Source organism: Blastococcus sp. KM273129, from assembly GCF_021698995.1.
Lineage (GTDB): Bacteria > Actinomycetota > Actinomycetes > Mycobacteriales > Geodermatophilaceae > Blastococcus.
On record NZ_SSXB01000019.1, the window covers coordinates 1 to 55,034 of the forward strand.

The 55,034-nt window shown below is 74.3% G+C and carries 48 protein-coding genes and 3 tRNA genes; 18 read left to right on the plus strand and 33 right to left on the minus strand.

Going from position 1 to position 55,034, the window contains the following annotated elements; genetic code table 11:
- Nucleotides 1-99: 99 nt before the first annotated feature.
- From E9565_RS08035 to E9565_RS08055, 5 genes are all read right to left on the minus strand, one after another.
- A tRNA-Ser gene (locus E9565_RS08035) sits at nucleotides 100-187 on the minus strand.
- Nucleotides 188-197: 10 nt separating this feature from the next.
- Nucleotides 198-638, minus strand: coding sequence for a nucleoside deaminase (locus tag E9565_RS08040; protein WP_255715693.1), 441 nt, complete (start codon nucleotides 636-638; stop codon nucleotides 198-200).
- A 106-nt stretch (nucleotides 639-744) separates the two neighbouring features.
- Nucleotides 745-1,392, minus strand: a complete 648-nt coding sequence (locus tag E9565_RS08045; RefSeq protein WP_236827171.1) for an HAD-IA family hydrolase — start codon at nucleotides 1,390-1,392, stop codon at nucleotides 745-747.
- Nucleotides 1,389-1,892 (minus strand): tRNA adenosine deaminase-associated protein, encoded by a 504-nt coding sequence (locus E9565_RS08050; RefSeq protein WP_236827170.1) that lies wholly within the window; start codon nucleotides 1,890-1,892, stop codon nucleotides 1,389-1,391. The genes E9565_RS08045 and E9565_RS08050 overlap by 4 nt, the downstream gene beginning before the upstream one ends.
- Nucleotides 1,889-2,551 (minus strand): O-methyltransferase, encoded by a 663-nt coding sequence (locus E9565_RS08055; RefSeq protein ID WP_236827169.1) that lies wholly within the window; start codon nucleotides 2,549-2,551, stop codon nucleotides 1,889-1,891. The genes E9565_RS08050 and E9565_RS08055 overlap by 4 nt, the downstream gene beginning before the upstream one ends.
- Before the next feature lie 49 nt (nucleotides 2,552-2,600).
- Here E9565_RS08055 and E9565_RS08060 point away from each other — a divergent pair, with 49 nt between their 5' ends.
- Both E9565_RS08060 and E9565_RS08065 read left to right on the plus strand, forming a co-directional pair.
- Complete coding sequence (locus E9565_RS08060) at nucleotides 2,601-3,560, plus strand: prephenate dehydrogenase/arogenate dehydrogenase family protein (RefSeq protein WP_236827168.1); 960 nt, start codon at nucleotides 2,601-2,603, stop codon at nucleotides 3,558-3,560.
- On the plus strand, nucleotides 3,557-3,853 hold the full coding sequence (locus tag E9565_RS08065; protein ID WP_236827167.1) for a DUF2630 family protein: 297 nt from the start codon (nucleotides 3,557-3,559) through the stop codon (nucleotides 3,851-3,853). Before E9565_RS08060 ends, E9565_RS08065 begins: the two co-directional genes overlap by 4 nt.
- A 77-nt stretch (nucleotides 3,854-3,930) precedes the next feature.
- Here the strand turns inward: E9565_RS08065 and E9565_RS08070 are convergent, their stop codons facing one another.
- The gene (locus E9565_RS08070) at nucleotides 3,931-5,151 is read right to left on the minus strand and encodes a CdaR family transcriptional regulator (RefSeq protein ID WP_236827166.1); all 1,221 of its coding nucleotides are present in this window, start codon (nucleotides 5,149-5,151) and stop codon (nucleotides 3,931-3,933) included.
- Nucleotides 5,152-5,495: 344 nt separating this feature from the next.
- Between E9565_RS08070 and E9565_RS08075 the strand changes: the two genes are divergently transcribed.
- From E9565_RS08075 to E9565_RS08105, 7 genes are all read left to right on the plus strand, one after another.
- On the plus strand, nucleotides 5,496-6,365 hold the full coding sequence (locus E9565_RS08075; RefSeq protein ID WP_236834514.1) for an ABC transporter ATP-binding protein: 870 nt from the start codon (nucleotides 5,496-5,498) through the stop codon (nucleotides 6,363-6,365).
- Nucleotides 6,358-7,122, plus strand: coding sequence for an ABC transporter ATP-binding protein (locus tag E9565_RS08080; protein WP_236827164.1), 765 nt, complete (start codon nucleotides 6,358-6,360; stop codon nucleotides 7,120-7,122). Before E9565_RS08075 ends, E9565_RS08080 begins: the two co-directional genes overlap by 8 nt.
- Nucleotides 7,123-7,156: 34 nt before the next feature.
- Nucleotides 7,157-8,041 carry a branched-chain amino acid ABC transporter permease gene (locus tag E9565_RS08085; RefSeq protein WP_236827163.1) on the plus strand — a complete coding sequence of 295 codons (885 nt, stop codon included), beginning with the start codon at nucleotides 7,157-7,159 and terminating at the stop codon, nucleotides 8,039-8,041.
- A gap of 2 nt (nucleotides 8,042-8,043) precedes the next feature.
- Nucleotides 8,044-9,228, plus strand: a complete 1,185-nt coding sequence (locus E9565_RS08090; RefSeq protein ID WP_236834515.1) for a branched-chain amino acid ABC transporter permease — start codon at nucleotides 8,044-8,046, stop codon at nucleotides 9,226-9,228.
- A gap of 125 nt (nucleotides 9,229-9,353) precedes the next feature.
- Entirely contained in the window at nucleotides 9,354-10,676 is a 1,323-nt protein-coding gene (locus E9565_RS08095) for an ABC transporter substrate-binding protein (protein WP_236827161.1), read from the plus strand.
- Between the two features lie 230 nt (nucleotides 10,677-10,906).
- Nucleotides 10,907-11,893 (plus strand): UDP-glucuronic acid decarboxylase family protein, encoded by a 987-nt coding sequence (locus tag E9565_RS08100; RefSeq protein WP_236834517.1) that lies wholly within the window; start codon nucleotides 10,907-10,909, stop codon nucleotides 11,891-11,893.
- A 157-nt stretch (nucleotides 11,894-12,050) separates the two neighbouring features.
- A complete protein-coding gene (locus E9565_RS08105) occupies nucleotides 12,051-13,652 on the plus strand; it encodes a substrate-binding domain-containing protein (protein ID WP_236834519.1) in 1,602 nt (533 codons plus the stop codon).
- A gap of 176 nt (nucleotides 13,653-13,828) precedes the next feature.
- On the opposite strand, the gene E9565_RS08110 is transcribed toward E9565_RS08105, so the two are convergent.
- From E9565_RS08110 to E9565_RS08185, 16 genes are all read right to left on the minus strand, one after another.
- Nucleotides 13,829-14,764: a glycosyltransferase family 9 protein gene (locus tag E9565_RS08110; RefSeq protein WP_236834521.1), complete on the minus strand. Its 936-nt coding sequence runs from the start codon at nucleotides 14,762-14,764 to the stop codon at nucleotides 13,829-13,831.
- 23 nt (nucleotides 14,765-14,787) lie between these two features.
- Complete coding sequence (gene rfaE2, locus E9565_RS08115) at nucleotides 14,788-16,152, minus strand: D-glycero-beta-D-manno-heptose 1-phosphate adenylyltransferase (protein ID WP_236834523.1); 1,365 nt, start codon at nucleotides 16,150-16,152, stop codon at nucleotides 14,788-14,790.
- Nucleotides 16,149-16,829 carry an SIS domain-containing protein gene (locus E9565_RS08120; RefSeq protein ID WP_236834525.1) on the minus strand — a complete coding sequence of 227 codons (681 nt, stop codon included), beginning with the start codon at nucleotides 16,827-16,829 and terminating at the stop codon, nucleotides 16,149-16,151. The genes rfaE2 and E9565_RS08120 overlap by 4 nt, the downstream gene beginning before the upstream one ends.
- Complete coding sequence (locus tag E9565_RS08125; protein WP_236834527.1) at nucleotides 16,826-18,040, minus strand: glycosyltransferase; 1,215 nt, start codon at nucleotides 18,038-18,040, stop codon at nucleotides 16,826-16,828. The genes E9565_RS08120 and E9565_RS08125 overlap by 4 nt, the downstream gene beginning before the upstream one ends.
- Complete coding sequence (locus tag E9565_RS08130) at nucleotides 18,037-19,020, minus strand: glycosyltransferase (protein WP_236834529.1); 984 nt, start codon at nucleotides 19,018-19,020, stop codon at nucleotides 18,037-18,039. Before E9565_RS08130 ends, E9565_RS08125 begins: the two co-directional genes overlap by 4 nt.
- Nucleotides 19,017-20,093: a glycosyltransferase family 9 protein gene (locus tag E9565_RS08135; protein WP_236834531.1), complete on the minus strand. Its 1,077-nt coding sequence runs from the start codon at nucleotides 20,091-20,093 to the stop codon at nucleotides 19,017-19,019. The genes E9565_RS08130 and E9565_RS08135 overlap by 4 nt, the downstream gene beginning before the upstream one ends.
- Complete coding sequence (locus E9565_RS08140) at nucleotides 20,090-21,580, minus strand: HAD-IIIA family hydrolase (RefSeq protein ID WP_236834533.1); 1,491 nt, start codon at nucleotides 21,578-21,580, stop codon at nucleotides 20,090-20,092. The genes E9565_RS08135 and E9565_RS08140 overlap by 4 nt, the downstream gene beginning before the upstream one ends.
- A gap of 359 nt (nucleotides 21,581-21,939) precedes the next feature.
- Nucleotides 21,940-22,587 carry a 3-oxoacid CoA-transferase subunit B gene (locus E9565_RS08145; protein ID WP_236834560.1) on the minus strand — a complete coding sequence of 216 codons (648 nt, stop codon included), beginning with the start codon at nucleotides 22,585-22,587 and terminating at the stop codon, nucleotides 21,940-21,942.
- 26 nt (nucleotides 22,588-22,613) lie between these two features.
- Nucleotides 22,614-23,279, minus strand: coding sequence for a 3-oxoacid CoA-transferase subunit A (locus E9565_RS08150; RefSeq protein ID WP_236834535.1), 666 nt, complete (start codon nucleotides 23,277-23,279; stop codon nucleotides 22,614-22,616).
- A 45-nt stretch (nucleotides 23,280-23,324) separates the two neighbouring features.
- Nucleotides 23,325-25,013, minus strand: coding sequence for a tripartite tricarboxylate transporter permease (locus tag E9565_RS08155; RefSeq protein ID WP_236834537.1), 1,689 nt, complete (start codon nucleotides 25,011-25,013; stop codon nucleotides 23,325-23,327).
- A gap of 3 nt (nucleotides 25,014-25,016) precedes the next feature.
- Nucleotides 25,017-25,469 (minus strand): tripartite tricarboxylate transporter TctB family protein, encoded by a 453-nt coding sequence (locus E9565_RS08160; RefSeq protein WP_236827149.1) that lies wholly within the window; start codon nucleotides 25,467-25,469, stop codon nucleotides 25,017-25,019.
- Between the two features lie 79 nt (nucleotides 25,470-25,548).
- Nucleotides 25,549-26,553, minus strand: coding sequence for a tripartite tricarboxylate transporter substrate binding protein (locus tag E9565_RS08165; RefSeq protein WP_236834538.1), 1,005 nt, complete (start codon nucleotides 26,551-26,553; stop codon nucleotides 25,549-25,551).
- 52 nt (nucleotides 26,554-26,605) lie between these two features.
- Nucleotides 26,606-27,601, minus strand: coding sequence for a tripartite tricarboxylate transporter substrate binding protein (locus E9565_RS08170; protein WP_236834540.1), 996 nt, complete (start codon nucleotides 27,599-27,601; stop codon nucleotides 26,606-26,608).
- Between the two features lie 134 nt (nucleotides 27,602-27,735).
- Nucleotides 27,736-29,286, minus strand: coding sequence for an acetolactate synthase large subunit (locus E9565_RS08175; RefSeq protein WP_236834541.1), 1,551 nt, complete (start codon nucleotides 29,284-29,286; stop codon nucleotides 27,736-27,738).
- Between the two features lie 103 nt (nucleotides 29,287-29,389).
- A complete protein-coding gene (locus E9565_RS08180) occupies nucleotides 29,390-29,890 on the minus strand; it encodes a MarR family winged helix-turn-helix transcriptional regulator (protein WP_236827145.1) in 501 nt (166 codons plus the stop codon).
- Between the two features lie 38 nt (nucleotides 29,891-29,928).
- A complete protein-coding gene (locus tag E9565_RS08185; RefSeq protein ID WP_236834543.1) occupies nucleotides 29,929-30,948 on the minus strand; it encodes a hypothetical protein in 1,020 nt (339 codons plus the stop codon).
- Nucleotides 30,949-31,290: 342 nt separating this feature from the next.
- On the opposite strand from E9565_RS08185, the gene E9565_RS08190 reads away from it, so the two are divergent.
- Complete coding sequence (locus E9565_RS08190) at nucleotides 31,291-32,571, plus strand: alpha-hydroxy-acid oxidizing protein (RefSeq protein WP_236834545.1); 1,281 nt, start codon at nucleotides 31,291-31,293, stop codon at nucleotides 32,569-32,571.
- Between the two features lie 157 nt (nucleotides 32,572-32,728).
- Here the strand turns inward: E9565_RS08190 and E9565_RS08195 are convergent, their stop codons facing one another.
- The 6 genes from E9565_RS08195 to E9565_RS08220 all read right to left on the minus strand — a co-directional run bounded on the left by E9565_RS08195 (nucleotide 32,729) and on the right by E9565_RS08220 (nucleotide 41,002).
- Nucleotides 32,729-35,188, minus strand: a complete 2,460-nt coding sequence (locus tag E9565_RS08195) for a penicillin-binding protein (RefSeq protein WP_236834547.1) — start codon at nucleotides 35,186-35,188, stop codon at nucleotides 32,729-32,731.
- Nucleotides 35,189-35,394: 206 nt separating this feature from the next.
- A complete protein-coding gene (locus E9565_RS08200) occupies nucleotides 35,395-37,635 on the minus strand; it encodes an MMPL family transporter (RefSeq protein ID WP_236834548.1) in 2,241 nt (746 codons plus the stop codon).
- 271 nt (nucleotides 37,636-37,906) lie between these two features.
- Nucleotides 37,907-39,259, minus strand: coding sequence for a heparin lyase I family protein (locus E9565_RS22940; RefSeq protein WP_308196104.1), 1,353 nt, complete (start codon nucleotides 39,257-39,259; stop codon nucleotides 37,907-37,909).
- A gap of 250 nt (nucleotides 39,260-39,509) precedes the next feature.
- Nucleotides 39,510-39,582: transfer RNA gene (locus E9565_RS08210), tRNA-Arg, on the minus strand.
- A 20-nt stretch (nucleotides 39,583-39,602) separates the two neighbouring features.
- Nucleotides 39,603-39,691, minus strand: a tRNA-Ser gene (locus tag E9565_RS08215).
- A gap of 111 nt (nucleotides 39,692-39,802) precedes the next feature.
- Nucleotides 39,803-41,002, minus strand: coding sequence for an MFS transporter (locus E9565_RS08220; RefSeq protein ID WP_236834550.1), 1,200 nt, complete (start codon nucleotides 41,000-41,002; stop codon nucleotides 39,803-39,805).
- A 104-nt stretch (nucleotides 41,003-41,106) separates the two neighbouring features.
- Here E9565_RS08220 and E9565_RS08225 point away from each other — a divergent pair, with 104 nt between their 5' ends.
- The 7 genes from E9565_RS08225 to E9565_RS08255 all read left to right on the plus strand — a co-directional run bounded on the left by E9565_RS08225 (nucleotide 41,107) and on the right by E9565_RS08255 (nucleotide 46,428).
- The gene (locus E9565_RS08225; RefSeq protein ID WP_236828159.1) at nucleotides 41,107-41,637 is read left to right on the plus strand and encodes a CGNR zinc finger domain-containing protein; all 531 of its coding nucleotides are present in this window, start codon (nucleotides 41,107-41,109) and stop codon (nucleotides 41,635-41,637) included.
- Nucleotides 41,638-41,769: 132 nt separating this feature from the next.
- Nucleotides 41,770-42,369 carry a phosphatase PAP2 family protein gene (locus E9565_RS08230; RefSeq protein WP_236834552.1) on the plus strand — a complete coding sequence of 200 codons (600 nt, stop codon included), beginning with the start codon at nucleotides 41,770-41,772 and terminating at the stop codon, nucleotides 42,367-42,369.
- Nucleotides 42,366-43,736, plus strand: coding sequence for a TrkH family potassium uptake protein (locus E9565_RS08235; RefSeq protein ID WP_236828161.1), 1,371 nt, complete (start codon nucleotides 42,366-42,368; stop codon nucleotides 43,734-43,736). Before E9565_RS08230 ends, E9565_RS08235 begins: the two co-directional genes overlap by 4 nt.
- Nucleotides 43,729-44,391, plus strand: a complete 663-nt coding sequence (locus E9565_RS08240; RefSeq protein WP_236828162.1) for a TrkA family potassium uptake protein — start codon at nucleotides 43,729-43,731, stop codon at nucleotides 44,389-44,391. The genes E9565_RS08235 and E9565_RS08240 overlap by 8 nt, the downstream gene beginning before the upstream one ends.
- Before the next feature lie 101 nt (nucleotides 44,392-44,492).
- Nucleotides 44,493-45,065, plus strand: coding sequence for a DoxX family protein (locus E9565_RS08245; RefSeq protein WP_236828163.1), 573 nt, complete (start codon nucleotides 44,493-44,495; stop codon nucleotides 45,063-45,065).
- Nucleotides 45,062-46,114, plus strand: a complete 1,053-nt coding sequence (locus E9565_RS08250) for a PHP domain-containing protein (protein ID WP_255725848.1) — start codon at nucleotides 45,062-45,064, stop codon at nucleotides 46,112-46,114. Before E9565_RS08245 ends, E9565_RS08250 begins: the two co-directional genes overlap by 4 nt.
- Before the next feature lie 167 nt (nucleotides 46,115-46,281).
- The gene (locus tag E9565_RS08255) at nucleotides 46,282-46,428 is read left to right on the plus strand and encodes a hypothetical protein (RefSeq protein WP_236828164.1); all 147 of its coding nucleotides are present in this window, start codon (nucleotides 46,282-46,284) and stop codon (nucleotides 46,426-46,428) included.
- A 17-nt stretch (nucleotides 46,429-46,445) separates the two neighbouring features.
- On the opposite strand, the gene E9565_RS08260 is transcribed toward E9565_RS08255, so the two are convergent.
- From E9565_RS08260 to E9565_RS08275, 4 genes are all read right to left on the minus strand, one after another.
- Nucleotides 46,446-47,297, minus strand: coding sequence for a hypothetical protein (locus E9565_RS08260; RefSeq protein ID WP_236834554.1), 852 nt, complete (start codon nucleotides 47,295-47,297; stop codon nucleotides 46,446-46,448).
- A 75-nt stretch (nucleotides 47,298-47,372) separates the two neighbouring features.
- Nucleotides 47,373-48,218, minus strand: a complete 846-nt coding sequence (locus tag E9565_RS08265) for an NAD(P)-dependent oxidoreductase (RefSeq protein ID WP_236828166.1) — start codon at nucleotides 48,216-48,218, stop codon at nucleotides 47,373-47,375.
- Nucleotides 48,215-49,210: a dTDP-glucose 4,6-dehydratase gene (rfbB, locus tag E9565_RS08270; RefSeq protein ID WP_236834556.1), complete on the minus strand. Its 996-nt coding sequence runs from the start codon at nucleotides 49,208-49,210 to the stop codon at nucleotides 48,215-48,217. The genes E9565_RS08265 and rfbB overlap by 4 nt, the downstream gene beginning before the upstream one ends.
- A gap of 758 nt (nucleotides 49,211-49,968) precedes the next feature.
- The gene (locus tag E9565_RS08275) at nucleotides 49,969-50,169 is read right to left on the minus strand and encodes a hypothetical protein (protein WP_236834557.1); all 201 of its coding nucleotides are present in this window, start codon (nucleotides 50,167-50,169) and stop codon (nucleotides 49,969-49,971) included.
- A 1,148-nt stretch (nucleotides 50,170-51,317) separates the two neighbouring features.
- Here E9565_RS08275 and E9565_RS08280 point away from each other — a divergent pair.
- Nucleotides 51,318-52,826 carry a sugar transferase gene (locus tag E9565_RS08280; protein WP_236834558.1) on the plus strand — a complete coding sequence of 503 codons (1,509 nt, stop codon included), beginning with the start codon at nucleotides 51,318-51,320 and terminating at the stop codon, nucleotides 52,824-52,826.
- 106 nt (nucleotides 52,827-52,932) lie between these two features.
- Here the strand turns inward: E9565_RS08280 and E9565_RS08285 are convergent, their stop codons facing one another.
- Entirely contained in the window at nucleotides 52,933-53,691 is a 759-nt protein-coding gene (locus E9565_RS08285; RefSeq protein ID WP_236834559.1) for a hypothetical protein, read from the minus strand.
- Between the last annotated feature and the right edge of the window lie 1,343 nt (nucleotides 53,692-55,034).

Genomic DNA, 55,034 nt, shown 5'->3' on the forward strand with positions numbered 1-55,034 from the left:
ACCGATCTGCAGCTCGACCCGACCCGGGACTACCAACGCCAAGCCCCAACGTGAACGATGTCGCGGGACACCTGTGAACGGTGTCCCGCGACATCGCACTGGCGGTGGCGGTGGGATTTGAACCCACGGAGGCTTGCACCTCACACGCTTTCGAGGCGTGCTCCTTCGGCCGCTCGGACACGCCACCGCCGAAGAGACTACAGGCCCCGCTGACGGCGGAAGAAGGCGCGTAGCAGCGCGCCGCACTCCTCGGCCCGCACGCCACCGGTGACCTCGGGCCGGTGGTTGAGCCGGCGGTCCCGGACCACGTCCCACAGCGAGCCGGCCGCGCCCGCCTTCGGGTCGTCGGCGCCGTAGACGACGTGCGCCACCCGCGACAGCACGCTGGCTCCGGCGCACATCGTGCACGGCTCCAGGGTGACCACCAGGGTGCAGCCGCCCAGCCGCCAGCCGTCGCCGTGCACCTGCGCCGCCGCCCGCAGCGCGAGCACCTCGGCGTGCGCGGTGGGGTCACCGCGCTTCTCGCGCTCGTTGGCCGCCTCGGCCAGGACCGCGCCGTCCGGCCCCAGGACGACGGCGCCGATCGGCGTGTCGCGCCACTGCTCGGCGGCCGCCGCGAGCTCGAGCGCCCGCCCCATCGCCGACTCGAGGTCGGGGCTCACCGGGTGCCACCCCGGGAGCTCCGCCTCTGAGTGCCACCGCACCCAGAGGCAGAGCACGGCGGGAGCGACCTCCGGACCGCAGTCACGCGGCGCCGTCCAGCCGGAAGCCGACCAGCTCGGAGAGCTCGGCCAGCGCGACCGCGGGGTCCACCACCTTGACCGTGGCGAAGCCCAGCGCACGGGCGGGCTTGAGGTTGATCCCCAGGTCGTCCAGGTAGGCGCAGTCGGCAGCCTCGATGCGGCGACCGACGGCCTCGGACAGCCGGTCCAGTGCCCGCCGGTAGATCTCCGGCTCCGGTTTGCGCACGCCCTCGACGGACGACTCGACGACGGCGTCGAAGAGGTCGAGCACGTCACCCAGCCGGCCGCCGCGCTCCATCGGTGCCACGTTGTTCGACAGCAGCGCCAGCGGCAGCCCGGCCTCGCGCAGCCGCCGCACCGCGGCGACCATCGCCGGGCGCAGCTCGCCCTGCAGCGCGGCCAGCACCCGCGCGGCCTCGATCCGGTGGCCCCGCGCCGCGGCCTCGGCCTCGAAGGCGGCGGAGAACCCGGCGACGTCGAGCTCGTTGCGCTCGTACCGCGCCCAGGCGTTCGTGTCCGGGTCGGTCGAGTTCAGCTGCCGGATCAGCCCCTCGGGCAGGCCGGCCTCCCGCTCGTAGGCGGCGAAGGCGGTCATGGGGCTCTCGGTGAGCACCCCGCCCAGGTCGAACACCACCGCGGAGACGCTCACGAGCGCACCGCCGCGGCCAGCTCCTCGGCGAAGCCCAGGCGGGTCGCGATCCGGCCCACCATCTCGTCGGCCCACAGGTCGTCGGCGGTCACGATCGGTCGCAGCTCCTCGGCGGGCAGCCCGTCGTCGGCGAACAGGTCCAGGTCGCCGCCGGGCCAGCCGGTCTCGTCGTCGTCGAAGGCGCCCTCGGTGTCGACGCCGATGCCGTAGCGCTCGACCACCTCGGCGGCGAGCACCCACTCCAGCATCGTGGCGTCGGAGATCAGCGCGCGCACCATGCCCCCGGGACCGTGCCGCAGCACGACGAAGTACAGCCGCGAGTCGACGACGACGACGAACGGCGGCGGCCAGCCCTCGCGGCCCGGGTCGCCGAGCGCGCGCTCCAGCACCGGCAGCTCGTCACCGGCGTCGGCCGCCAGCAGCTCCACCTGCCAGCGGGAGCCGGCCCGGCTGACCCGCACCGCGTAGCTGGCCGGCCCCTCCCCCGTGCCCGCGCTCATCGCTTGCGCAGCAGGGTCAGGCCGTCGGCGAGCGGCAGCAGCGCCGTCTCCCACCGCGGGTCCGCGGCCAGCGCGGCGTTGAGCTCCACCAGCGCGCGGTCGGACTCGTCGGCCGGGTCCAGCACCCGCCCCGACCACAGCGTGTTGTCCAGCAGCACCACGCCGTTGCGCCGCAGCCGCGGGTGCAGCTCCTCGACGTAGGCGGCGTAACCGGTCTTGTCGGCGTCGACGAACGCCAGGTCGAACGTCTCCTCGACCGGCAGCGAGCGGAGCGTGGGCAGCGCGTCACCGAGCCGCAGCTCGATCCGGTCGGCCACCCCGGCGCGCGCCCAGTAGCGCCGCGCCACCGCCGTCCACCGCTCGTCGTTGTCCAGGCACACCAGCCTGCCGTCGGCCGGCAGCGCGCGGGCGATGCAGAGCGCGGAGAAGCCGGTGAAGGTGCCGATCTCGATCGCCGTCCGGACGCCGAGCGCCGCGGTGAGCAGCCGCATGAGCACGCCCTGCTCCGGGGCGATCTGCAGCGTGGGCGAGGCCTCGCCCCGCTCCGCCATCGCCGCGGTCTCCCGGATCAGGTCGGCCATCACCTCGTCCACGGGGTCGGAGGAGGCGCGGACGTAGTCGGCGAGCTCAGGGGTGAGCAGGAACGACCGGGGCGTCATGGCGCGTGGGGAGGCCGGGGCGGGCAGGTCGGCGTCATAGCCTCTGATCATGGCCGATAGCGCTGGACCCGGGGGCGCCCCCGTCGGCGGGGCGCCGTCGTTCCCGGTCCCGACCATGCCCGCGCCCCCGGTCGGCGTCGTCGGGCTCGGGCAGCTCGGCGGTTCGCTCGCCGCAGCGCTCGCTGCCGCCGGGCGTCCCGTGTCCGGCTGGGACGTCGACCCCGCCGCCCGCGACGCCGCGGCCGCGCGGGGGGTGCGGATCAGCCGCGAGCTCTCCGGCGTCGTCGTGCTGGCCGTGCCGCTGCCGGCGATGGCGACCGCGCTCGACGGGCTGGTGGTCGCCCCCGACGCGACGGTGACCGACCTGGGCTCGGTCAAGGTGCCGGTGCTCGACGCGCTCGGCCCCGCCCTGGGCGGGCGCTTCGTGGGCGGGCACCCGATGTGCGGCACCGAGCGGTCGGGGCACGGCGCCACCGACCCGGGGCTGTTCGCCGGGGCCCGCTGGGCGCTGTGCCTGGAGCCGGGGACCGAGCTGCCGCGGTGGCTGCGGGTCGCCGAGGTGGCGCTCGCCGTCGGTGCGGAGGTCGTGCCGGTCACCGCCGCCGAGCACGACGACGCCGTCGCCGCGATCAGCCACGTCCCGCACCTGCTCGCCGCCGCGCTCGCCGGTGCCGCGGCGCAGGCCGGACCGCTCGCCCTGGCCCTGGCTGCCGGGAGCTTCCGCGACGGCACCCGCGTCATCGGCAGCGACCCCGCCTTCGTCACCGCGATGGTGGAGGGCAACGCCGGCCCCACGGCGGCCGCCCTGGACCGGGTCCGCGCGCAGCTGGCCCGGCCCTGGCCCGAACTGGTCGCCGCCGGTCACGCCGTCGCCACCCGGCCGGCCGGCCGGCGCACCGTCCGCGTGCCGCTGGACCGGGCCGCGCTGCTGGCCCTCGGCCGCGCGGGCGGGGCGGTGCACCGCCGGCTGGCCGCCTTCGTGGAGGGCTGGGTCCCCGGGGAGGGGTGACCACCACCGGGCAGGGCGGACGCGGTTTCGCCGCGGCTTCCCCGGGCACGCACCCGGGCATGGACGAGCAGGACATCTTGCAGCGCATCCACTCCCTGGTGGACGAGGAGCACGCGCTGCGCGAGAGCAGCGAGCACACCGACGAGACGCGGGCCCGCATGAGCAGGCTCGAGGCCGATCTCGACCAGTGCTGGGACCTGCTGCGGCAGCGCCGGGCCAAGCGCCAGTACGACGAGGACCCCGACGAGGCCGAGGTGCGCCCGGAGCAGCAGGTCGAGAACTACCTCCAGTAGTAGAAGGACCCTCCTGCCCCCCACCGCTCGCGCGCTCGCGGCGGGCCCCTGCAGGAGGGCCGCCCACGACGGTCGCGTCAGGCGGAGCGGCGGGTGGGCTGGCCGTGCTCGGTGCCCAGCAGCGCCAGCTGCCAGAGCAGCCGGGACCGCGGGTCGGTCACCTTGCGGCCCGTCACCGACTCGATGCGCCGCAGCCGGTGCATCACGGTGTTGCGGTGGCAGTACAGGGCGTCGGCGGCCCGCGTCGGCGACCCGTCGGTGGCGAGGAAGGCCGCCAGCGTGTCCAGCAGGACCGAGCGCTCCTCCTCGGGCAGCTCGAGCAACCCGCCCAGCGACTGCCCCACCAGCCGGGAGCTGATCTCGGGCGAGTTGCTCAGCAGCGCCTCGGGGAGCCGGTCGTCGATGCTGGCCACCCGGCTCTCCCCCGCCGGCAGCGTGCGCACCGCGGTCTCGGCCAGCCGGTAGGCGGTGCCCACGGCCGGGGCGCCGTCCACGACGTCGGACACCCCGACCGGGCCGTGCGCCGAGCCGCGCAGCAGCGCCAGCAGGTCACCGGGGCGGGTGGCCCCCAGGCCGACGAGCCCCACCTGCGCGTCGCCGCGCACGCCCCACACCGAGCGCACCCCCCGCTTCAGCAGCGACTCCCCGGGAGAGCGCAGCGCCGGGGCGCCGTCGGACCCGGGCAACCCGACGACCGCCATCAGCCGGCCGTCCAGCGGGAGCCCCAGCACCTCGGCGGCGCCCCGCACGAACGCCGGGTCGCCGCCCCGGCCGTCCAGCAGCCCGTCCAGGGCCTGCTGACGTGCCTGCTCGTCGACCCCCTCGAGGCGCCGCTGCTCCAGCCGGTAGCCCTCGGCCAGGGCGGCGCACTCGGCGTCGTTGGTCCGCCAGATGGAGCCGGCGACCTCGAGCAGCAGGGTGTCGTGGTGCGCGGACCCGTCGCGGGACACCGCGAGCAGCGTCTCCCACGTCACCTGCCCGCCGAGCCGGTAGGCGCGCAGCACCGCCTCGAGGGGCAGGCCCTGCGCCGCCCGCCGCGCGCCCACCGCGCGGGCCGAGGCCACGGGCGGGGTGCCACCGCTCGCGGCGGCGGCCACCAGCGAGCGCAGCCCGGCCTCGAGGTTGGACCGGGTGGAATGCCGCAGGTCCTGCTCGGACCCCTCCACCAGCTCGCGGTAGGCGGGTTCGGTGCGGACGAGCACGTCCACCATGCGGTCGGTCATCGCGTCCAGCTGCGCGAGCAGGCGGGGGGCGAGCTCCGCGAGCCTCGTCGCCACCTCCGGGCGGAAGGGCTGCACTCGTCGACCTCCTGGCACACCGCTGACAGCACAACACGACGAGCACGGGACTGTGCTCTGCGCCCATTGTGCGGTCGGGTGCGCGGGGGCACGCGCGGCGGGGCGCAGTCGTGACCCAATCGAGGCCGGGCACGCGCCCTCCGGGGAGCCCGCCCGGGCCCGGGATGCGGCCTGCATATCGACCTGGCAACAGGTCGACGCACAGCACAACACGCTCTTGTCATCCCTGTGCGGTGCGCCCATTGTGACCGGTGACACGGTCGGGCAGTCTCAGCCGGACGTACTCGCGACCTGACCGTCACCACCCGTCCCCCGGGTTGGTGCCGCACCGATGCAGAGGAGCAGTGGGCCCCTTGGCGCAGCCGACCGGCAGCCAGCGAACACCGGAAACGACGCCCACCGCCCGGCTCGAGATGACCGGGATCAACGTCGCCTTCGGCGGCGTGCTGGCCCTCACCGACGTCTCCGTGACCGTCGAACCGGGCCAGGTGCACGGCCTCATCGGCCCCAACGGGGCCGGCAAGACCACCTTGTTCAACGTCGCCTGCGGCCTGGTGCGCCCCACCTCGGGGCGCATCGTCTGGCGCGGTGAGGAGATGCGGCGGCTCAAGCCGAGCAAGCTCACCTCGCTGGGCATCGCCCGCACCCTCCAGGGCGTCGGTCTCTTCCCCGGCATGACCGTGCTCGAGAACGTCATGGTCGGGGCGCACCGCCACGCCCGCGCCGGCTTCGGCTCGGCCCTGCTGGCCCTGCCGACGTCGGACAAGGACGAGCGGCTGCTGCGCGAGCGGGCCATGCGCGCGCTGACCGAGCTCAACGCCGGGCACTACGCCGGCCGGTACCCCGGCTCGCTGCCCTACCCGGTGCAGAAGCGGGTGGCGCTGGCCCGCGCCCTGGTCGCCGAGCCCGAGCTGCTGCTCCTCGACGAGCCCGCCAGCGGTCTGTCCGAGGACGAGATGCACGAGCTCGGCGAGCTGATCCGCTCGGTGGTCGGCCGGATGAGCGTGCTCCTCGTCGAGCACCACATGGACCTCGTCATGCGGGTCTGCGACCGGATCACCGTGCTCGACTCCGGCAAGCAGATCGCCGCCGGCACCCCGGCCGAGGTGCAGGCCGACCCCGCCGTCACCGAGGCCTACCTCGGCGACGCGGTCGACGCCGAGGCCGACGCCGCCGAGCTCACCCACGCCGACGGAGGACGCCCCCATGCCTGACGCCCACGGCAGCACCGCGCTGTCGGCAACCGGTGGCACCGGCACCGCCACCCGCCTGCTCGAGGTGGAGGGGCTCACCTCCGCATACGGGCCGGTCCGCGCCCTCGACGGCGTCTCCCTGGCGGCCGAGACCGGCCGGATCACCGCCGTCCTCGGCGCCAACGGGGCCGGCAAGACCACCCTGCTGCGCACGATCAGCGGCCTCGTCCGGCCGGTGTCGGGCCGGGTCGTGCTCGACGGCGAGGACATCACCAAGGCCCCCGTCGAGTCGATGGTGGCCAAGGGCATGGCGCACGTGCCCGAGGGCCGCGGCGTCATCGCCGAGCTGACCGTCGACGAGAACCTGCGCGTCGGGTCGCTGTTCCGCGGCAAGGTCGACCGCAGCGAGTTCGACCGCGTCTACGACCTGTTCCCGCGCATCGCCGAGCGGCGGAACAACGCGGCGCACACGCTCTCGGGCGGTGAGCGGCAGATGCTGGTCATCGGCCGCGCACTCCTGGCCAAGCCGCGCATCCTGCTGCTCGACGAGCCCTCGCTGGGCCTGGCCCCGCGGATCGTCGCCCAGATCTTCGGGCTGCTCCGCCAGCTGGTCGACTCCGAGGGCCTGTCGGTGCTGCTCGTCGAGCAGAACGCCCGCAGCGCCCTGTCGGTCGCCGACGTCGGCGTCGTCCTCAACCTCGGCAAGGTGGTCGTCACCGACTCCGCCAGCACGCTGATGGCCGACGAGGACCTCCGGCACGCCTACCTCGGTTTCTGACCCTCCCCGCACAGCCAGGAAGGCATCCTCCTCCGTGGACTACTTCGTCAACGTGACCCTCACCGGGTTGACCCAGGGCATGATCTACTCGGCCTTCGCCCTGGCCCTGGTGCTCATCTGGCGGTCGACCCGCATCGTCAACTTCGCGCAGGGCTCGATGGCCGCGGCCACGACGTTCATCGCCCTCGCCCTGATCCAGGCCGGCCAGTCCTACTGGGTCGCCCTGGTCGTCGCCCTCGCCTCCGGGTTCATCCTGGGCGCGATCGTCGAGCGGGTGATCATCCGCCCGGTCGAGGGCGGCCCCGAGCTCAACGCCGTCATCGTGACCCTCGGGCTCTTCGTCGCCATCCAGGCGTCGATCGCGATCATCTTCGGCTCGTCGTTCCAGTCCTTCCCGACGCCGTTCGGCGTGCGCGGCCTCGAGGTCGGCGACACGACCATCCCGCTGACCCCGACGAGCCTCTACATCATCGGCTCGGTGCTGCTGGTCATGGGCCTGCTGGTGGCGCTCTTCCGCTTCACCCGGGTCGGCCTGGCCATGCGCGCCTCGGCGTTCAGCCAGGAGGTCGCCCGGCTCCTCGGCGTGAAGGTGGGCGGCATGCTCACCCTCGGCTGGGGTCTGGCCGCCGTCGTCGGCTCGCTCTCCGGGCTGCTGATCGCCGGCGGGTCGTTCGTGTGGCCGGCCTACATGGACGCGCTGATCGTGTTCGGCTTCGTCGCCGCGATCATCGGCGGCCTGGACTCGCCGGTCGGCGCGATCGTCGGCGGGCTGATCCTCGGCCTGGCGCTCAGCTACGTGAGCGGCTACGCCCCGCGCGGCAGCGCGCTGGTCAACATCTCCGCCCTGGTCATCCTGATCGTCGTCCTGCTGGTGCGACCGGGTGGCCTGTTCAGCAGCGCGACGGCTCGGAGGGCATGACGATGAGCGACCTGCAGAGCCCCGCTTCCACCGGTACGGCCGGCAAGGCGAGCAGCGACGCGCCGGTCAAGGCGACCGCCGGCGGCGACGCCCCCTCGGCGCAGGCCAAGAGCGGCCGTTCGTTCCTGCCGCAGTCCACGCTGCTGCGCCACCTGCTGGTGCTGGCCGCCTGCGCCGTGCTGGCGGTGGTGGTCCTGGAGATCACCAGCCCGTTCCAGAACTCGCAGCTGGCGACGCTGACCTACTACGCCATCGCCGCCGGTGGCCTGACCGTGCTCACCGGCATGAACGGCCAGATCTCGCTGGGGCACGGCGCGCTCATGGCGGCCGGTGCCTACACGACGGCGCTGTTCCTCGACGCCGAGGAGCCGCTCCCCCTGCCGGTCATCCTGCTGGCGGCGATCGTGGTCGCCACCGCGATCGGCGCGCTGGTCGGCGTGGCCGCGGCCCGGCTGCACGGCCCCTACCTCGCCGGCGCGACGCTGGCGCTGGCCGTCGGCCTCCCCGGCCTGGCGATCTACTTCCACGACACCTTCGGCGGCGAGCAGGGCATGCGGGTGCGCGCCCCGCAGGCGCCGGAGTGGTTCGGCAGCTTCATCGACGCCGTCTCGGGCAACTCCGCGTCGAGCACGAAGTGGCTGGCCTACGTCGGCGCGATCTGCCTGCTCATCACCTACTTCTTCCTGGCCAACCTCGTGCGCAGCCGCATCGGGCGCACGTGGCGGGCGGTCCGCGACCAGGAGGTGGCCGCCGAGCTGGCCGGCATCAACCTCGGCGCGTGGCGGGTGCTGGCGTTCGTCGTCAGCGCGGCCGCGGCCGGCCTCGCCGGCGGCGTGCTGGCCATCGTCGTCCGTCTCGCGGCACCCAGCGGCTTCACCATCGTGCTGTCGCTCTCGCTGCTCACCGCGATCGTCATCGGCGGCCTGGGCAGCCTGCTGGGCGCCCTGCTCGGCTCGGCACTGCTGGTGTTCCTGCCGCCGTTCGTCACCAACCTCGGCGGCGACTTCGGGCTCAGCCAGACCGAGGCCGCCCAGCTGGCGCCGTTCGTCTACGGCGTCGTGCTGATCGTGGTGATGATCTTCGTCCCGGCGGGCTTCGTGGGCACCATCCGCCTCCGCTGGATGACCCGCAAGGCCAAGCGGGCCATGGCCCAGGCCGGCGCCGACGGCGCGAGCAGCAGGGGGTGAGGGCGACCCCCTCCATCCGCCGCACGCGACACCTGCACCCGCACCTCCACCCCACCCCGACTCCCGGGCACCGATGCCCGGGCCGCACCAGAGGAGCACTGTTGTCCAGATCCTCCCGACGTCTCATGACCACGATCGCCGCGGCGACCGTCCTGTCCACCGTCGCCGCGTGCGGCGGCAGCGACGACAGCGGCGGCGCCTCCGGCGGGGGCGGGGGCGAGAACGAGGCCTCCGACATCGGCGTCACCGAGACCTCGATCAAGCTCGGCGGCCACTACCCGCTGACCGGTGTGGCCGCCCCCGGCTACAGCGAGATCCCGACGGGCCTCGACGCCTACTTCACCTGCCTGAACCAGGAAGGCGGCGTCTACGACCGGGAGATCGAGTGGATCTTCCGCGACGACGCCTACAACCCCACCCAGACCAGCCAGGTCACCAACGAGCTCGTCCTGGAGGACGAGATCTTCGCGATGGTGAGCGGCCTGGGCACGCCCACGCACAGCGCGGTGGTCGACTTCCTCAACGACGAGGGCGTCCCCGACCTGTTCGTCTCCTCCGGCTCGCTCCTCTGGGGTGACAACCCCGAGGAGTACCCGATGTCGTTCGGCTGGCAGACCGACTACATGAGCGAGGGCAAGATCATCGGCGAGTACATCGCCGAGAACTTCCCGGACGCGCAGGTCGGCCTCTTCCTCCAGGACGACGACTTCGGCGAGGACGGCGAGGCCGGCATCCGCCAGTACATCGACGACCAGATCGTCGCGGCCGAGCGGTACACCCCGGGCAACACCAACGTCGGCCCGCAGATCGCGGCGCTGCAGGCGGCCGGGGCCGACTTCGTCGTCGGCTTCAACGTGCCCAGCTACACGGCGCTGTCGCAGCTGACCGCGCTGCAGCTCGGCTACGACCCGCAGTGGTTCTACTCCAACGTGGGTTCGGACCCGACGCTGGTCGGCGGCCTGCTCAACCGCTTCAGCGAGGGCCAGGTGTCCGACGCCGCGCTGCTCGACGGCGCGCTCACCACCGGCTACCTGCCGACGGTGGACATGACCGACAACCCGTGGATCCAGGAGTTCCAGCGGATCTGGGACGAGTGCGGCGGCGAGGGTGAGCTGACCAACTACCGCGTCTACGGCATGGCGCAGGCCTACACCGTGACGCAGGCGCTGCAGGCGGCCGGCCAGAACCCGACCCGCGAGGGCCTGGTCGAGGCCATCGAGCAGGTCGGCAGCGAGTGGGAGGGCCCGGTCTTCGCGCCCTTCCGCTACTCCGAGGACAGCCACATGGGCACGAGCGGCATGACCATCGAGCGCATCGTGGGCAACGGCTCCGAGGAGGTCCAGCCCGTCCGGGTGACCGACATCGGTGACGCGCCGATCGAGGAGTTCGACGGCGAGCCGGCCACCCCGCCGGCGAACGCCATCCCCGACGAGGAAGCCGTCAACTGAGGAGGGGCCACCCTTCTCCCTGACGGGTGGCCGTCGCAGCACCTGATCCGGCGGGCCGCCGGCCTCCTCCGGGAGGCCGGCGGCCCGTCCTCGTTCGAGAGGTGGGCCCCCGCCGGGGCGGGGACGACACTTCGCTCTCGAAGTGTGTGCGGAGTTGATCTACGGGTAGGACGCCCGCCAGGTGCGTCCGCAGGAGTGCGCACCAGGCGGCGCGCAGGAGGGCAACGGGCATGGTCGACGGACCGGTAGGCCAGGAACGCACCATCCGGCGGGCGGTGGTCACCGGAGGGGCGGGCTTCCTCGGCTCCCACCTCTGCGAGCAGCTGCTGGAACGCGGTGTCGAGGTCGTCTGCCTGGACAACTTCCTCACCGGTGCCCCCGAGAACGTCTCGCACCTGATGGAGCACCCGGGCTTCCGGCTGGTCCGCTGCGACGTCACCGACTACGTGCACGTCCCCGGACCGGTGGACCTGGTGCTGCACTTCGCCTCGCCGGCCAGCCCGATCGACTACCTGAAGATGCCGATCGAGACGCTCAAGGTCGGCAGCCTGGGCACCCTGCACACGCTGGGCCTGGCCCACGACAAGGGCGCCCGGTACGTGCTGGCCTCCACCTCCGAGGTCTACGGCGACCCGCTCCAGCACCCGCAGACCGAGGAGTACTGGGGCAACGTCAACCCGGTCGGCCCGCGCGGCGTCTACGACGAGGCCAAGCGGTTCAGCGAGGCGATGACCACCGCCTACCGGACGTCGAAGGGCACCGACACCGGCATCGTCCGGATCTTCAACACCTACGGGCCCCGGATGCGTGCCGACGACGGCCGCGCGATCCCCGCGTTCGTCAACCAGGCGCTGGAAGGCCGGCCGCTGACCGTCGCCGGGACGGGCTCCCAGACCCGCTCGATCTGCTACGTCGACGACACCGTCGCGGGCATCCTGGCGCTGGCCTTCTCCGACCACCCGGGCCCGGTCAACATCGGCAACCCCGACGAGCTGTCGATGCTGGCGCTGGCGCGCTGGATCGTGGAGCTCACCGGGTCGGACTCCCCCATCGAGCACATCCCCCTGCCCGTCGACGACCCCAAGGTGCGCCGCCCCGACACCACCCGCGCCGAGCGGCTGCTGGGCTGGCGCCCGCAGGTGACCTCCGAGGAGGGGCTGCGCCGCACCGTCGCGTGGTTCGCCTCCCAGCGGACGGCCGTGACCACCACCGCCTGACCGTCCGTCACGAATCGTGCGACCAGGGTCACCCCTTGGCGATGCGGGACACATCTAATCTGGAGCGGCGAGCTCTGGGGGAGCCGCACCCACCCCGAGTCGACCTCAGAGAGCGAGCATGGGCCGTCACGCAGATCCCGCAGCCACGCGCCGTTCGGTGCCCTTCGTGCTCGTCGCCGCCGGCCTGGCGATCGCCCTGGCCCTCGGCGGCCTGGTCTGGTGGGTGGCCGGCAGCGGCGGGTGCGACGAGGAGATCACGGTGGACGTCACCGTGGCCCCCGAACTCGGCACGCTGACCGAGGAGCTGCTGAGCTCGGTCGAGTCCCCCGACGACGCCCTGTGCGTCAGCGCCGAGGTGACCGCCCAGCAGCCGCTCCAGACCGCGGGTGACCTGGGTGCGCTCGGCGAGGACGTGCTGCCGGACGTGTGGGTGCCCGACTCGTCGCTGTGGCCGGCCCGGGTCGCCGGCGGTGCCGAGCTGGAGCAGGTCGGCTCGATGGCGGTCTCCCCCGTCGTCCTGGCCACCAGCGAGTCCGTCGTCGACGACCTCGGGTGGGCCGACGGCGGGCCCGGCTGGGCCGAGGCGCTGGGCACCGAGCGGCCGCTGGCCGTGCCGGACCTCGCCGCGAGCGCGGAGGCGCTCTCCGCGCTGGCCGCGGTGCGCAGCGCCCTCGGCGCGGACGAGGACGCCGACAACGCCGTGGTGGCCGCCGTGCTCGCCGCCGCCCGGAGCACCGAGCTCTCCGCGAGCGAGGCCCTGACGGCCGGCAGCGAGGGCGGGGGCGACGCCCCGCTGGTGCCGGTGAGCGAGCAGGAGGTCTACGCCATCCACCAGGAGGCCGAGGACTCCGCGCTCCTCGCGGTCTACCCCGCCGAGGGCTCCCCGGTGCTGGACTACCCGGTGCTGCGCGTCGGCGTGCCCACGGACGCCGAGGCGCGCGCCGTCGAGGTCGTGACCGACCGCCTGCTGTCGCAGGACGCGCAGGACGCCGTCCGCGACGCCGGCTTCCGCGGGCCCGAGGGCGATGCCCCGCCCGGCGCCGGCGGGGACACCGGGATCGCCGAGGCGGCGCCGGAGGTGCTGGCCCTCGACGCCGCGCAGGTGCAGGGGCTGCTGACCCGGCTCTCCAGCCTGGCCGCCCCGTCGCGCGTCCTGACGGTGTTCGACGTCTCCACGTCGATGGAGGCCCCGGTCAACGGCGGCACGCGGGCCACCCTCGCCCGGGACGCCGCCAAGAGCACCCTCACCCTCGTCCCCGGCGACTACGCCCTGGGCCTCTGGGCGTTCGCCTACGAGCTGGAGGGCGACCAGGACTGGACGGAGCTGGTGCCCACCCGCGAGCTGGACGCCTCCGTCGACGGGCAGACCCAGCGCGAGGTGCTCGACGAGCAGCTGGACACCATCCCCGGCCGGCTGTCCCCCGGCGGGACCGGGCTGTACGACACCACGCTGGCCGCCGTGCGCGCCGCGCGGGAGGACTACTACGACCCGACGGCGGTGAACAGCGTCCTCGTCGTCACGGACGGGACCAACGAGGACGACGCCGAGGGGACGAGCCTCGACGCCCTGCTGAGCACCCTCGCCGCCGAGGCCGACCCGGACCGGCCGGTCAAGGTGATCGGCGTGGCCCTGGGGCCGGACGCCGACCTCAGCGCGCTCGAGCAGATCGCGGAGGCCACCGGCGGTGCCGCGTACTCGGCCGTCGAGGAGGAGGACCTGCAGCTGGTCCTCTTCGACGCCCTCCGCCAGCGCGGCTGAGCCCTGCGCTCGGCCGCGGCCGAGCACGTCCGGCTGCGGCCGGGCCTCCCGCCGCGGCCGGGACCGGGCAGCGGTGTCCTCCCTCACCGCACCGCGTCCTCCCGCACCGCCCACCGCGAGGCAGGACGCGCCATGATCAGGGGACCCGGAGTCGGGTGGTGGTCGCACCGCCTCCATCAGGGGTGGTGCGGCAGCGCGTCCAGGGCGACCAGCACCTCGTCCACGGTGATGCGGGCCAGCGCGGGGTCGAGGTCGGTGCCCCACGGGTCCCCGGTGCCGTCGCCGTGCCAGAGCACCACGTGCTGCGGGCGCGGCGGCGGCCCCCACAGCGCCGGCGACACCGGGCCGAAGAGCACCACCGACGGCCGCCGGTAGGCGGTCGCCAGGTGCGCCACGCCGGTGTCGCCGCACACGACCAGCCGTGCGGCGGCCACCACCGCGGCCAGCTCCAGCGACGTCGTCCGGCCGGCGATGACGGCCGAGCCCGGGAGCCCGGCCGCCGCGGCCACCGAGCGGGCGAGCTCCACCTCCGCGGGGCCGCCGGTGATCCGCACGTCGTGGCCGCGTCCCGTGAGGTGCCGGGCGACGGCGGCGAAGCGTTCCGCGGGCCAGCGCCGGCCGGGGAACGCCGCCCCGGGGTGCACGACGGTGGCGCCGCGGACCGGCGGGGGCACGGCCGGCGCCGCGACGTCCAGCGCGTCGGGGTCGGCCTCCACGCCCAGCCCCTCGGAGACCAGCCGGCACCAGCGCCGGACCTCGTGCTCGTCGGGGTACCAGGTGGGCCCGGGGTAGCCGGGGCTGGCGAAGGTGAGCAGCCGCCGCGGGTGCAGGTCGGCGACGACGACGTGCGAGGCCGGGCCCTTGCCGTGCAGGTCGACGGCGAGCTCGGGTGGTGGCCCCGGCCAGTCCAGCGGCTCCAGCTCGCGGGCGGGCAGCACCTCGTCGACGGCGTCGATCAGGCCGGCGAGCGGCTGCAGCGCCGTCGTCGTCGCCAGCACCAGCCGGTGACCGGGCACGGCGGCCCGCACCGCGCGGATCGCGGGCACCCCGGTCAGCAGGTCCCCCAGCCCCAGCGGCCGGAGGACGACCGCAGCCGGCCTGTCCACGCTCACCGGCCGTAGGCGCGCGGTGGGCGTCATACGCGGGAGCGCTCGACCAGGGCCGTGGTCGAGTGGCCGTCGAGGTAGGGCAGGACGACGGCCTGGCCGCCCCAGCTGCGCAGCACCTCGGCCTCGGGCAGGACCGCGCCGGCGTAGTCGCCGCCCTTGGCCCAGACGTCGGGGCGCAGCCGGTCGAGCACCTGCGTGGGGGTGTCCTCGTCGAAGACCACCACGGCGTCGACGAACTCCAGCGCCTCGAGCACCCGGGCGCGGTCGGCCGCGGTGACCAGCGGCCGGGTCGGACCCTTGAGCCGGCGCACGGAGTCGTCGGAGTTGATGCACACGACGAGGCAGTCGCCCAGCCCGCGGGCGGCGCGGAGGGTGGCGACGTGCCCGGGGTGCAGCAGGTCGAAGCAGCCCCCGGTGGCGACGACGGTGCCCCCGGCCGCGCGCACCCGCGCGATGACGCCGTCCGCCCCGGGCTCGGGAGCCGCCCCCTCGACCCGCTCGTCGGCGTCCCACGCGGCCGCCCCGCCGCGGGCGACGAACGCGGAGGCGAACGCCACCGCGGCGGCCACCGCCTCGCCGGTCACCGCGCCGTCGGCGAGGGCCAGCGCCGCGGCCGCCGCGAACGAGTCACCGGCGCCGCAGGGGTCGCCCCCGGTCACCGCCGCCGCGGGCACGACCATCGGTGCCCCGGTGCCGTAGGAGAGCAGCGCGCCGCGGGCACCCATCGTCACCGCGACCGCGCCGACGCCCCAGTGCCGGATGAGCGCCTCCGCGCGGGCGCCGGCAGCGGCGAGGCCCTCGCCGTCGACGGCCGGGACCACCCGGGCCGCCTCGGCGCCGTTGGGCGTGACCAGCCGCGCGCTGGGCACCGGATCGGCACCGCGCGGGTGCGGGTCCCAGACCACGGGACCGCGGGCCTCGGCCAGCGCCGCGCGCACGGCGGCGTCGGCCGTCGTGCCCCGGCCGTAGTCGGCGACGAGGACGGCGGCGGCGTCGCGGATCGCCTCCGCGGCCGCGGCCGGGAGCTCGCCGAGCACGGCGACGGGCGCGCCGCTGTCCAGCCGGGCGACGGAGTGGTCGCCCACGCGCACCCGCTGCTTCACGGCGGTGCCGCCCGTGGCCGGGATCTCGACCAGCCGGACCCGCCCGGCGAGCAGGGCCCGCAGCCGGTCGGCGTCCTCGTCGGCGTCCATCGGTGTCACGAGCACCACCTCGCGCGAGCCCGCCGCGGCGGCGATGACCGCCGCCAGCGCTGCGCCCCCGGGGCGCTCCCGCCGCTCGACGTCCTCCACCACCGGCACCGGGGCGTCGGGGGTCAGCCGCGACGCGGTGCCGACCAGGTCGACGTCGAGCAGCGCGTCGCCCACGACGACCAGCGGCCGGCCGCTCACTTCGCCGCCTCGAACGTCGGCCCCGTGGGCACCCGGGGCGGTTCGGCCAGCACGGCCGCGTCGAAGGCGGCGCAGACCAGGTGCAGAGCGGCCAGGTGGCACTCCTGCACCGTGGCGGTCCACGGGGAGTCGATGCAGACCGCGTCGTCGGCCGCGGCGGCCAGCGGGTTGGGCGCCGGGCCGGTGATCGCGAGCGTGGTGATGCCGCACTCGCGGGCGCGCCGGGCCGCGGCGACCGCGTTGGGTGAGCGGCCCGACGTCGACAGCAGGACCAGCACGTCGCCGGCGCGGCCGTGCGCCTCCACCTGCCGGGCGAACAGCTCGTCGGCCGGGTAGTCGTTGGCGATCGCGGTCAGCGAGGAGGTCTCCGCGGTGAGGCAGATGGCGGAGAAGGGCGGGCGGTCGGCGCGGTAGCGGCCCACCAGCTCGGCGGTGAGGTGCTGGGCCTGGGCGGCGCTGCCGCCGTTGCCCGCGGCCAGCAGCCGGCCGCGGGACGGCCCGCAGAGGACGTCGGCCAGCAGCCGGCCCCAGCGGTCCAGCACCGGCAGCTGCTCCTCCAGCGAGCGCAGCGCGTTGCGCAGCGAGGCGACGTGGTCGGCCCCGGTCAGGTGCGTGCAGGTGTCCGGCGCCGGGACCTCGACGACGTTCTCGAAGAAGGAGTGCGGGCTGACGCTCATCGGGCGACCTCCACGGGGCTGCGCCGGGTGAGCACCTGGCGGTAGACGGTTTCGGTGTCGGCGACGACGCGCGCCCAGCGGTAGCGGGTGCGGGCCCGCTTCACGCCCGCGGCGCCGTAGGCGGCGCGCCGCTCGTCGTCGGCGAGCAGCGCGGCGAGCACCGCGCCGAGGCGCTCGGGGTCGCGCGGGGGCACCAGGTCGCCGGTGACCCCGTCGACGACGGTGTCCTGCAGCCCGCCGACGGCCGTGGCCACGACCGGCCGGGCGCAGGCCATGGCCTCCAGCGGGGTGATGCCGAAGGGCTCGTACCAGGGGACGGCGAGGACGACGTCGGCCGAGCGGATCCACGCCGGGACGTCGGCGCGGGCCACGGCGCCGGTGAACACCAGCCGGTCGGCGACCCCGGCCTCGCCGGCGAGGCCGCGCAGCCGCCGCACCTCGGGGTCGGCGTCGAGCTCCCCCGCCGGGGGGCCGCCGACGACGACGAGCTCGGCGTCGGGCACCGCGCACAGCGCCCGGACCGCGTCGTCCTGCCCCTTGCGCTCGACCAGCCGGCCCAGGACCAGGAGCCGCTTCCGGTCGCCCCGCGCCGCGACCGGGCCGCGGGGCGTGAACACCGAGGTGTCGACGCCGCAGGGCACGATCGAGACGCGGTCGCTGGTCAACCCCAGGCGGCGCAGCTCGAACACCTCGTCGGAGCAGGTGGCCACCACGTGCGCCACGTCGCGGCACAGCCCGCGTTCCAGGTCGATCCGCTCGGCGGGCGAGGTGTCGGCGTCGCCCTGGTGCCGGCGCTTGACCGAGCCGAGGGCGTGGAAGGTCTGCAGCACCGGCACCGGCGCGAGCAGGCTGGCCGAGGCCTCGACCGACGCCAGGCCGCTCATCCAGAAGTGCGCGTGCACGACGTCGGGGGGCTGCGCCGCCCAGCCGTGCCGCAGCACCCGCGCGAAGGCCGGCATGTGCTGGAGCAGCTCGTCCTTGGGCAGCGGCTCGGCCGGCCCGGCGGTGACGTGGACGACGTTGTACCCGTCCTGCACGACGACCCGCTCGGGCAGCGACGGGTCGTCCCGGCGGGTGTGCACGGTCACCTCGTGACCGCGCTTCGCCAGCCCGGCCGCCAGCGCCGCGACGTGCACGTTCTGCCCGCCGGCGTCGACGCCGCCGATCGCGGCGAGCGGGCTGGCGTGCTCGCTGACCAGATCGATCCTCACCGGGTCACCTCCTCGAGGAGCGCGTCCCAGTCGTGCAGGAAGCGCGCCAGGCCGTAGCGCTCCAGTGCGGCCGCGCGGGCGGCCTTGCCGGCCAGCCGGGCGGCGTCCGGGTCGTCGAGGAACCGGCGCACCCCCTGCCAGAGACGATCCGGGCGCGTGGAGATGACGCCGGCGTCGGCGGGCACCGCCTCGACCACCTCGGTGGTGGCCAGCGCGACCACGGGCATGCCCAGGTGCATGGCCTCCAGCAGGGAGAGCCCGAGCGACGTCCAGCGCACCGGGTGCACGTACACCCGGCGACGGGCGAGCTCGGCGTGCATGGCGTGCTGGGGCGGGTCGTCGAACAGGGTCACCCGCGCCGGGTCCAGCCCGTGCTGCTCGTGCAGGCCGGCGAGCCCCATGCCGAAGACGTCGACGGGTGCGACCGCGGCCAGCCCGGGCAGCAGGTCGGCGCCGACGGTGCGCCCGCGGCGGACCGGCTCGTTGGTGACGACGGCGGCGTGGCCCAGCTCGCCGGTCCACCGCTCCCCCGGGTCGACGATGCCGTGCTCGATCACCGTCGTCGGCGCCCGGCCGTTGTCGTAGAACAGCTCGTTGAAGTGGGTGACGTGCGCGATCGGGATGTCGTCGCGGTCGGCCAGCGGGTGCCGGGTGTGCGGGACCGGACCGTCCCCCGGCTCCAGACCGGGCGCGTTGTGCTCCAGGAACACCGCGGGCAGGTCGCGGCCCGGTTCGCGCCCCAGCCACTCGCGGCACAGCTCGAGGTCGCGCCGGCGCTGCAGCACCACGACGTCGGGCTGCTCCTCGTCCCGCAGCCGGGCGGGGGTGACCTCCCGTGCCGACGCCGGCCAGTCCCAGGTGCGGGCCCGGCCGAGCCCGTCGCCGTCGCGTCCCGGCGTCACCGGGAGCAGGTACTCGTGGCGGCCCTGGACGAACGCCGTCGTCCAGGAGCCGTGCACGTGCCAGATCAGGATCTTCACGCTCTCACCCAGGTGCTCGTCGCCACCTCGCGGGCTGCGCGAGGGGTGCGCTCGGCGGCCGGCTGCTGGACCGCGAGCAGTTTCTCCACCGCGGCGACCACGTCGGAGGCGGTCACCTCGGTGAGGCAGGGGTGGCCGGGCACGGGGCACTCGCGGGCCCGGGTGCCGGCGCAGGGGGCCGACTGGTCGCCCAGCAGCACGGTGGGCACGCCGTAGGGCGCCCAGCGGGCGGCGGGGACCACCGGCGAGAACAGCGAGACGACGGGCGTGCCGACGGCGGCCGCCAGGTGCGCGGGGCCGGTGTTGCCGACGACGACCGCCGCGGCCCCGTCGAGCAGCGCGGCCATCTCGGCCAGCGAGGTGGCCCCGCCGAGGTCCACGCCGCGGTGCCCTGCGACGGCGGCGGTGAGCTCCCGCTCCCCCGGCCCGCCGGTGACCAGCACCCGGTGGCCGGCGTCGGCGAGCGCCTCGACCGCCTCGGCGCAGCGGTGCGCCGGCCAGGCGCGGGCCGGCACCGAGGCGCCGGGGTGGACGACGACGTAGCCGGGTGGGTGCGCGACCGGGGGCAGGGGTCGTCGCACCGCCAGCCGGCCGTCGTCGCCGGCCGGCAGCTCGAACCCGGCGGCCCGGGCGAGCGAGAGCGCCCGCTCGGGCTCGGGCAGGTCGTCCTCGACGCGGTGGCGGACGTCGAGCAGCGTGCCGGGGTAGTCCACGCTGATCGCCGAGATGCGGGGCACGCCCGCCGCGCGCAGCACCAGCGCCAGGGGCAGGGGCGACTGGTGGAACGACGTCGAGATGACCGCCTCGCCGGGCGCGAGCGCCCGCACGCGCTCGGTGAGCGCGGCGAGGTCTTCGGCGGCGACGGGCGGGGGGTCGCCCAGGATCCAGGGGCAGGCCCAGGTCCAGACCTCGTCGACGCCGGGGAGCAGGCCGGCCGCCGCGGCGCCGGCCGGACCGGCGAGCAGCACGACACGGTCGGCGCCGTGGGCGACGGCCCGCACGAGGGGGCCCTGGAGGAGGACGTCGCCGGCGTTGTCCAGCCGGGCGACCAGGACGGTCCGCCGGGCGCTCACCACAGCCCGGCCAGGACGTCGTCGACCGCCTCGGGCAGGGTCGCGGCCCGCTGCGGTGCCGCCGCCACCTCCTCGCGGCGGGTGACCGGGGTGGGCACCAGGATGCTGCGGGCACCGGCGGCGGCCGCCGCCTCGACGTCGGCGCCGATGTCGCCGATGACGACGCAGCGGGCCGGGTCGACGCCGAGCTCCGCGCACGCGGCCAGCACCATGCCGGGCGCGGGTTTGCGGCAGTCGCAGCCGTCGTCCGGGCCGTGCAGGCACACCTGCACCGTCTCGAAGGGGCCGAGCAGCTCGTCGAGCCGCTTCATGCAGGCGTCCACCTGGTCGGTGGTGATGAGCCCGCGGGCGACGCCGGACTGGTTGCTGACCACGCCGACCCGCACCCCGCGGGCGCGCAGCCGGTCGAGGGCCTGCTGGGCCCCGTCGACCGGCCGCACCCACTCGGGGTCGCCGTTGTAGGGGAAGTCGTGCACCAGCGTGCCGTCGCGGTCGAAGAGCACCAGGTCGGGCAGGCCGCGCCACCGCCGCACGCCCACGTGCTGGACCACCCCGCGCAGCCAGTGCCAGGTGGCCAGCGGCGGGATGAGCGCGCTGGTGGCCAGCATCGTCGTCACCTCGGCGCGGTCGCGCGGGCCGGGGGCGATCCGGCGCCAGGCGAACTCCGCGGTACCTGCGGCCCAGGCGGCCGCCGCGGCGAGCGCGGCCCGGGGGCGGCGGGCCGCGGCCAGGCCCACGGCGGCCAGGGCGGCGGCGGTGACCGCCGTGTGCTGGGGGCGGCGGCCGAGCGCGGCGTCGGCCCGGTCGCGCCAGTCCGGCCCGTGCAGCCGGCGCATGAGCACGTCGTCGGCGTTGCCCGCCTGCACCCGGACGCTGACCCAGCGGTCGGCGGGCCGGACCGGGTGGGTGATCCACCGCTCGCCGCGCACCAGCCGGGAGCCGGTGTCCATGACCCGCAGGGCGAGGTCGGAGTCCTCGCGGAAGGCCCGCGGGAAGCGCTCGTCGAAGCCGCCGACCGCGGCGAGCGCGCTGCGGCGGTAGGCCAGGTCGGCGGTGATCCAGCTGGAGGTGGCCAGGCCGGCCGTACCGCGCTCCCAGTCGGTGGGCCGGCGGCCCTCGGGCAGCGGCACGCGGACCCGGCCCTGGCTGCCGCCGACGTCCTCGGGCAGGTCCGCCAGGTCGGCGGCCAGCCGCTCGTACCAGTCGGGATCGGGGACGACGTCGTCGTCGAGGAAGGCGATCCACCCGGTGCGGGCGGTGCGCCACCCCAGGTTGCGGGCCCGGGCGGGACCGCCTCCCCCGGTGCGCACCACCCGGACCGGCGGCAGCCCGGGGCGGTCGGGTTCCAGCGGCGCCCCGGTGGGGCGGTCGTCGACCACGATCAGCTCGGCCGGGCGCGGGCCCGGGGCAGCGGCGAGCGCGTCGAGCAAGACGTCGAGGGAGGGACGTCCGATCGTCGGCACGACGACGGTGCACTGCGCGAGCATGATCGCGTCCTGCCCGTTCTCGTACGGGCGAAACACTACGGGCTTGAAGTGTTCCCGGCGGGCAGGCGAACGGGGGATGCCGGGCGCTGCACCGGCCCGGCGCGGGACGGGCTCGCGGCCCGGCCCGTCCGGGCGTGGACGTGGACCGGCGCTCCTGACGCCGTGGCCCTCTGCCCACGCAGGCGGGGCGGAGCGCTACTGCCCCCGGAACGGCTGGAGGGCGGGCACCAGCGGCCACCGGCCGGCGGGAGCGCGCCGCCCGGCGGGAACACCGGCCTGCGGGAGCGCCGGCTGCGGCCGGCACCCGTCCGTGGGCGGGCGCGGACCGCGGCACGCACCGTCCGGCCCGCGCGGACGGGTCACCGGACCGGCGGCGCCAGGACGGTCACCTCGTCCGCGTAGGCCAGCGGCGCGGCGGTGCGCCGCTCGAGCTCCTCCCGGGTGAGCCCCTCGACCATCTCCCGCACGAGGAACCCGGCCGGGGTCACGTCGATGACCGCGAGCTCGGTGTAGATGCGGTCGACCACCTGCGCGGCGGTCAGCGGGTAGGTGCACTCCGGCAGCAGCTTGGGCCGGCCGTCGGGCGTGGTGTGCATCATCAGCACCAGCACCCGCTTGGCGCCGACCGCGAGGTCCATCGCGCCGCCGACCGCCGGGGGCAGGTGCGCGTCGTCGGTGGCCCAGTTCGCCAGATCGCCCTGCGCGGAGACCTGGAAGGCGCCGAGCACGGTGACGTCGATGTGGCCGCCGCGCATCATCATGAACGAGTCGGTGTGGTGGAAGTAGGAGCCACCGGGCACCAGCGTCACCGGCGCCTTGCCGGCGTTGATCAGCTCCCAGTCCTCCTCGCCGGCGGCCGGGGCCGGTCCCATGCCGAGGATGCCGTTCTCGCTGTGGAAGACGATCTCCTTGCCGGCGGAGACGACGTCCCCGACGAGCGTGGGCATGCCGATGCCGAGGTTCACGTAGGAGCCGTCGGGGATGTCCTGGGCCACCCGGGCGGCCATGCCGGTGTGCGACAGCGGGGTGGCCGTCACGCCGCCACCTCCACGACCCGGTCGACGAAGATGCCCGGGGTCACGACGGCCTCGGGGTCCAGCTCACCGAGTTCGACGAACTCCCGCACCTGCACCACGGTGAGCTCGGCCGCGGTGGCCATCGTGGGGCCGAAGTTCCGCGCCGCCTTGTTGTAGACCAGGTTGCCCCAGCGGTCCGCCCGCAGCGCCTGCACGAGCGCGACGTCACCGCGCAGCGGCTCCTCGAAGACGTGCCGTCGTCCGCCGATCACGCGCACCTCCTTGCCGCGGGCCAGCAGCGAGTCCGCGCCCGCCGGGGTGAAGAAGCCACCCAGGCCCGCCCCGGCGGCGCGCATCCGCTCGCTGAGGGTGCCCTGCGGCACGAGCTCGAGCTCGATGTCCCCCGCCCGGTAGAACTCCTCGAACCAGATGGAGCCGGCCGACCGCGGGTACGAGCAGATGATCTTCCGCACCCGCCGCTCGCGGATGAGCGCGGCGACGTCGGTCTCCCCGCTCCCGGCGTTGTTGGTGACGATCGTCAGATCCTTCGCGCCCTGCTCCAGCAGCGCGTGCACCAGTTCGACCGGCACCCCCGCGGCCCCGAACCCGCCCACGAGGACGGTCGCGCCGTCCTCGACGCCCTCCACCGCGGCGGCCAGCGAGCCGACCCTCTTGTCGATCACTGCGCCTCCGGTGGTGCGGCGTGACGAGGTGCCGGGCAGGAACGGTCAGCCGCGGTCAGGGCCCGGCCCCCCGTCCTGCGCCTTCGGGGCGGTCGAACCCGGCGCGCCGGTGGAACCGGAGCCCTCCCGCGGCGCCCCGGCCGGGGCGCCCGCCGCGTCGTCGGTGTTCTCGTAGCCGGGCGTGCCCTCGGGCTCGGCGGTGGTGCCGGTCGCCGCGAGGTCCTCCTCGCCCGGCATCGACGGACGGCTGCGACGCCGCCGGCGGCGGATCCCCTGGACGGTGCTCCAGATGACCACCAGCGCCATCAGGGCGAACAGCGTGCCCGACATGGGCCGGGTGAAGAAGATCGACACCTCGCCGCCCGAGATCAGCATGGACCGGCGGAACGACTCCTCCAGGATCGAGCCGAGGACGAACGCCAGCACCAGCGGCCCCGGCTCGAAGCCGGTCTTCTTCATCAGCCAGCCGATGATGCCGAACACCAGCACGACCCACATGTCGAAGACGTCGTTGTTCACCGAGAAGACGCCGGCCATCGTGACCAGGAGGGCGAACGCGGCGAGGATGCCGGCGCGCACCCGCAGCAGCTGGACGAAGAACCCGACGAGCGGGATGTTCAGGGCCAGCAGCATCAGGTTGCCGACCGCCATCGAGGCGATGACGCCCCAGAAGATCTCGGGCTGCTGGTCGATCAACTGCGGGCCCGGCTGGACGCCGTTGAGCAGCAGCGCGCCGAAGATCAGCGCCAGCACGACGTTCGGCGGGATCCCGAGGGTGAGCAGCGGGATGAACGCCGAGGTGGACGAGGCGTTGTTCGCCGTCTCGGGGCCGGCGACGCCCTCGATGGCGCCCTTGCCGAAGCGGGTCGGATCCTTGGCGCGGCGCTTCTCCATCCCGTAGGAGGCGAGCGAGGAGATGACGCCACCACCGCCGGGGAGCACCCCGAGGAAGAAGCCGAGCACCGAGCCACGGGCGATCGCGCCGGAGGAGTCCTTGAAGTCCTTGCGGCTCGGCCAGATGTCCTTGATCTTGCTCTTGAGCGCCTGCGCCTTCTCGGTCTTCTCGACGTTGTAGAGGATCTCGCCGACGCCGAAGAGGCCCATCGCCACGGCGACGAAGTCGAAGCCGTCGAACAGCGAGATCGACCCGAAGGTGAAGCGGTTGGTGCCGGTGATCAGGTCCTGCCCGACCGTGGCCAGCAGCAGGCCGAGGGCGGCCATGGCCAGGCTCTTCACCGGGTGGCGGGTGCCGAGGTAGGTGACCAGCAGGATGCCGAGCGCGGTGAGGGCCACGTACTCCGGGTCGCCGAACTCGACCGCCAGGTCGGCCAGCGGTGGCGCGAGCAGGACCAGCCCGACGATGGAGACCGTGCCGCCGATCCAGGAGCCCACCGCGGCGATGCCGAGCGCGGGGCCGGCCCGGCCCTGCTTGGCCATCTGGTAGCCGTCGAAGGTGGTGACCACCGAGGCGGCCTCGCCGGGCAGCTGCAGCAGCACCGAGGTGATCGTGCCGCCGTACATCGACCCGTAGTAGATGCCCGCCAGCATGATGACGGCGGTGACCGGCTCGATCTCGTAGGTGATCGGCAGCAGCAGCGCGATGGTCGCCGTCGGCCCGAGACCGGGCAGCACGCCGATGACCGTGCCGATGAGCACGCCGATGAAGACGTAGAGCAGGTTCGTCGGGTCGAGGGCGACCGAGAAGCCCTGGCCGAGACCATCGAGGATGTCCATGCCTCAGCTCCCCATCGGTGCGAAGACGACGCCGTCGGGGAACGGCACGGACAACAGCTCGACGAAGACGAAGTGGAACGCCAGCGCGCCGAGGACGGCGAGCGGGACGGCCCAGCGCCACGGCTCCCGGGCGAAGATCCGCAGCCAGAACAGCAGCATGAGCATCGCCGAGACCAGGAAGCCGATCGTCTCGAACAGGATGATGAACACCGCGAGGCTGGCCAGGCCCAGACCGATCCCGAGCGTGCCGCGGGTCCACGGCTCGTAGTCCTCGGGGTCGTCGATGAACAGCACCACCACCCCCGTGACGGTGAGCAGGGTGGCCACGATGAAGGGCCAGAGGCCGGGGCCGGGCGCGCTCAGCTCGCCGAGGCCGAGGTTGCGGGCGCCGAGCATCGCGGCGGCACCGAAGACCACGAGGATCAGCGGCGCGAGCCGGTGCAACTGCTTGGTCATCGATTCTCCGGGGGAAGGCACGTGCGCGAGCGGTCGGCGGCGGGGACCGGCCGGGGCCGGTCCCCGCCGCCGTGGGGGATCACTCCTGCAGGATCGGCCCGTAGGCCTCGACGATGTCGTCGATGCGGGCGGAGAACGCCTCGCTGTCGATGAACTCGTCGGGGACGTACTGCTCGCCGAGCTGCTCGCGGACCTCGTCCTTCTGGAGGCAGGTGTCCACCGTCTCCTCGAGCGTCGAGACGACGCCGTCCGGCACGCCGGCCGGGGCGGCGAGGCCGAAGACCGAGACGCTGCTGGTCAGCTCCTCGAAGCCCGACTCGGCCAGGGTCGGCGCGTCGATGTAGTCCACCGGCTCGGCCGGGCTGACCGCCAGGGGCACGAAGCTGCCGGCGTCGATGTTCTCCAGCACGTCCTGCGAGCTGTTGATGAAGATGGCGTCGACGTTGCCACCGAGGATCGCCGTCGTCATCTCGGCGTTGCCGGTGAACGGCACGGGGGTGACCTCGACGCCGTACTCCTCGGCGAGCCGACGCAGCTCCATCGCCTGCGAGGTCGTGGTGCCCGGGACGCCGACGTTGAGCTCGCCCGGGTTCTCCTCCGCGTAGGTGAAGAACTCCTCGGCGGTGGTGAACTGCGAGCCCTCGCCGACGATCAGGGCCGACGGGATCTCGGTGACCGCGGCGATCGGGACGTAGTCCTCGTTGGTGTAGCCGACGTCGTCCTGCAGCGGGTTGGTCGCCGACGCCGGCACCGCGATCAGCGACAGCGTGTAGCCGTCGTTCCCGCCGGCGATCATCGCCTGCATGCCGACCGAGCCGGACGCGCCCTCGCGGTTCTCCACGACGACGGTCTGGCCCAGCTCCTCCTCGAGGCAGCTGCCGATCGTGCGCGCGGCCAGGTCGGTCGGGCCACCGGCGGCGTAGGGGACGATGAGGTTGATCGTCTCGGTCGGGTAGTCCGACGCCGCGGCGTCGCCGCCGCCACCACCGCCGGTGGTGCTCTCCCCGTCGTCGCCACCGCAGGCGGCGAGGGTCAGCGTGGTCGCGGCGATCAGGACGGGCCAGGTGGAGCGGGAACGGCGCATGGGTTCCTCCGGTGGTCGGGGGCTGGTCGTACGGGCGTCTGGTGCGGGAGCGTCAGCCGAGGATCGGTTCGTAGACCTCCTGCGTGCGGTCGAGGACCTCGGCGAGCTCGTCGGCGCCGGCGAACTCCTCGAGGACGTACTCCTCACCGAGCTGCTCCTGCACCTCCGGCTTCTCCAGGCAGGTCTGGAGCGTCTCCTCCAGCGTCGAGACGACGTCGTCGGGCAGGCCGGCCGGACCGGCCAGGCCGAACGTCGAGCCCGACAGCGTCAGGCCGTCGTAGCCCAGCTCCTCGAACGTCGGGGTGTCGGGCAGCCAGGACAGCCGCTCCTCCGGCGAGGCCACGAGCGGGACGAAGGCGCCGGACTCGATGTTCTGCACGACGTCGCTCGAGGCGTTGATCAGCACCGCGTCGACGTTCCCGCCGAGGAGGGCCGTGGTCATCTCGGCGTTGCCGTTGAACGGGACGGCGGTGACCTGCACGCCGTGCTCCTCGGCCAGCCGCTGCAGCTCGATGGCCTGGGGCGTGGAGGCGCCGGGCGTGCCCACCGTGATCGTGCCCGGCTCGGCCTCGACCGCGGCGAAGAAGTCCTCCGCGGAGGCGTAGGGGGAGTTCTCGCCCACCGCCAGCACCGACGGCACCTCGGTCATGACCCCGACGGGGGTGATGTCGTCCTTGGTGTAGCCCACCTCGTTGGCCAGCGGCGTCAGCACCATCGTGCCCGCGGTGACCAGGGAGAGGGTGTACCCGTCGGGCTCGGCGCCGACCAGCTCCGTCGTCGCCAGCGCACCGGAGCCGCCCGGCAGGTTCTCGACGACGACCGTCTGCCCCAGCTCCTCCTCGAGGCAGGCGCCGACGGTGCGCGTGGTCAGGTCGGTCGGGCCACCGGCGCCGTAGGGGACGAGCATCCGGATCGACTCCGTCGGGTAGGACGACGCCTCGCCGCCACCGCCGCCCTCGGCAGCGGTGCCGCCACCGCTGTCGTCACCGCCGCAGGCGGCCACCAGACCGATCAGGGCCACGCTCGCGAGGCCTGCCGAGATACGCATGCTTCTTCCCCCCAACGGTCACCGCTGACCGGTCTGCCCGAGCCGGGACGCACCCGGCTCGTGGTGTGGATCACCTGGATACAAGCACAGCGCCGGAACGCGCATCGCCCCGGGAGGCAACGATCCGGACTCGGTCAGCTGACGGACAGCACGGCGTCGATCACGTGCGGTCCGGGCTGCGAGACGGCCCGGCGGAACTGCTCGGCGAACTCCTGGGCCGTCGTCGCGCGGCTGCCCGGGACGCCCATCCCGGCGGCCAGCGCGACGAAGTCGAGGTCGGGCCGGTCGAGCTCCAGGAGGTCCCGCGAGCGCGGCCCGGAGGCCTGCGCCCCGACGTTGCGGAGCTCGCCCTCGAGGATGCGGTAGGAGCGGTTGCTGAACACGACCGTGGTCACGTCGAGCCGCTCCCGCGCCTGGGTCCACAGCGCCGAGATCGTGTACATCGCGCTGCCGTCGCCCTCGAGGCTGACGACCCGCCGCCCGGGGCAGGCGACGGCGGCCCCCGTGGCCACCGGGAGCCCCTGGCCGATCGCGCCGCCGGTGAGCGTGAGCCAGTCGTGCCGCGGCGCCCCCGCCGTCGGGAACGGCATCTGCCGGGTGGAGGTGACCCCCTCGTCCACGACGACCGCCCCCTCCGGCAGCAGGGCGCCCAGCGCCGCGCCGACGGCGTCCGCGGTGAGCGGGCCGGTGGGCAGCTCCGGCCGGTCGAGGGGCTGCAGATCGGGCTCCACCCCCGGCGCCACGAGGTCGGCCAGCCGGTCGAGCGCGCCGACGACGTCGTCCGCCCCCTCGGCGAGCACGTGCACCTCGCACCCTTCGGGGACCAGGCTGCTGGGGCGGTCGGGGTAGGCGAAGAACTCGACCGGCGGGCGCGCCCCGACGCAGACGAGGTGCCGGACGCCGGCCAGCCGGGCGGCGACCTGCTGGCCGGCCCGGGGCAGCCGCTCGACGGGCGGCAGGCCGGCCCCGCGCTCGAGCCGGGCGGGGAAGGTCTCGCAGAAGAGCGCCGCCCCGGTCGCCCGCGCGATCCGGCCGGCGGCCCGCAGCCCCGGCTCCCTCGTCGCGGCCCCGCCCACCAGGACCGTGCAGGGCTCGCCGGAGCCCAGCAGCGCGGCGACGCGGGCGACGGCGTCCTCCGGCACGGGCCGGGGGCCGCCCGCGGGCTGCGGTGCCGCGGGCGCCGCGCCCTCGGACCACGAGACGTCGGCGGGCAGGATCAGCGTGGCGATCCCGCCGGGGGCGGTGCGGGCCGCGGCGATCGCCTCCGCCGCGTCGGCCGCCACGTCCGCGGAGGTCTCCGAGCGGCGCACCCACCGGGACACCGTGCCGGCGAGGGCGTCGATGTCGGAGTCCAGCGGGGAGTCGTACTGCTTGTGGTACCCGGCGTGGTCACCCACGACGGGGACCATCGGCGTCGCGGCACGGCGGGCGTTGTGCAGGTTGGCCAGCCCGTTGGCCAGCCCCGGCCCCAGGTGGAGGAGGACGCCGGCGGGCCGGCCGGTCATCCGGCCGTAGCCGTCCGCGGCGCCGGTGGCCACGCCCTCGAACAGGCACAGCACCCCGCGCATCTCGGGGACGGCGTCGAGCGCGGCGACGAAGTGCATCTCCGAGGTGCCCGGGTTGCCGAAGCAGACGTCGACGCCGCCGTCGACCAGCGTGCGGATGAGGGCCTGCGCGCCGTTCACGCCGCACCCCCGGCCTGCTCGGAGCGTGCGTGGCGGAGGTCACCCGGAGCACCCATGGAGGGCACCGTACGGGTGCCGCGGGGCCGCCCCGCCCCCGGGGACCTCAGCGCCGGGTGCGCGTGGCGGCGGAGACCCGGGCGAGGGCGTCGGTGACGACGGCGGCGTCGTCGCCGAGCAGCGTGAGCAGGTGGGCGACGAGCTCGTCGTGCATCGTGCGGGCCGCGGTGACGCGGGCCCGGCCGGCATCGGTGAGCCGGGCGTGCAGCAGGCGCCGGTCGCCGTCCACCCGTTCCCGCACGACCAGCCCCTGGGCGACCAGGCGGTTGATCGTGCTCGTGACACCGGGCCGGGAGAGGCCGACGGCCTCGGCCACCTCGCCCATCGTGGCCCGTTCCCCCGGCGAGTCGGCGATGCGGCGCAGCGCCTCGAAGCCGGTGAGCGAGAGGTCGTGGTGGCGGTGGAGCGCCGAGTCGACCCGCCGGGTGACGCGGTCGTGCACCTGGACGATGCGCAACCACGTCTCGGCGGGACGGGGAGCGGCTCCGGGAAGAGCGGCGGCGTCCCGGGGGACCCCGCGCGCGAGCGCGTCCTCGGACAGTGGCACGCGGTCACAGGTCCCCTGATCGGGCGACCGCGAAACCGTCAGATCGCGGAGACCGGGCCGACCGCGCGCCGGCCCGCGTGCTGGCGGCCGGCGACCGAGACCAGGCCGGCGGTGGTGACCACGAGCGCCACCGCCGCGATGGTGAGCGATGCGAGGGAGACGACCCCGCGGACGGGCGCCACCTCTTCAGCGGCCGCGACCTCCAGGGGCACGCTCGTGCTCACCGCGGACTCCGCGCCGACCAGGTCCAGCGTGGCGGGGCCCGCCGCCGCCGTGCCGGGGATGCGGACGTCGACGCGGATCTCCCCCGCCCGGTCCGCGGTGGTGCTGGCCAGCACGGTCTCACCGCCGTGGAGCAGGACGTCCACCCGCTCGCCGGGCATGAAGCCGGCGCCGCGCAGGAGGACCGTGCCGCCCGCCTGCACCTGGGCGCCACCGCCCACGGAGCCGGCCGGGAGGACCGCGCCCGCGGCATCGGAGGTGCGGGGCGCCCCACCGCCGGTCGTGGTGCCCGGGTCCGTCGGCGCCCCGGTGCGGCCGGTGGCCGGGGCGGGCGCGGTCGTCGTGCCCGCGTCCCGCGAGGTGCCGGTGCCCTCCTCGGCGGGGGGCGCGGGCGCCGGCTCGGCGGCCTCCACCCGGGCGGTGGGCGGCGCCGGCGGGGGTGGCGGCGGGGACATGGCGGCCTCGCAGTCCTCGACCGTGGGCCGGGTGAGCGTGTAGTCGGCCAGGTCGTCCACGAAGGTCACGCCCGAGCCGTCGCGGGCGGTGAACTCCAACCGCGGGTCGATGGTCTCGCCGGGAGCGACGTCGCCGGTGCGCAGCACCACGCTCGCGTAGGGCTCCAGGACGGCGTCGTCCTCACCGGACGGCGTCCGTCCGGTGGCGAGGACGACGACGTAGGGGGCGCTGCCGGCGACGACCTCGACCACGATCCCGCCGGGGCGGCAGCTGGGGCCGTGGGTCACGCGGGCGTCGGGACGCGCGGGGTCGTCGACCGCGCGCGCCGGGGCGGCGCCGGAGACGGCGAGGCCCAGGAGGACGACGAGGAGTCCGGTCACCACACCGGCGGGGAGGGCACCGCGGGCCACCCGCGCCGACGTCTCCCGCGCCGGCCCGGCGATCTGCCCCGAACCGCTGTTCAGCCCTGCTCCCCCTGTTTCCGGTGCACCTGAGTTCCGAGGATGAGGGAAGTGACGCTTCGTTGCCAGCCCGTTACGAGCGTGTCGCGCGTGTCGTGCGGCGTGTCGCCAGATTCCCCGCTGCTCCCCCTCCCCGCGAACCACGGGACCGTGCGATCTCATCCCGGCCCGGTACCCGCGGTCGGCCGCTCGCACCCCCCGATCGGGGCGACCGCCCCGCCCTGCGTCATCGGCCGTGAGGCCGGTCACTACGGTGACCGCGTGGACGAAGCGGGCGCCGGCCGACGGCGGCAGAACGAGGTGTACCGGGCCGGCGTGTACGGCCGATCCCCACGGGTGCCGGTCGGCATCCGCCGGCTGCAGGAGCGCGCCAAGCGGGCGCTGGACGCCCGCGCCTACGCCTACGTCGCGGGTGGCGCCGGCGACGAGGTGACCCAGCGCGCCAACCGCGCCGCCTTCGACCGGTGGGCCGTGGTGCCGCGGGTGCTGCGCGACGCGAGCGTCCGGGACACCTCCGTGGAGCTCTTCGGCCGCCGGCTGCCCGCCCCGCTGCTGCTGGGGCCGGTCGGGGCGCTGGAACTGGTGCACCCGGAGGCCGACCTCGCCGTCGCACGGGCCGCTGCCGCCACCGGCGTGCCGATGGTCTTCTCCAACCAGGGCTCGCGCTCGATGGAGGAGTGCGCGGCCGCGATGGACGGCTCGCCGCGGTGGTTCCAGCTGTACTGGTCGACCTCCGACGAGCTCGTGGAGAGCCTGGTCCACCGCGCCGAGAAGGCCGGCTGCGACGCCCTGGTGGTCACCCTCGACACCACGATGCTCGGCTGGCGCCCGCGCGACCTCGACCTGGGCCACCTCCCGTTCGCGCTGGGCAAGGGCATCGCGCAGTACACCTCCGACCCGGTGTTCCGCCGGCTGGTCGAGGAGCGGGCCGCCGCGGCCGGCCCCCGCGACGCGCAGCCGCGGCCCACCCCGGCCGCCGTGCGGGCGCTGGTCACGATGGCGCGTGCGTGGCCGGGGTCGTTCCGCGAGAACCTGCGCTCGCCGCTCCCCCGCGCGGCCGTCGAGACCTTCCTGGCCATCTACTCGCGGCCCTCCATCAGCTGGGACGACCTCGCCTGGCTGCGCTCCCGCACGAAGCTGCCGATCCTGCTCAAGGGCGTGCTGCACCCCGACGACGCCCGGCGCGCGCTCGACGAGGGCATGGACGGCGTCGTGGTGAGCACCCACGGCGGGCGCCAGGTCGACCGGTCGATCGCCGCGCTCGACGCACTCCCCGACGTCGTGGCGGCGATCGGCGACCGCGCGCCGGTGCTGCTCGACAGCGGCATCCGGAGCGGCGCCGACGTCTTCACCGCCGTCGCCCTGGGGGCCCGGGCGGTGCTGCTCGGGCGGCCGTTCGCCTGGGGACTCGCCCTGGCCGGCGAGGCCGGGGTGCGCCAGGTCGTCGAGGACGTCGTCGGCGAGTTCGACCTGACGCTGGGCCTGACGGGCCACACCGCCGTCGACCAGCTCGGCCCGGAGATCCTGCGCCGCGTCGGCTGATCGTTCCGGGCGGTCCCGGGCCGCGGGTTGACGGCACCTGTGAGCTGGGTCACAGTAGGGACGGGCGGGGGAAGCCGGGAAGACAGTGGCTACCCACCGCTGGGTAGACCGACCAACGCGGCCAAACCGCCAGGACCGGCCCCCCGCCCCTCCAGCCCTACTGCACCGCGTCCGGCGGCGGCTGCGGCGGCTCCGGCTCCGACGGCGGCGGCTGCGGCGGCTCCGGCTCCGACGGCGGCGGCTGCGGCGGCTCCGGCTCCGACGGCGGCGGCTGCGGCGGCGGCGACGGGGGTTCCGGCGCAGGCGGCGGCTCCGGCGCGGGCGGCGGCGGAGGCGGCGGGGGCGGTGCCCAGCGGGCTCCGTTGCTCACCAGCACCGTCACGGTGGCGCCGCGGTCCAGCACCGTGCCCGGGCCCGGGTCGACACCCAGGACCGTGCCCGGCGGCCGGCCGCTGTCGACCCGCACCAGCGAGGCGCCGAGGTCACGGGCGCCGAGCAGCCCCCGGCAGCGGGAGACCGAGCGGCCGGCGCACCCGACGGGCACCGCCTCGCGCGTGCCCTGCACGAACGCCGGGTCGGCCGGCGCGAAGGGCACCGGCTCGCGGGCACCCAGGACCGGCGCCATCGCGTCGTGCCAGATCCCCGCGGGGATGCCCCCGCCGAAGCTGCCGACGTCCTCGTTCCGCTGCGGGTTGTAGATCATGACGGCGGCCGCCAGCTGTGGCGTGTACCCGACGAAGGTGGCCGAGAAGGTGTCCTGCGTCGTCCCGGTCTTCCCGGCGATCTGGTGCCCCGGCACGTAGGCGCGTCGGCCGGTCTGACCGGGGAAGCCCGGCTCGACGTCCTTGCGCAGGGCCTGGTTCAGGGTGTTCGCCAGCCCCGGGGCGACCACCTCGCCCTCGCACCGCGGCCCGCCGAGCGGCTGCCCGTCCTCCCCCAGCAGCGGCTCCCCGGAGCGGTCGAGCACGCGCTGGATCGGCGAGGGGTCGCACCGGGTGCCGCTCGCGGCCAGCGTCGCGTAGGCGTTGGTGAGGTGCAGCGGGCTGGTCGCCTCGGCACCGAACGTGAAGGAGCCGCGGTTCTCGGCGACGACCTGGTCGGCGACCGGGTCCAGCGAGGCCAGCCCCAGCCGCTGCGCCATCCGCACCGGCGCCTCGACGCTGCCGAGCTGGTCCTCCAGCGCGAGGAAGTAGGTGTTCGAGGACATGTAGAGCGCCTGCTCCATGTCCAGCCGCTCCCGGTAGCGCCCGGCGTTGCTCACCTCGTAGGGCTCGTCGCCGTCGCGGTACACCGTCGACTCGTACGGGTCGGGCGTGGTGATGACGTGGTCGAGACCCAGCCCCTGCTCGAGCGCCGCCGCCGCGGTGAACACCTTGTACGTCGAGCCGGAACCCTGCCCGGCCACCTCCGGCAGGTTCACCACGGTCTGCGTCGGATCGGCCTCGTCGCTGCCGTAGGTCCGGTTCACCGACATCGCCAGCACCCGGCCGGTGCCGGGCTCGACGGCGGTGTAGACGGCCGCGCGCGGGTCCTCGAGCGCCAGCGCCTGGCGGACGGCGGCGTCCCCGGCCTGCTGGACGGCCGGGTCCAGCGTCGTCTCGACGGTGAGCCCGCCGGTCTCGATCGTCTCCTGGTCGATGCCCAGCGTGCCGGTGAGGTAGCGGAGGGCGTAGTCGCAGAAGAACCCACCGATCCGGGCCTCCTGGCAGCCGCGCGGCGGCCCCTCGCCAGGGCTGAGCACCACCGGCTCGCGGCGCGCCTCGGCGACGGCGGCGGGGTCGGCCAGCCCGAGGTCGGCCATGCGGCCCAGCACGACGTCGCGGCGCTCGGTGGCCCGCTCCGGAGCCGTGAACGGGTCGTACTGGGCCGGGCTCTGCACCAGCCCGGCGAGCGTGGCCGCCTGGGCGAGGGTCAGCGCGTCCGGGGTCACGCCGAAGTAGGTCTGGGACGCCGCGGCGACGCCGTAGGCCCCGGCCCCGAAGTAGACCCGGTTCAGGTAGCGGGTGAGGATCTCGTCCTTGCTGTACTCCTGCTCCAGCGCGAGGGCGAGCTGGGCCTCCCGCAGCTTGCGGGCGATGCTCTCGTCGGTCGCGGCCTGCCGCGCGTCGGGGTCGGTCGCCGTCTGCAGGCGGATCTGCTTGACCAGCTGCTGGGTGAGGGTCGATCCGCCCTCGACCACCTCGCCGGCGCTGAGGTTGCGCAGCAGCGCACGGGCCAGGCCCTGGCCGTCGACGCCGCTGTGCGAGAAGAAGCGGCTGTCCTCGATGGCGACGAGCGCGTCCTTCATCACCGGGGCGATCGCCTCGCCGGGGACCACCGTGCGGTTGCGCCGGTAGAACTCGGCGATGAGGGAGCCGTCCGCGGCCAGCACGCGGGTGTTGCCCGGCGGCGTGCGGTCGAGCAGGTCGTCGCCGACCGGGCGCAGCACGTCCGTACCGGCGCGCGTGGCCAGCGTCGCCCCGCCCACGACCGGCAGCGCGAAGCCGGCGACCAGCGCCCCGCCGAGCACGACGGCCAGGGTCAGCTTCAGCAGTGCGCGCCCCCGGCGGCGGCGCGGGACGTGGGTCTCCTCCACCCCGGGCAGCGGCAGGCCGTCGCGGACGGAACGGGGCGACACGGATCTCCTCGGCGCAGGGGGCAACGGCGGCTCCCGCGGGCGGGACCCCGTTCCTCGTTACCCCTCGGATCGCGCGACGCCATCCGGGGGACCGGTTCGTCACGCGATCGCAAAGTCCCCGGGCGCGGCTCCGGGGGCCGGTCCCGCGGTCCGCCCGGCCCTGGCGGACCGCTCGGACGCGAGCTCGACCCCCGGAGCGGGCGGCCTCAGTCGGCGGAGAGCACCAGGGGCTCGTCCACCACCTCCCGGCGGGGCACCGGGACGGCCGCGGCCGGCGGCACGGGGACCGACTCGTGGCGGACCGACGGCAGCCAGGCCAGCCAGCGCGGGAGGTACCAGTTGCGCTCACCCAGCAGCTGCATCACGGCCGGCAGCAGCAGCGCCCGGACGACGGTGGCGTCCAGCAGCACCGCGACCGCCAGGCCCAGCCCGATCTGCTTCATGCTCGTCATCGACAGCGTCACGAAGGTCAGGAAGACGAAGACCATGATCACCGCGGCGCTGGTGACCACCCCGGCCGAGGAGGTGATGCCCTGCGCGACGGCGTCCCGGGTGGCCAGGCCGCGGTCCCGGGCCTCGCTGATCCGGCTGAGGATGAAGACGTGGTAGTCCATCGACAGGCCGAAGAGGATCACGAACAGGAAGAGCGGGATCCAGTTCACGATCGCGCTGGTGCCGTCCAGGCCGATGAGCCCCGCGCCGACGCCCTCCTCGAAGACCAGCACCATCACGCCGTACGCGGCGGCCACGCTCAGCAGGTTCAGCACGATCGCGGTGACCGCGACGGTGACCGAGCGGAACGAGACCAGCAGCAGCAGGAAGGCGAGCACCAGGACGAAGCCGAACACCCACGGGGTGCGCTCGGCCATCAGCTCGTCGAAGGCCACCGAGTACGCGGTGCCGCCGCTGACGACGGCGGTCACGCCGTCCAGCGCGCCCACCGTCGCGGGCACCAGCTCGTCGGCCAGCGTCGCCAGGGCGTCGCGGGACGCCTGCTCCTCGCCGTCGCCGACCAGCGGCACGCTGACCACCGCGACGGTGCCGGTCGCGCCGGCCTCGACGGCGATCGGCTCGTTCATCTGTCCGCTGGCCAGGGCGCGCTCGCGCAGCTCGGCGATGGCGGCCTGCACCTGCGGGGCGGTGACGTCGGGCGCCTCGATCACCACCTCGGCCGGTGAGGGCCCGCCGGGGAACGCCTCGGTGATCCGGTTGTAGGTCTGGATGACGGCGAGGTCCTGCGGCAGGTCCTGGACGCCCTCGGCGCGCAGGTCCATCGACGCCGCGGGCACGGCGAGCCCGACGAGCACACCGCCGGCGACGACGGCGGCCACCAGCGGCCGGCGCAGCACCGCGCCGAGGACGACGGGCCAGAAGCGGCCCGGCCGGTCGGCGGCGCGGCGGCGCAGGAACGGCAGCCGGCCCTTCTCCACCCGGTCGCCGAGCCAGGCCATCATCGCCGGCAGCACGGTCAGCGAGCCGAGCACCGAGCAGGCGACGACCAGGATGGTGGCCGAGGCGACGCCGGTGAACACCGAGAACCCGGTCAGGAACATGCCGGCCATGGCCACCACGACCGTGATGCCGGAGATGAGCACCGAGTGGCCCGAGGTGGCGGCGGCGACGTCGAGGGCGTCGACCGGACCGGCACCCTTGGCCCGCTCCTCGCGCTCCCGCTTGAGGTAGAAGAGGGAGTAGTCCACGCCGACGGCCAGGCCGATGAGCAGCATCACGATCTGCGCGGTCTGGTCGACGTGCCAGATCTGGCTGGTGAGGCTGAGCAGCCCGAGGGCCCCGACGAACGCCGAGAGCGCGAACACCAGCGGCAGCAGGGCGGCCACCAGCGCCCCGAAGGTCAGCAGCAGCACCGCGAGGATGATCGGGATCGACAGCAGCTCCGCGCGCTGGAAGTCGGCGTCGAGGGTGTCCGACAGCGCGAGGTCGGCGCTGGTGCCGCCGAACTGCTCCACGCGGACGTCGTCGTGCTCGGCGGCCACCGCGGCGACCACCTCCTGCACGGGGGCGATCTGCTCGGCGGCGTCGTCCGGGTCCCCGGCGAGGTCGAAGGTGACCAGCGCCGAGCGGCCGTCGGCGGAGACCAGCGGGGCGCCGTCGAGCGGGCTGACCAGGTTCGCGACCTCCGGGGTCGCGCGCAGCTCGCCGACGAGGTCGGTGAGCGCGGCGGTGGCGGCGGCCTCGGGGACGTCGGCCTCCCGCTGCACCAGGACCATCTCCGAGGCCGGCTCCTCCCAGCCGTTGTCGGCGAGGATCTGCTGCGCCCGGGCCGGCTCGCCGAGGGTCTGCTCGGCGGAGGTCAGCTGGGCCTGCGGCACGAACGCGCCGACGGCGACGGCCGCGAGCACGAAGGCCAGCCAGCCCAGCACCGCCGTCCTCCGGTGCCGTGCGCTCCACCGGCCGACCCGCCCCGCGAGGTTGCGGGATCCATCCATCGTCGTCTCCTGTCCGTGTGCGGGTGTCCGCAGGCCAATGTGCTGGCCGGGCGGGCGTGCGCCCATCCCGCCAGCTGGCCGTTCGGGGGTCGGGCCGGCCCGACCATCGGGCCGCGTCCCGTCGGCCGAGAGACTTCCGGAGGAGGCGTGGCGGAACATCAGGGAAACCCCTGAGCCCGTCCCTGATCTTGATCGGGGGCGCGCGCGGGGGTCCGCTCCGGGGGGGTCGGTCCGGCGGCGCGCGCACCCCGGTGGCGCGACGGAGCAGGGGTCAGCCGGCCGGCCGGTGCAGCCTGTTCAGCGGGGCGACCGACTCCAGCGTGGGGCCGTACCCGATCGGCGCGTGCTGCAGGTAGTGGCTCCGGGCGGTGCCGGCCGCCGAGTAGATCCCCTGCTTGATGTAGACCGACTGGCCGGTGTACAGGGTGGCGGCGTTCTCCGACAGCACCTTCTCCCCCTGGTGCCAGACCTCGACGAGGCCCGTCGCCGGGTCCGGGGACCACACGAAGCGGACGGTGAGGTCGTTCCAGGCACCCTTGTCGATCGGGCCCAGGTCGAAGGTCTCGACGTACTGCGCGTCACCCGCGACCCGCCCACCGGTGCCGCCGCGGACGTCGACCATCAGGTGCTCGCGGACGTCGGACCAGAAGTGGACGTTCGGGTTGCCCGAGTTCACCGTCTGGTGCCACTGGGTGAAGATCAGGAACTGGCCGCGCTCGTCCCAGTCGTGATCGGCCGGGAAGAACGTCGACCAGGCCCAGTACTGCTCGTCGCCCGGCTGGACGTCCCCGGAGTCGGCGATCGAGTCGCGGACCTCCGACCGCAGGGTGCCCGTGGTCCCGTTCCAGCCGGTGTCCCCGGGGTGGACGGTGAAGAAGGCGGTGCGGGAGCTGCCGGGGTACAGATTCTCCGTGGTCACGCCCTGCGCCTCGGGCCGCAGGGAGTGGACCTCGTCCCAGGGGTCGGGGAGCAGGGTGGCGGCGTCCTCGTAGTCCCAGACCCGGGTGGGCACGGGTGCGGGCGCGGCGAGCTCCGGCTCCGCGGGCGGCGGCGTGGCCGGGTCCGTGGGCTCGGTGGTCGGCGTGGTCGGGTCCGTGGGCTCCGTCGTCGGGTCCGTGGGCTCCGTCGTCGGGTCCGTGGGCTCCGTCGTCGGGTCCGTGGGCTCGGTGGTCGGCGTCGCGGGCTCGGACGGCGGCGTCGTCGGCGTCGCGGGTTCCGTCGTCGGCGTGGCCGGCTGCCCGCCCGGGAAGACCTGCACCACCTCGCTGCGTGCGCCCTCCCTCTTCGCGGCGTCTCGGGCGACCACCACGAAGGAGAAGGCCGGCGTCGAGAGCGGCAGGCGCGCCGACGTCCACGTCGTGCGGCTGGTGGAGCCGACCACGCGCCCGGCGTCGCTCCGGGTGACGTCGAGGACGACGTAGTCGCGCGCCCCGGGAACGCCGGACCACCGGAGCACCGCCCGCTGGGCGGCGACCGCGCCGGTGACGTCGGCCGGCGCGGGGAGCACGCCCGCGACCTGGACCTGCGATGCCGCCGGCCGGGGGGCGGCGAGGGCGGAGCCGGCGAGCGGCGTGCCACCGAGCAGGGTCATGGCGGCCAGGGCGGCGAGGTGGCGCTTGTTCACGACGTCGGTCCTCGGATCGGCGGAGCGCGGCTGGCCCGGCATCGGGACGGCGAGGAGGAGCCGCGGCGGTCGCTGACCGAGAGTAGTGGTGCAATCACGTCCTGCGGCCGATCGACGCGCAGGAACCCTGCCGGGCGCGCCGGCGGCGAGGGATGAGCCGGGCCGCGCGACGCCCCGTCGGGCCCTGGGAACGAATCTGCCGCGCCGCCCCCGTCGGGGCTGCGCGGCAGATCGGTGTCTCAACCAGACGTGCACCCGAAGGGATTCGAACCCCTAACCTTCTGATCCGTAGTCAGATGCTCTATCCGTTGAGCTACGGGTGCCTGTGTTCAGTTGTCGTGCGCGGAGGCTCCGGGATTTGAACCCGGGATGGGGGTTAACCCAAACCGCATTAGCAGTGCGGCGCCATAGACCGGACTAGGCGAAGCCTCCCGGGGTTCGAGTCACCTCGGAACCACCGAGGAGAGAGACTACCAGCGCCCCGCGCCCGGCTCCCCCCGGGGGTGGGCCGGCACCCCCCGCCGCCGGACGGCCGCGCCGGGATCAGGCGGCGACCGGCTCCCGGTGGACGGCGGCGACGCGGGGCCCCCGCCCGGGCACGAGGGTGACGACGACGGCGGCCGCCGCTCCCGCGCAGGCCAGCAGCAGCGACCCGGGCACCCCGGCCGGGCTCTCGATCAGCGCGCCACCGAGGGCCGCCCCGATGGCCGAGGCGCCCACGGTGATCGTCGACAGCCAGGTGAACGCCTCGGTGGTGGCGTGCACCGGCGCGAGCGAACCGACCAGCGAGTTCTGCACGGTGAGGGTGGGGGCGATCGCCGTCCCGCCCAGGAAGAGCAGCACGCCCAGCGCCCACGGGCTGGACACCCATGCCAGCGGTGCCAGGCCGATGGTGACGCCGAAGAGCAGCCAGCGGTACTGCCGGGGCAGCGACGCGCTCATCACCCGGGCGCCGAACCACAGGCCGCCGGCCACCGAGCCGAGCGCCCACACGGCGAGCAGCAGGCCGGAGATGCCGGGCCGGCCGGTGGAGTCGGCGAACGCCGGGATGGCCACCTCGAGCGCGCCGAAGCCGAGCATCAGGCCCGCGCCGCTGACCAGGATCCGCGGCATGCCCGGGGAGAGCACGGTGGAGAAGAGGGTCGCCGACGGCGCCACCTGGGGCACCCACGAGCGGGCCGCCCCGGCGACCCCGACCGCCCCGACGACGGCCAGGACGCCGGCCACCCCCACCGCCCAGGCCGGGGAAGCCAGCACCGCGAGCGCGGCGACCAGCGCGGGGCCCACGACGAAGACGAGCTCGGTGGCGGTCGCGTCCAGGGCGTAGGCGGTCGGCCGGCTGCGCGGATCGGTGCGCGACCACAGGGCGCGCACGGTGCCCGAGACCAGCGGCGTCGTCGCCCCTGCCAGCCCCGAGGCGGCGACGACGGCGGCGTCGGGGGCGCCGCCGAGGGTGACGGCGACCAGCAGCCCGAGCAGCAGCGGGTAGAGCGCCGCCTGGGTCAGCAGGATGGGCCGCGGGCCGCGCCGGTCGGCGAGCCGGCCGAGGACCGGCGCCATGATCGCCGAGGCGATGCCGAGCGTGGCCGCCGCCAGGCCGGCGATCGCGTAGGAGCCGGTCTGCTGCTGCACCATGAGCAGCAGTGCCAGCGGCACCATGGCCGAGGGCAGCCGGCCGGCGAAGCCGGAGAGGAGGAGCACCGGGGCGGAGGGGAGCCGCCAGACGGCGAGGTAGGCACGCACGCTTGCACTCGTTTCGCACTGCAGGGGAACGGAACAGTAGGCGGTCAAAGACCGTTGACCGCCTACGCAGACCCGAGACTAGGGATTCGACGGTAGGGAGTCAATTGGACTACGACACCTACGGGTCGACCGCGGTCGAGCTGGCCATCGACCTGGCCAACGCCGACCTGGCGCCCGACGACGGGGTGGCGCGCTTCCTGGCGTCGCACGAGGAGTGGTTCACCACCGGGACGTCGGCGGAACTCACGCCGTCCGACGTCGAGAAGGCCGGCGCCACCGCCCGGCTGGTGCGGGCCGTCGCGCTCGCGGAGTCGCAGGACGACGTCCTCATCCGGCTCAACGAGCTGCTCGCCCTCGCCCGCCCGCGGCCCTACGCCACCGACCACGACGGTGAGCTGCACCTGCACTACGCCCGCCCCGACGCCCCCGTGCTGGAGCAGCTGACGACGACGGTCGCGATGGGGCTCTCCCAGGTGGTGGTGCAGCACGGCTGGCAGCGGCTGGGCGTGTGCTCGGCCGAGGGGTGCGACGACGTCTACGTCGACACCTCCCGCAACGCCAGCCGCCGCTACTGCTCGAACACCTGCGCCAGCCGGTCGACCGTCGCCGCCTACCGCGCCCGCCAGAAGAGCTGACCCCCAGCCCGCTTGATGATCAGGTCACCTGATCACCAAGGGTCCTGGCTCAGCACCGGTCGTGAGCCAGGACCCGCAACGATCAGGTCACCTGATCAACAGGGCCGGCGCCGCGGCGGTTAGCGTCCGCGCGTGCCCCTCCCCCGCGATCTCGACGCGCGGCTGCACGCCTGGATCGGCGGTCTCCCCACCACCCCGGCCGACCGCTGGCTGCGCCGGCTCTCCACCGCGGCCGACCACGGCAAGCTCTGGCTGCTCGTCGCGCTCGCCCTGGGCACCCGCGGCGGCCGGCTGCGGCGCGGCGCCCTGCGGGGAACCGCCGCGATGGGGCTGACGAGCGCGCTGGTCAACGCCGTCCTCAAGCCGCTGTTCGGCCGGGTGCGTCCCGACCTCGCGAACCTGCGCATCGAGCGCCGGCTGCGCCGCGAGCCCGGCAGCCTGTCCTTCCCCAGCGGCCACTCGGGCTCGGCCGCGGCGTTCGTGACCGGGCTGGCGCTGGAGGCACCCGGGGCCGGTGCCGCGCTCGCCCCGCTGGCCCTGGGCATCGGCTACTCGCGGGTGCACGTCGGCGTGCACTATCCCGGCGACGTGCTGGCCGGTCTCGCGGTGGGTGGCGCGGTGGCCGCCTCGGCCCGGCGCGGGTGGGAGCTGCGCGGCTCGCGGCCCGAGGTGTGCCAGGGTGTCCCGCGCGCGGTCGGCCGACGACGGCGGCAGCAGGAGGAGCCGGGGTGACGCAGGGGTACGTCCGGCCCGCCCCCGGATCGGCGGTGGCGCGGGGCTTCGGGCACCCGGGCCGGGTGATCGCCGGGGCGTTCCTGCTGGCGATCGCGGTGGGCACCGCGCTGCTCTCGCTGCCGCTGGCGACGCCCGGGCCCGAGCGGGCACCGTTCCTCACCGCGCTGTTCCACGCCACCTCCGCCGTCTGCGTCACCGGCCTGGTCACCGTGGACACCGGCACCTACTGGTCGGGCTTCGGGCAGGGCGTCATCCTCGCGCTCATCCAGGCCGGCGGGCTGGGGATCATGACCCTCGCCACCCTCGTGGCGCTGCTGCTGTCCCGCCGGCTGGGCCTGCGGGCGCGGCTCATCGCCCAGGCCGAGACCAAGTCGCTGTCGGCCTCGGACGTGCGCCGCGTGGTCGGCCGGGTCGTGCTCTTCAGCCTCGCCTGCGAGACGGTCGCGGCGGCCGTGCTGACCACCCGCTTCGCCCTCGGCTACGACGAGCCCCTGCCCGACGCGCTCTACAGCGGGGTCTTCCACGCCGTCTCGGCGTTCAACAACGCCGGCTTCGGCCTCCGCCCGGACAACCTGATGGGCTGGGTCGGCGACCCGTGGGTGAGCCTGACCATCGCCGCGGCGGTGATCATCGGCGGGCTGGGCTTCCCGGTCGTCTTCGAGCTCCTCCGGTCGTGGCGCCGCCCCCGGACGTGGACGGTGCTGACCCGGATCACCGTCGTCGTCACCGCGGTGCTGCTGGTCGTGGGCACGGCCGGCTACCTGCTCGCCGAGTGGCGCAACCCGCGGACGCTCGGCCCGCTGAGCGCCGTCGACAGCGTCATGGCCGCGTTCGTGGCGGGGACCATGCCGCGCACCGCCGGGTTCAACAACCTCGACATCTCCGCCCTGCAGCCCGAGACCCTGTTCCTCACCGACGCGCTGATGTTCATCGGCGGCGGCAGCGCCGGCACCGCCGGCGGCATCAAGGTGACGACGTTCGGGCTGCTGGCCTACGTGCTGTGGGCCGAGCTCCGGGGCGACGTCGACGTCGAGGTGGGCCGCCGCCGCGTACCGCCGACCAACCAGCGGCAGGCGCTCGCCGTCGCGCTGCTGAGCATCGGCGTCGTCGCCGTCGCCACCTTCGCCATGGAGGCGATGACCGACTTCTCCTTCGAGCAGGTGCTGTTCGAGACGATCTCGGCGTTCTCCACCGTCGGGCTCTCCACCGGCATCACCCCCGCGCTGCCCCCGGGCGCGCAGCTGCTCGTCGTCCTGCTGATGTTCGTCGGCCGGATCGGCCCGCTCACGCTCGCCTCCGGCCTGGCCCTGCGGGACCGCGCCCGGCGCTACCAGCTCCCCGAGGAGAGGACCATCGTTGGCTAGTTACAGGGACCCGGTCGCGGTCATCGGGCTCGGCCGGTTCGGCACCTCGCTGGCCACCGAGCTCGCCGACGGCGGCACCGAGGTGCTGGCGGTCGACCACCGCCCGGAGATCGTCCAGCGGCTCTCCGGCCAGCTCGGCCAGGTGGTCGTGGCCGACGGCACCGACCTGGACGCGCTGCGGGAGCTCGGCATCGGCGACTTCCGCCGCGTCGTCGTCGCCATCGGCACCGACCTGGAGGCCAGCATCCTGACGACGTCGCTGCTGGTGGAGCTCGAGGTGCCCGACATCTGGGCCAAGGCGCTGAGCAGCCAGCACGGCAAGATCCTCCAGCGCATCGGCGCCCACCACGTGGTGTTCCCCGAGCACGAGATGGGCGAGCGCGTCGCCCACCTGGTGTCGGGCCGGCTGCTGGACTGGGTGGAGCTCGACCCGCAGTGGGTGTTCGCCAAGACCAAGCCGCCGCGGGAGATCGTCGGGCGCCCGCTCGGGGAGACCGGCCTGCGCAAGCGGCACCGCGTCACCGTCGTCTCCGTGAAGCCCGAGGGCGGCGAGGCCTACACGCACGCCGCCGTCGACACGGTGCTCACCTACGGGTCGACGATCGTCATCGCCGGGCACCCCCGCGACGTGGAACGCTTCGTCGACCAGCAGTGAGCCCGAGGGGAGGCGTGATCGCGGCCGGGTGATTGCCGGGTGGATCTTCGGGGCAGTGCACCGAGCGACTGCCCCCGGCCCTCCGAGGAAAGAGGTTCCCCATGCTGGTTCGCCGGATCGCCCGGCCCCTGCTCGCCGCACCCTTCATCTACGGAGGGATCAGCACCCTGCGCAAGCCGCAGGACCGCGTGGCCGGGGCGCGCCCCGTGGTCGAGAAGATCGCCGAGACCGCCGACAAGCAGCTCCCGGTGGAGCTGCCCCGCGACGTCGAGCAGTGGGTGAAGGCCGACGCGGTGATCAAGGTCGCCGCCGGCTCGCTCTTCGCGCTGAACAAGTTCCCGCGGCTCACCGCCATCGTGCTCTCGGCATCGATCGTGCCCACCACGCTGGCCGGGCACCGCTTCTGGGAGCACGACGACCCGACCGAGCAGTTCGGGCAGATCTCCAACTTCGTGAAGAACACCGGCCTGTTCGGCGGGCTGCTGCTGGCCGCCGTCGACACCGAGGGCAAGCCGTCGGTCGGGTACCGCACGCGCCGCGCCGCCAAGCGGGCCGCCGACGCCACGGAGAAGAACTACGAGAAGGCCACGAAGCGCGCGATGAAGGCGCAGAAGAAGGCCACCCGCAAGGCGGGCAAGAAGTCCGGCAAGGGAGCCCTGAAGGTGTTCAGCTGAGCACCCCGCTCCCGCCCGCGGCCGCGCTCCGGAGGATCGCCTTCCTCCTGGAGCGCGCCCGCGAGGCCACCTACCGGGTGAGCGCCTACCGCACCGCCGCGGCGGTCGTCGACGGCCTGGAGGACGCCGAGCTGGACCGCCGCATCCGCACCGGCACGCTGAAGGACCTCAAGGGCATCGGCCCGAAGACGGCGACGGCGATCGCCCAGGCCCACCGCGGCGAGGTGCCCCAGTACCTGGCCGAGCTCGAGGAGACCTACGCCGGCGAGCTCCCGGCCGCCGAGGAGGTCGCCGCGTTCCGCGCCGCGCTGCGCGGCGACCTGCACGCGCACTCCGACTGGTCCGACGGCGGCAGCCCGATCCGCGAGATGGCCGAGGCCGCCATGGCGCTGGGCCACGAGTACCTGGCGCTGACCGACCACTCCCCGCGGCTCACCGTCGCCAACGGCCTGAGCCCCGAGCGCCTCGAGCAGCAGCTCGACGTCGTCGCCGCGCTGAACGAGGAGCTGCACCCGTTCCGGATCCTCACCGGCATCGAGTGCGACATCAACGCCGACGGCTCCCTGGACCAGACCGACGAGCTGCTGGGCCGCCTCGACGTCGTCGTCGCCAGCGTGCACTCCGACCTGCGGGCCCCCGAGGCGCAGATGACCGAGCGGATGCTCACCGCCGTCGCCAACCCGCACACCGACGTCCTGGGCCACTGCACCGGCCGGCTGGTGATCGGCCGCCGGCAGCGCGACGGCACGCAGAAGCCGCGGCCGGAGAGCCGGTTCGACGCCGAGGCGGTGTTCTCCGCGTGCGTCGAGTTCGGCACCGCGGTGGAGATCAACTCCCGCCCCGAGCGGCTGGACCCGCCGCGGCGGCTGCTCACCCTGGCGGTGGAGCTCGGCTGCGAGTTCGCCGTCGACACCGACGCCCACGCACCCGGTCAGCTGGACTGGCAGTCCAACGGCTGCGAGCGCGCCGTGGAGTGCGGCGTCCCCGTCGAGCGCGTCGTCAACACGCGCACGGCCGACGACCTGCTCGCCTGGACCACCGGCCAGTAGCTCGACCGACGGTTCCCGCGTGATCACAGCGGGTAGTGGAGCTCCCGTTCGCGGGCACGGTCGCGCAGCGTTCACCCCACCGACGCCCGCGCGCCCGGTATCCCGGGTACACCGTTGCACGGACGAGCCGCCCCGACGGCGGGCGGCGGACCGGAGGGAGGGGTGAGGTGACCCGTTCCGCAGCTGCCCGCGGTGCCTCGGCGTCGCGGCGCGCCACCCTGCACGTGCACTGGTTCCGCTGGCGCGGCGAGGACCCGTTCGCCGGGTCGTCCCTGTACGCCTGCCGGTGCGGGCAGGTCCGCCCCGGCATCTGAGCCCTGCGCGGGCCGGCTCAGCGGGTGGCGGGCCGCTCCACCGGCTGCGCCAGCTCGAGGGAGTGCGCGTCGTCGGTGCGGCGCAGCGCCCAGTCGGCCGGGAGCACCAGCCGCGGCGCGACACCGATCAGGACGGCGACCAGGAAGGCGACGCCGGCCAGCGCCTCGCCGGACTCCTCCAGGAACGTGGCGGTGACCAGCAGCGAGCCGGGCGCCAGCGCGGAGAGCGCCGAGAGGCCGACGGAGGCGACGCCGTAGCCGGCGAGGCTGCCCAGCACCCGGCGCCGGTCACGGCGCTCGGTGCGGCTGAGGAAGAACAGCGCCCCGACGACGGCGATCGCGGCGACCGCGCTGACGGCGAGGGCGGCGGACCGGCCGACGGCGGCGTACAGGGCCGCCATCGCGTCGGCGTGCACCGTGCCGCCGGCCTTGACCGAGGCGATGCCGGCGGCGACCACCCCGACGGCCAGCCACCAGGTGCGACGGCCGGGGTTGCGGGCGGCACCGGCGACGGCGGCGACCGCGGCGACGGCGAAGAGCCCGGCCACGAACAGGCGGGGCAGCGAGAAGGGGGCGTCCATCGAGAGCAGCTGCGCGGCCGGACCGGACGCCCCGTTCAGGCGCAGCACGAAGCCGGTGGCCATGAGCAGCACGGCGGCGGCGGCCAGCCCGATCCCGACGGGGGGCAGCGGGACGGCGCGGCGGCGGGTGCGCACGGCGCGGACCGGCTGCGCAGCCGGGACCCGGTCGGCCCAGGACGGCGCGGAGAGCTCGTCCGCCCGGCGGATCACCTTTCCGAGCAGGACACCCAGGACCGCGGCGACCGCCGTCCAGACGACGAGTCCACCGACGATCCAGGCCCACCACACGCGGTGATCATCGGCAGGGCCGCGGCGGAACTTGACCCCCGCGCCGCTCGTGGCGTGACCGGCGGGGCGGCCGGGTCAGCTGAGACCGGCGAGGTGCTGGGCCAGCCCGTCGCGCCAGCGCTCCGGCCGGAAGCCGGTGGACCGGATCCTGGTCAGGTCGAGGACGGAGTTCAGCGGCCGCGGCGCGACACCGGTACGGCCGGCGAAGTACTCGGCGGTGCTCACCCGCACGACGTCGTCGGCCGAGCGGCCGCGGGCGGTGAAGACCAGCGCGGCGACGTCGGCCCACGACGCCGGCTCGCCGTCGCCGGTGAGGTTGTAGGTGCCGTAGGGCGCGCCGCTGACGACCAGGTGGCGGATGCCGGCGGCCAGGTCGCGGGCGCTGGTCGGCCGGCCGATCTGGTCGTCGACCACCGAGGGCGAGACGCCGCGGTCGGCCAGGGCGGCCATGGTGCGCACGAAGTTGCCGCCCTCCCCCACCACCCAGGTGGTGCGCACCAGCCAGTGGCGCTCGACGGCGGTGGCGCGGGCGTCGCCGTCGGCCTTGCTGCGGCCGTAGACGCTCAGCGGCGCGGGCGGGAGGTCCTCGGGGATCGGGCCGGGGTGGGTGCCGTCGAAGACGTACTCGCTGGAGAGGTGCACCAGCGCGGCCCCGGCCCGGTCGGCGGCGCGGGCGAGGTGGGCGACGGCGTCGACGTTGGCCGCCCGCACCGCCGCCAGGTTCGCCGGGTCCTCGGCCGCGTCGACCGCGGTCCACGCGGCGGCGTTCAGGACGACGTCGACGCCGGTCCAGTCGACGGCCGCCACCGCGGCGGCGTCGGTGACGTCGAGGGCGGCCCGGTCCAGGGCGACCGCGCCGGGGAACTCGCGCCGCAGCGCCCGGCCGAGCTGACCGCCCGCGCCGACGATGACGGCGTTCACTGCCCCTGGGCCGCGTACGCCGCCTCGACGCCGTCCTTGAGCGGGCGCCACCAGGCCTCGTGCGCGCGGTACCAGTCGATGGTCGCCGCGAGGCCGTCGCGGAACTCGGTGTAGCGCGGCGTCCAGCCCAGCTCGGTGCGCAGCTTGGTGGCGTCGATGGCGTAGCGCAGGTCGTGGCCGGCGCGGTCGGCCACGGAGTCGAAGGCGTCGGCCGGCTGCCCGGTCAGCTCCAGGACCAGCCGCAGCACCTCGAGGTTGCTCTTCTCGCCGTCGGCGCCGATCAGGTAGGTCTCGCCGGAGCGGCCCCGGTCGAGGATCGCGTGGACCGCGGAGTTGTGGTCGTCGACGTGGATCCAGTCGCGCACGTTCTCCCCGGCGCCGTAGAGCTTGGGCCGCAGTCCGCACAGCACGTTGGTGACCTGCCGCGGGATGAACTTCTCCACGTGCTGGTAGGGCCCGTAGTTGTTGGAGCAGTTGGAGATGGTCGCGTGGATGCCGAACGAGCGCACCCACGCCCGCACCAGCAGGTCCGAGCCCGCCTTCGTCGAGGAGTACGGGCTGGAGGGGTTGTACGGCGTCTCGGGGGTGAACTTCGCCGGGTCGTCGAGCTCCAGGTCGCCGTAGACCTCGTCGGTGGAGATGTGGTGGTAGCGGGCACCGTGCCGGCGCACCGCCTCGAGCAGGGTGAACGTGCCGACGACGTTGGTCTGCAGGAACGGCGCCGGGTCGCGCAGCGAGTTGTCGTTGTGGCTCTCGGCGGCGAAGTGGACGACGACGTCGCTGCGGCCCACCAGCCGGTCGACGACGTCGGGGTCGGCCACCGAGCCGTGCACGAACGCGATGTCGTCACGGACCGGGTCCAGCGACGCCGGGTTGCCCGCGTAGGTCAGCGCGTCGAGCACGGTGACCTCGTACTCGGGGTGCTCGCGCAGCGTCTGGTGCACGAAGTTGGCGCCGATGAAGCCCGCGCCCCCGGTGACGAGCATGCGCATCGCCTGCTGAACCTCCTGAGTCGGTCGTTCGCAGCGAAGGAGGCCGTCGGCAGGGACGCCCCGGCGGCAGAGGATCACGGTAGCGGTCACGGCAGTCGACGCCCGCGGCCCCCCGATCAGCCCCGATGTCGACTGCCGTCCACACCAGACCCACGAGAGTGCGCCAGGGCCACTCCCAGTATTCAGGAGCTCACTCAGTTGGGCCCTTTTCCGTGCCCACGCCAATCTCCACTGCTCCGACAACTACCGGCCCAGTCAGTACGTGAAAAGGGTGGGCCGAACACCGCCGGACGTCAGTCACGCTCCCACTGCCCAGGTGTACTGGCCACGGACGTCGGTGACGGCGGGCGGCGTGGGTTGGTCCCCAGCTGGCGCACCACGTCGTGAGCAATTGGGCCAGGTCGCCGAGGAGGGCGCGAGGCGTGGACCGTTGGCTTCGTCTCGAGGACGAGTGGGAGGACGACCAACCGGCGTGGATCCCCGCCTGCTCTTCCAGCCGCTCTCCCGAGCGCCCGGAACACCGGCTCGGCTACACCAGAATTGATGTTTGCGTAGAGCGATGATCACGCGCAGTCACAGCAAGCCGGAAATGCCACAGCCGCCGTTTGCTGCGTGTGATTTCAGGTTGACCCATCTGTGTGCGCCGCGCCATGGTGGGACGACGCTCACGGCAGTAGCCGGGCCGGCAAGGGTGCCGCTGCATGACGACGAGGAGTGATGGTGGCGACGCGCGAGCCCGCATGGATCATCGAGAGCTATCAGCTCTCGATGATCGCGCACAGGGCCGCGGCGCACGCCGGACGTCCCTGGACGCGCCGGCTCGCGATCACCCTGTGGCTGTTCGGAGCAGTATGGCTCCTGTCCACGATCGCCGCCGGTGCCGCCGCCGCCGAGGCCACGGCGAGCCCGAGCGAAGGCACCGCCTCGAGCACGACCGGTAGCGGCACCCCCTCGTCCACCGACCCGGTGGACGAGGGGGAGGCACCTTCCGGGACCTCACCGGAGCCTGCAGAGGCGCCGCCCACCGGCGAGGCGCCGGATGCAGCGACGCCATCGAACGAACCGCCGCCTCCACCGGAAGCGGCCACGCCGTCCGGCCACCCAGCCGACGACTCCGTCACTCCCCCGGTTCCGACCACGTCCCCCGCGCCCGCTGCTGACCCACCCAGCGATCCGCCGCAGCCGGTCGCGACGGAGAACCCTGTCGGGACCGATGACCAGGGCTTCGGTGAGCCAGCGCCCCCCGGACCGGCAACGCCCACCGACCCAGCAACGCCCACCGACCCAGCAACGCCCACCGACCCAGCAACGCCCACCGACCCAGCAACGCCCACCGACGCGGCAGGCTCCCCGGCACCGGGGGTTCCCCCGGCGGAGGACCCGGCGCCAGCGCCCCCTGCTGCGGAGGCCCCTGCCCGCGACGACGACGAGGCGCACCTCCCGGAGGCCCAGGAAGTGCCGGTCAGTCCCGTCACGGAGGCGCGGCCGGTCACCGGCGGGCGCGACGTGGGCAGGGCCGTCCTCGACGACTGCGCTGGCGACTGCGCCGTCGTGGCGTCACCTCAGAGTGCGCCCTCGGTGAGCTCGGTGTGCGTCGTCACCCCCTCGCTCCTCCCGCCGGCGGAGGTAGCCGTCCCCTCGGTGCCAGACGAAGCCGCGTCACAGTCCGCAACCGAGGGCACCGGTCCCCACGCCCCCGCATCCGGCCAGCAAGCCACCCCGTCAAGGTCCGACGAGGGCTCGCAGACGACCGCGGGGGCACTCGAGCCGCCGACCACCTTCGGGAGCTGCAGCACAGATCTGTCCGGCGTGGCCCACGTGTCGGCCGCCACGGTTCTCGGGGTCATCGCGCCCGCGGTAGCGCTCCCCCTTCCCGCCTCGTCCGGCGCGAGCCACGCGGACGACGACGTGCCCAATCACGGACCGGCCGACGACCCGGGCAGCCGACCGACCTGAGTCTGGTACCGAGCCACGCGCTCGGGCTTCCCTGGATCGCCACGCCCGCCTCTGAGGCTCCGACGGCAAGAGCCGATGCGTATCGCCGGCTCCACAGCGCACCTCCCGACAACGTGCCCATCGTGCGGCACGCAGGCAAGGACCTGTACTGATGAGAAATAGTCAGCACTTCGAACCCGATCTCGCGATCGACCTGAGCAGTCTCCACGACGAGACACCGCCCGCCGCAAGCCATCTTCACGCGGTCGCCGGCAGCGCCGGCGCACAGCCGTGGCAGGTCCGCTACGTCCGCCGAATCATGGTCTCCGATGCCGCGTGCGCCGTCGTCGCCGCAGCAGCGTGCTACCTGGTGCGATTCGGGCAGCCCACCGATGTCGCAGCCGCTTCTCTGTGGCTGGCCGTGCTCCTGCCCGCGGTCTGGATCTTCTCCATGTCGGTCGCGCGCACCTACGAACCGCGCTTCTTGTGGACCGGAACTCAGGAGTTCCAGCGCATCTTCCTCGCCGCCGCGATACTCCTGGCCACCGTCGGGACGGTGTCGTGGGCGATGCAGTTGGAACTGGCCCGCGGTTTCGTCATCCTCGCACTCCCGCTGGTGGCTCTGGCGACCCTGGTGCAGCGGTACGCCTGGCGGCGATCGCTGCGGCGCCGATGGCATCGCGGGGAACACATCCAGCGGACCCTGCTGGTCGGCCACTTCAGCGGGGTAGAGGCGCTGCACGAGCAGATCCAGCGCCAGCCCCCTCACGGGCACCACGTGCTGGGTTGCTGCCTGCCGTCACGGGGGCAGGCTTCGCACCGCGGCATCGACCTGCCGGTGCTCGGCCAGCTCGAGGGGGTGGTCGGCGTCGTCCGTCGCTACGACGTGGACACGGTGATCGTCGTGCCGTCCCCGGAACTGGAGGGAGCCGCCCTCCGCCGCCTGGCCTGGGACCTGGAGAAGACCCCCGCCGAGCTGCTCCTCGCGCCGGCCATCACGGAGATCGTGGGCTCCCGCGTCGGTATCCGCCCTCTGTTCGGCCTGCCGCTCATGCACGTCGACCGGCCCGAGCTGACCGGCGTCCGGCGCCTCACCAAGGACCTCTTCGACCGAACCGCTGCGCTGGGCCTGCTGGTACTCATCGCCCCCGTCCTCCTGGGCATCACCGTCGCCTTGAAGGTGTCCAGCCCAGGGCCGGTGCTCTTCCGGCAGGAACGCGTCGGTCGACACGGCGCCATGTTCTCGATGCTGAAGTTCCGCACCATGGTCGTGGGAGCCGATCGCATGGTGGAGGTGCTCAGCGACGAGCACGATGGCAACGGGGTGCTGTTCAAGAAGCGTGACGATCCACGGGTGACGCGCATCGGCGCGGTGCTCCGGCGCTACTCGCTCGATGAACTGCCCCAGCTGATCAACGTGTTGCGTGGGGAGATGTCTCTCGTCGGGCCCCGCCCGCCGCTCCGCTCGGAGGTGGACAGGTACGGCTTCGACATGCACCGCCGTTTTCTCGTGAAGCCGGGGCTGACCGGTCTCTGGCAGGTCAGCGGTCGCTCGAACCTGTCGTGGAACGACTCGGTGCGGGCTGATCTGCTCTACGTCGAGAACTGGTCGCTGAAGTTCGATCTCGTCATCCTGTGGCGGACCTTCCAGGCGGTCCGCCGGGGGGAGGGCGCCTACTGACCACCCCTGGGGGCGGGACCGCCCCGGTACTACGACGCTCCTGCGATGCCCGCCCGTCCACCGCGAGGGGTACTAGGAGCTGTCGCAGTACCGGGGCGCCGCCGGATCAGCGGTATCCGGGGGAGACGTAGGCCGGGCCGACCGCCCCCACGGGTACGAAGTCGCCGGCAGCTGGCGCGCCCTCCCGTACCCCGCCGGTGACGGAGGGGTGCTGGGGCCAGGTCACCGTGCCCGACTTGAAGACTCCGGGGCACTCCTTGTGCGTCGCCGAGGGCCAGACGCTCTGCGTGAAGGGACGGCCCGGGCGCGGCTTCACGTAGACGCCGTCGAGGGTGAGCGGGTACTTGTCCTCGCAGTCCATCCAGATGTAGTAGCCGCCGCCGTCCGTCCCGCCGACGTCCGTGCCGGCGATGTTCGTGTTGCGGATGGTGCCCCGCCCGATTGCGCCGCGGGTCTCGAAGATGTGCAGTCCCTGGTAGTTCGTGGACCCCGTGAGCCGGTCGATCCGGAACTCACGCACGCCACCCCAGGGCTGGAAGACATCGGCGTGGTTGCCACCCTGACCGCCGCGCAGACCGTCTATACGCACGTTCTGGATCTGGACGACTGCCTCGGGAGCGCTCACCGCGATGCCGTCGGACTGCGATCCCGCGACGTCACCCCGGATGTGAACGCCCTCGATGTGCACCGTCCCGGTGCAGTCCTTGACGTAGATGGCCCGCTGGTCGGCGCCGCCGGCCTTCGCCGAAGGGAGAACCGTGATGGAGCCGCCGATCAGCACGGCGTTGCGGCAGTTGGTGATGCTCACCGGGCCGACGGAGTGGTTGGGCAGCTCGATCGCGACATCCCCACCCTTGGCGTTCACGACAGTCAACGAGTCGGTCGCGCTGACCGCTCGCACGGGGAAGTTGGCCCAACCAGACGGCGGTGCCCAGCTCAGCGAGCTCCCCGAGGTCACCTGCACACCCGGATCGGCGGGGGCAGGCGGGATCCTGGTCACCGACGTTTCGTCAGTCGTCTGAGTCGAACCGGTTCCGAGCGAGTGAGGTGCGTCCGCATCGGCGGTGGCGGCCGTGCCCGGGGTGCCGAGCTCCGTTCCGTAGTCTTCCGGGAAGTGTTCCGGGGCGTCCGTAGCCGTGGGGGCCGGGCTCGCGCTCGGGCTCGGGGTGGGAACGGGCGCAGCCGTCTGCCGGGGAACCACCCAGGGGGTCCTGTCAGCGCGATCGCTGGACACTGCACGTCCTGCATGCAGCTCGCGCCAAGCCCGGAATTTGGCGATCCAGTTTCGCTTCTCCTCGGAGGAAGTGGCGGCCGACTGGGACCAGAAGCTCGACAGACCGGCGGGAGCCAGATTCGGTTGCGCCATTGAAGTGAGGACGCCTGCCACGAGGAGCAGCGCCGCGAAAGCGCTGACGGTGCGGGGAAGGAAGGTGCGTCGCTTGCGCTGGACCCGAGAGCCCTTCACAGGACGAGAGCGATGTGAAGCCACGCACGGAACGTAGCATCACGTTTACGTAACGCCACCCCTTATGGACAACATTACATAGGGTGAGCATCAGTGATTCGTCATGTCTCGATGCGGAGAGGGACTGGTCTCACCGCGTCTCCGCAGGTCACTGCCGAGGTGTCGCCTCCATGCGGCGAGACGATGGCGCACGCACGCCCTTCTCGGAGCCTGTGACGGATGAGGTTCGTGAGAACGACGATGGTGCGCGGATGCATGCACGTCGGAGCTGATCCCGGATACGGACTTCGCCGCAGCCCTGGCGACGATTGCGGCCTGCCGCGCGCGAGAGGCCGGCCGAGGCTGCACTGCCGCCGCGGGAGCGTGAGCGGCCGCGCGGCCGCACCGGAAGTCGGCCCGGCCGGATGATCCAGGATCCAAGGGACCACAGGGCCGTCCTCCACGGACGACCAGAGCCTCATCCACCGACTGCGACAGGACTCGGCGCCTCGCAGCGTCGGATGATGAAGGACGCGGGGCCCATCACCGACGCAGCTCTGGTACGACAGCAATGGCGAACGTGACCGTGGTTCGGGCGAAGGGCACCGATCAAGCCCTCTGCGGTCTCCTCACCGCACCGCTATCGCAGACGTGCTCCGGAAACGGCGCGGCGACGCCGTCGTGCCTCCTGGCACAACGGCGTCGCCGGGCTCTCGATCAGACCGCTGACGGGCTGCTCAGGCCGGCCGCAGGGCCCGCATCCA

What these genes read in the sequence shown, in the direction of transcription:
- E9565_RS08080 (WP_236827164.1), top strand. Translation starts at nt 6,358, where the DNA reads ATGCCTGACGCCCACGGCAGCACCGCGCTGTCGGCAACCGGTGGCACC.
- E9565_RS08055 (WP_236827169.1), bottom strand. Translation starts at nt 2,551, where the DNA reads ATGACGCCCCGGTCGTTCCTGCTCACCCCTGAGCTCGCCGACTACGTC.
- E9565_RS08100 (WP_236834517.1), top strand. Translation starts at nt 10,907, where the DNA reads ATGGTCGACGGACCGGTAGGCCAGGAACGCACCATCCGGCGGGCGGTG.
- E9565_RS08165 (WP_236834538.1), bottom strand. Translation starts at nt 26,553, where the DNA reads ATGCGCCGTTCCCGCTCCACCTGGCCCGTCCTGATCGCCGCGACCACG.
- E9565_RS08145 (WP_236834560.1), bottom strand. Translation starts at nt 22,587, where the DNA reads ATGGCCGCCCGGGTGGCCCAGGACATCCCCGACGGCTCCTACGTGAAC.
- E9565_RS08280 (WP_236834558.1), top strand. Translation starts at nt 51,318, where the DNA reads ATGAGAAATAGTCAGCACTTCGAACCCGATCTCGCGATCGACCTGAGC.
- E9565_RS08095 (WP_236827161.1), top strand. Translation starts at nt 9,354, where the DNA reads ATGACCACGATCGCCGCGGCGACCGTCCTGTCCACCGTCGCCGCGTGC.
- E9565_RS08160 (WP_236827149.1), bottom strand. Translation starts at nt 25,469, where the DNA reads ATGACCAAGCAGTTGCACCGGCTCGCGCCGCTGATCCTCGTGGTCTTC.
- E9565_RS08140 (WP_236834533.1), bottom strand. Translation starts at nt 21,580, where the DNA reads ATGCTCGCGCAGTGCACCGTCGTCGTGCCGACGATCGGACGTCCCTCC.
- E9565_RS08170 (WP_236834540.1), bottom strand. Translation starts at nt 27,601, where the DNA reads ATGCGTATCTCGGCAGGCCTCGCGAGCGTGGCCCTGATCGGTCTGGTG.
- E9565_RS08050 (WP_236827170.1), bottom strand. Translation starts at nt 1,892, where the DNA reads ATGAGCGCGGGCACGGGGGAGGGGCCGGCCAGCTACGCGGTGCGGGTC.
- E9565_RS08120 (WP_236834525.1), bottom strand. Translation starts at nt 16,829, where the DNA reads ATGAGCGTCAGCCCGCACTCCTTCTTCGAGAACGTCGTCGAGGTCCCG.
- E9565_RS08200 (WP_236834548.1), bottom strand. Translation starts at nt 37,635, where the DNA reads ATGGATGGATCCCGCAACCTCGCGGGGCGGGTCGGCCGGTGGAGCGCA.
- rfbB (WP_236834556.1), bottom strand. Translation starts at nt 49,210, where the DNA reads ATGCGCATGCTCGTCACCGGGGGCGCGGGCTTCATCGGCGCCAACTTC.
- E9565_RS08040 (WP_255715693.1), bottom strand. Translation starts at nt 638, where the DNA reads ATGGGGCGGGCGCTCGAGCTCGCGGCGGCCGCCGAGCAGTGGCGCGAC.
- E9565_RS08155 (WP_236834537.1), bottom strand. Translation starts at nt 25,013, where the DNA reads ATGGACATCCTCGATGGTCTCGGCCAGGGCTTCTCGGTCGCCCTCGAC.
- E9565_RS08090 (WP_236834515.1), top strand. Translation starts at nt 8,044, where the DNA reads ATGAGCGACCTGCAGAGCCCCGCTTCCACCGGTACGGCCGGCAAGGCG.
- E9565_RS08060 (WP_236827168.1), top strand. Translation starts at nt 2,601, where the DNA reads ATGGCCGATAGCGCTGGACCCGGGGGCGCCCCCGTCGGCGGGGCGCCG.
- E9565_RS08245 (WP_236828163.1), top strand. Translation starts at nt 44,493, where the DNA reads ATGCTGGTTCGCCGGATCGCCCGGCCCCTGCTCGCCGCACCCTTCATC.